Raw genomic sequence first — 45,808 nt, 5'->3', positions numbered from 1 at the left:
GAACCCGGAAGCTAAGCCTCACAGCGCCGATGGTACTGCAGGGGGGACCCTGTGGGAGAGTAGGACGCCGCCGAACAATCATTCAGAAAAGCCCCCGCCGGGTGAACCGGGCGGGGGCTTTTCGCGTTTCCGGAGGGCTGGGGTGCGGCCGGCCCGTCACGGGTACTGCAGTAGGCTGCCGCGGCGGGAAGTTGACTGGACAACAGTTGGCCGAAAGCTCATGCGGCGTTCGTCGGAGGACTGTGTACGGCCCGTCTGCGATGCCTATGTTCGAGCCTTCTCGGAAGACCCATTGCATGCACGAGTGGGAAGGACATCACGTGGCCTCCATCGACAGGCGGCGATTCCTCCAGCTGAGCGGCGCCTCCGCCGCCGCCGCAGGCCTCGGGGCGTTGCCGCCCGCGGTCGGCAAGGCTCTGGCCCTGCCCGCGATCAGCCGGAGCCGTTCGATCCAGGACGTCGAGCACGTCGTCATCCTGATGCAGGAGAACCGTTCCTTCGACCACTACTTCGGCACCCTCCGCGGGGTGCGCGGGTTCGACGACCCGCGCCCCACGGCCCTGCCCGACGGCCGGCCGAACTGGCACCAGCCCGCCGCCGCGGTGAAGACCGGCCGCTACCACGACCGCGGTCTGCCGGCCTCCGAGAAGGAGGTGCTGCCCTGGTACATCGACCCCAGGAACACCACCGAGCACCAGGCCGGGACGGACCACGGGTGGAGCAGCGGTCACCTCGCCTGGAACGAAGGGCGCCACGACCAGTGGGTGAACCAGAAGCAGGACGTCATGACGATGGGCCACCTCAAGCGGCAGGACCTGCAGTACCACTTCGCCCTCGCCGACGCGTTCACCGTCTGCGACTCGTACTTCTGCTCCGTCCACGCCGACACCGCGCCCAACCGCATCTACCTCTGGACCGGCACCAGCGACCCGCGCAACGTGCACGGCCGTAAGCCGAACGGCCCCGGCCTGTGGGAGCGCAACGGCACCAACGGCTACACCTGGACGACGTACCCCGAGCGGCTGGAGAAGGCCGGGGTCAGCTGGAAGCTGTACCAGGGCGGTTCCGGTGAGCCGGGCACCCCGACGGACAACTACACCGACAACTCGCTGATGTTCTTCGAGCGGTTCCAGGTCGCCGAGGGCGCCTCCGGGCCGCTCGTCGACAAGGGGGCGACGGACCACACGCTCAAGGAGTTCCGGGCCGACGTCCAGCAGGGCCGGCTGCCCCAGGTCTCCTGGATCGTCCCGCCGTACCTGTACAGCGAGCACCCCTCCGCCACCCCCACCGACGGCGCGTACTACATCAACCTCGTGCTGGACGCGCTCACTTCCAACCCCGAGGTGTGGGGCCGGACCGTCTTCCTCATCAACTACGACGAGAACGACGGCCTGTTCGACCACGTCGTGCCGCCGATGCCGCCGGTCGTCAGCCGGCCGGGCGGCGAGGGCATGGTCTCCACCGACCTGGAGGCGAGCCTCGGCGACGAGCTGCTCGACCTCGCCAAGTACCCGGGCGAGATGAGCCCGCTGGTGCCCGGCGCCGACCGCGGCGGGCTGCAGCCGATCGGCCTCGGCCCGCGGGTGCCGCTGCTGGTCATCTCCCCGTGGTCGCGCGGCGGTTGGGTCTGCTCGGAGACCTTCGACCACACCTCCGTGCTGCGGTTCCTGGAGGCCCGGTTCGGCATCGAGGAGCCCAACATCAGCGCCTGGCGCCGGTCGGTCTGCGGCGACCTCACCTCGGCGCTGGACTTCTCCGGCGCCGACCCGCAGCGGGTCTCGATACCGGTGCCCGCGCCGATCGCCTCCCAGGGCAAGCCGTACCAGGTGCCGCTGCCCCAGCGGATGCCCACCCAGGAGCCCGGCACCCGCCCGGCCCGCGCCCTCCCGTACGACCTGCGGGTCAACGAGGACGAGACCGACGACGCGACGGTGTTCCAGCTCAACCTGAACAACCAGGGCTCGGCCGGTGGCTGGCTCTACGTCTACGACCGGACGGCGCCGACGGCGGCCCCGCGCCGCTACACCGTCTCGCCCGGCGACAGCTTCGAGGACCACTGGCCGCTGGTCGACGGCGGCTACCACCTCGTCGCCCACGGGCCGAACGGCTCGGTGCAGGAGTTCGAGGGCAAGACGGTGGGCGGCCTGGTCGCCCGGTTCGAGCCCGCGCGGCACAAGGTGCGGGTGACGGTCTCCAACCACGGGGAGACGGCCCGCACGGTCACCGCCGAGAACGCCTACGCGAAGGGCGCCAAGCAGGGCCGCACCCTGCGCCCCGGCGACGACGCCCGGTTCACCTTCGACCTGCCCGAGGGGAACCGCTGGTACGACATCGCCGTCACGGCTGCGGACGGTCCGGCCTTCCGCCGCCGCTGGGCCGGCCACCTGGAGAACGGCCGCCCCGGCACCAGCGACCCCGGCCCGCGCTGACCCCGGCCCGCGCTGACCCCGGCCTCCCTCCCCGGGTCGGCCCTCAGGGCCGGCCCGGGACCCAGAGGGGGGCGGGGCCGAGGCGGGGCATGGCGCGGGCGGCGTCCTGTTCCAGCCATCCGTCCACCCGGGCCGGGTCGCCCTCGCTGAGCTCCACCAGGGCGGCGGCGGCGATCCGGGCGCAGCACAGCATCAGGGCGAGGGTGTCCTGGCGGCGGTGCCGCTCCCGTACGTAGGCCTCGACGCGCTCCTCGACGCGGAGGCGGTGGGTCGGGCCGTCCTCGGCGGTCAGCGCCTGGACCCCGTGCCACACCAGGGTCAGGGCGCAGGGCTCGGCCGGGTGGGTCACGTCCTCCCGGTGGGCCTGCTCACGGGCCTCGGCCGAGCGCTGCCCGAGCCACCCCAGGGCCGTCGGCCCGTCGCCCCCGCCGGAGCGCAGCAGCAGCTCGGCCGCCTGCTCCACGAGGGCCGGCACCACGGCTGCGGCCGGCACCCGCAGCCCGGGCGCCGGTGTGTCGCCGAAGGACAGCCAGGCGTCCGCGAAGGAGGCCGCGCGCAGCCCGCCCACCCAGGCGGGCGCCCCGCCCGTCTCCCCGAGCCATTCCTCGGCCCCCAGTCGGACCAGCCCCACTGCGACCAGATTCGCCGCGTCCCCGTCCAGCCCCAGCAGCCGTCCGCTCCGCACCACGCACCCCCACCTGCGCTCGTCACCCTTCGGGCACATCCCACCACACCGAGGCGCGAACGAACTAGGCAGGGCCACGTCACAAATCGGTGCCGGTGTGCTGCGGCGCGCCGGGGTGTGGATGCTCCGAGTGCGAGCGAAACCCCTTTGACCAGCGGTTATTCATCGGCCACGATGCTCCGGTGACAGTTGAGACCACCCTCCTGAAGGTCGACGCGGACCTCCGTGCCGGCCGGATACCCGTGGCCCGCCAACGCCTGCGCGGCCTGGTGGCCTCCTACCCGGCCGACCTCACGGTCCGGCGGCGCCTGGCCGAGGTCTACCGGCTGTACGGGGAGCCGGCCGAGGCGGGCCGCTGGGCCTACCTGGAGGAGGACCGGGATCCGGCCGAGACCGCGGCCTTCGAGGGGCGCCACGCGGATCCGCTCCGCCGGATGGCGGCCCTCGCCTGGCACACCTCCGAGCGGTCCGCACCGACCGAGACCGCCCGCACCCGGCTGGGCGACCTCCGCGTGGCCGCCTCCGCGCACGCGGGCCGCCCGGTCTCCTGGGGCCGGGAGGGCCAGGCCGCCCAGCAGGCGGCCGAGGAGGACTCGGCCTGGGACTTGGCCTGTGCCGGCCTCGCCCTCGTCGGGCTGCTGCTCCTGGGCTTCGCGGTGCTCGGCGTCGTCACGTTCGTGCGCTGGTGGCTCTGAGCCTGTCCGTCGAGACGGGGGCGGGCGGGGCGATTTCTGCTCTTCTCCACGACCGTATCCGGGGAGCCCGGGACGGCGGTCGTCGTGGACGACCGGTCGGCGTCGGACACCTTGAGGAAGGTTTTCCGGGGAGCGGGCGACGGGCTTTCTGCTGGCTTCGTCGGCGGCCGGGCAGGAGACAGTGGGGGGTCTTCCAAGGGTTGGGCAGTGCGGCCGACGCCGGGCTCAGCGCCACCGCCGCAGGGCCGACGCGGCGCGCTCGGCCGCGCGGCCCTCGCGGTGGTGCTGGTGGCGCTTGAGGTACCAGGCCAGCCAGTGCAGCGAGTCCGCGAGCCCGTCGAGGCGGACCCCGGGCGGGAAGCGCACCGGACGGTCGAGCAGGGCCAGGACCTCCTGGAGCAGCGCCGGGACGGGAGCGGTGTGCTCCAGGCGGGCCTCGCGCAGCGCCAGGTTGGCGAGGGCGTGGACCAGCCCGCTGAGCTCGTCCTCCGGGAGTGAGGTGCCGCGGTAGCGGGCCACCGCCTCCCGGGACGCGGTGCGGGCGTCCTCGTGGCGCTCCAGGTCGGCGTGCCGGATGCTCAGGTTGTTCAGCATCCTGGCCAGTTCCCGGGTCGCCTCGGCGGCGTCGGGCTCCCCGCCCGGCCGCGCGTCGGCGGGCCCGTGGGCGCCGGGAGGCGCGTCGACGACCAGGCGCATCAGCTCGACGGCCTCCGCCGTCGCGGCGAGCGCGTCGCGGTGGCGGCCGCAGGAGGCCAGGCGGGAGCCGAGCGTGTCCAGGGAACCGGCGAGCAGCGGGCGGATCGGCCCGGGGGCGGCCGGCAGCAGCCGGCGGTGCAGACCGACCGCCTCCGTCAGGGGCGGGACCGCCTCCGCCGGGCGGCCGATCGTCCCGAGGAGGAGCCCCAGGTCGTGGAGGGTGCCGGCCAGGCCCAGGACGGCGCGCGGGTCGGCCTGGGGCAGGCCCCGGCAGTAGGACACCGCCTCGCGATGGGTGGCGAGCGCCCCGGCGAAGTCCCGCTGTGCGGTCTGCTCGCGGGCGCGGACGGCCAGCTCCTCGATCCGCGCCCACGGGGCCTGCGATGCGTCTCGCGATGTGTCCTGCGGCGGGGCCTGCGGCGCGTCCTGCGGAGGGGCTTGCAACGGGGCCTGCGACGCGTCCTCGGCGCGCCGGTCCGGGCGGAGGTCGCGAAGGCCGCCGTCCTCGTCCGTCGTGTAGCCCTGGTCGGCCAGCAGGGCGTTGACGACGGCCAGCCCTTCGGGACTCTGCTCCGCGAGGCGGCGGTGGACCGCCGCCATCAGCTCCCGGCACACGTGGGCCTCGACCCCCTCGCCCGCGCCGGCGTGCCGCAGCGCCTGCGCGTACGTCGACAGTGCGGCCCAGTAGGCCTCGCCGTCCGCCTGCCGGGTCGCGTCGAGCGTGCGGTAGCGGAGCACCGCCTCGCGCAGGACGGGAACGGCCTCGGTGAACGCGCCCGCCTCGTCGAGCAGCATGCCGAGATCCGTCAACGCGGAAGCGAGCCCGTTCCCGCTCACCGGCCCCGGCCGCACCCGGTCCTCGACCCGGCGCAGTTCCAGGGCCTCCCGCACGGTCGCGAGGGCCTCGGCGCGGGTGGCGGGCGGGGAGAGTTGGTTCGCCAGGTTCTCCAGGGCGGCGGCGAGCAGGCGCCGGTACTCGTCCGGCTCCTCGGCGGCCAGTGCCCGGAAGAGCGCCACGCCCTCGCGGGCGGGCCCGACCGCCTCCGCGCGGCGACGGCGCACACCGAGGAGCCTGGCCTGTTCGACCAGCGCCTGCGCGAGCCAGGGGCGGCAGTCCTCGTCCCGGACCACCTCCCGCCCGAGCCCGACGCGCTCGGCGAGGACCACCTCCAACTCGTCGAACCGGTCCGGCAGGTTCGCCGGGCCGCTGAGGAGTTCGCTCAGCCGGTCCAGGCCCTCCATGAGCTCCAGTCGCCGGCGCAGCCACGTCCCGTAACCGCCTTCGCCCAGCCGCTCCCTGGCGTGCCGCACCTCCAACCGGGCCCGCGCCAACCGTCGTTCCGCGTCCGTACCCCCGCGCTGCTCCATCGGCCCCCGCCTCGCGCTCCCTCGTCGGCACCACCCAGCGTAGACGGCCGCGCAACCCGGCCTCGGGCGCTGACGGTTGGTCACGGAGCCACGGAGTCGCGGAGTCAGGGAGTCACGGACAGGACGATCTTCCCGGTCGTGCGGCCGCCCTCGCCCAGTGCGTGGGCGGCGGCGACCTCCTCCAACGGGAAGACGGCGTCGGCGATCACCCGCAGGCGGCCGTCCTCGACCAGCGCGGCGATCTCGCGCAGGCCCTGCCGGTCGGGCTCGACGAGCATGAACACCGCCCGCACCCCGGCCGCTTCGGCCTGCTCGTGGGGGAAGGCGTCGTCCAGCGGGAGCAGCGAGACCAGCGTTCCCCCCGGCCGCAGGGTGCGGAGCGAGCGGGCCCAGTGGGCGCCGCCGACGGCGTCCAGGACGACGTCGACGTCGCGGACGGTCTCGGCGAAGTCCTGGGTGCGGTAGTCGACCAGTTCGTCCGCGCCCAGGGAGCGGAGCAGGTCGTGCTTGGCGGCGCTGGCGGTGCCGATCACCGTGGCCCCGCGGGCCTTGGCGATCTGGACGGCCAGGTGGCCGACCCCGCCCGCGGCGGCGTGGACGAGGACGCGTTGGCCGGGCCGGACGTCGGTGGTGTCGACGAGGGCCTGCCAGGCGGTGAGGGCGGCCAGCGGCAGGGCGCCCGATTCGAGGTGGGTCAGGTTCCGGGGCCGGGGGGCGAAGTGGCGGGCCGGGGCGGCGACGTACTCGGCGTAGGCGCCCGCCGGGTGGGGGAAGCACGGCATCCCGAAGACCTCGTCGCCCGGTCGGAAGACGGTCACACCGTCGCCGGTCTCCTCGACCACCCCGGAGACGTCGAACCCCAGGGGGAAGGGGAGCCGCGTGCCGTCCGCGAACACCCCCCGCTGCCTGATCTTCCAGTCGGCCGGGTTCACACCCGCCGCGTGCACCCGGACCAGGATCTCGCCCCGGCCCGGTTCCGGGCGCCGCGTCCTGATGACCTCGAGGACGTCGGGGGATCCGGCGGTCTCCTGGGAGACGGCGCGCATGGTGGGGGTGGTGGTGGTCCGGTCCATGATGGCGTGTTCGCTTTCCACGGTGCTTTTCTCGTTGTTCGTGCTGCTGTTCGTGCCGCTGTGTTCGTGCCGGAACTCCGGCACGGCAGAAGACTGCCGGGAGCCGAAGGCCCCCAGTAGCGGCCCGATGGCCATCGACTGAAAGGATCCGGCCATGCACCGCATCGGCGTTCTGGCCCTGGACGGGGTCGTCCCCTTCGAACTCGGCATCCCCGCGCGCATCTTCGGCGCGGCCCGCGACGAGGCGGGCGACCGGCTCTACACGGTGAGCACCTGCAGCCTCGACGGCGGTCCGGTACGGGCCGAGGCCGACTACGGCCTCACCGTCGCCCACGACGCCTCGCTGCTGGCCCGCGTCGACACCGTCGTCATCCCGCCCTCCCACGACCTCGGACCGGTCCGCGAGGAGGGCCGGCTGCCCGCCGCGCTGCGCGACGCCCTCGCCGCCATCCGTCCGGGGACCCGGATCGTGGGCATCTGCACCGCCGCCTACGTCCTGGCCGCCGCCGGGCTCCTGGACCACCGCCCCGCCACCACCCACTGGCGTGAAGCGGCCCGCCTGCAGCGGATGTTCACCACCATCCGGATCGACCCCGACGTGCTGTTCGTCGACGACGGCGACATCTGCACCTCCGCCGGTGTCGCCGCCGGGATCGACCTGTGCCTGCACCTCGTCCGTCGCGACCACGGCAGCCGGATCGCCAACACCGTCGCCCGCTCCTGCATCGTGCCGCCCTGGCGCGACGGCGGGCAGGCCCAGTACATCCAGCGCCCCGTGCCCGACCCGACGGCCCCCGGCACCGCCCCCACCCAGGCCTGGGCGATGGCCCGCCTCGCCGACCCGCTCACGCTGGCCGAGCTGGCCGCCCACGCGAACATGAGCGTGCGCACCTTCACCCGACGCTTCCGCGAGGAGACCGGCACCACCCCCGGTCAATGGCTGATCCGCCAGCGCGTCGACCTAGCCCGCCACTACCTGGAGACCACCGACTGGCCCGTCGACCTGGTCGCCCGCCGCGCCGGCTTCGGCACCGGCGTCTCCCTGCGCCAGCACCTCCACGCCGCGATCGGCGTCGGCCCCCAGGCGTACCGCCGCACCTTCCGCCCCGCCGCCACGACCGCGGTCTCCCGGGTCTCCCGGCTCTCCTGAACGACGAGCGGCTGTGCCGGGGGTCCGGTGGTGACCCGGCGTCAGGGCGGGGCTGGTGGAATCCGGTCGCGGTTGTCATCATGGCGGGCGAGGGAACCTCCCCGGGGGCCGTCGGCGCGGAACGTCGGATCCGGGCGCGCGTGGGGCCCGGAGAACGGATCCCCCCCCATGGACACGATCCTCCTCACCGTCGATGCCGTACTCGGTGTGCTCGGCTCCGCCCTGTCCCTGTCAGCGGAGATCCTCCGGGCCCGGCGGCGTGCCGCCGCCGCTCAGCCGCCCAACTGCCGGCAGGGAAAAGGGGAGTTGCCGGACCATGGCGAGGTCGCGTGACCGGCGCCGACGGGCCGGTCGAGTACCTCGTCATGTTCGGTCCGCAGGGGGAGCCGCCAGCCCCGTACCCCGGTTTCCTGAGTGCCGCCGCCGGGGGCGGGAGTAGCAGGCGGGGCGGGGTCCGACCGGCGTCCGGATGCCGGTGCCGAGGGTGTTCGGTGCGATCATCCTCGGATGCGAGAGATCGACGAGTTGGCCGGGGTGGACGATCCGGCGTGGCCCGAGTTGGAGCAGGCGTTCGCGGCGGCGGCCGTGCCGGTGGAGGTGCTTCCCGCCGACCGGGCCGAGGGGCGCCGGAGCCTGCTGCAACTGCAGGTCACGGCGCGATCGGTGCTCGGCACCCTGGCCCTGAACTCGGGCGGGTTGCTGCTGGACGACGGGTGGGTGCGGGTGTTCGGCGGCGGCTCGGCCGTGGGCGGGGGTCTGCCGAGCCTGGGTCAGGTCAACGGGTTCCCCGTGGACTTCGACCCCGCCTGGCATCCTGCGGACGGTCTCGTCGTCGGCCACGACGTCGTGGGCGGGGTCTTCGCGCTGAACGGCCATGACCCTTCGGCGGTGGGCCGGCCGGGCGCGCCGGGGCAGATGACCTACTTCGCTCCCGACACGCTCGAGTGGGAGGCGTTGGAGACGGGTCACTCGGGCTGGGTCTCCTGGCTGCTCGCGGGCGGCGTGGAGAGCTTCTACGACGGCGTGCGCTGGCCCGGTTGGCGGGCGGAGGCCGCAGCCCTGACCCCGTCGCAGGGGATCACGGTGTTCCCGTTCCTGTGGTCGGAGCAGGCCCAGGCGGACATCGCGGCCACGAGCCGGCGGGCGGTGCCCATGCGCGAGGTGCTCGGGGTGGCGGCCGATTTCGCCGGGCAGATGGGGCTGGCCGACCCGGGGTTCCTCGGCGAGGTCTGAGGCGACGGATCGACGGGGCGCGTGGGGCGGCGCCGGTGCAGGGGCACCGGCGCCGCCTTCGTGTTCCACGGTGCGCAGGGCTTCGGCGTCGGCGAAGGGGGGTTGACGGCGCTCGCCGCAGCGATAGTATCTCCATCAAATCATTCAGAGCTCAAATCATTTGAGGTGTGCTTGATATGGGTGGGGCTACGAAGGACGAACCGATGACCCGGGGCGAGCGGTGACCGGGGTGCTGCGCACCGTCGACGACGCGCTCGCCCTGCTGCTCGAACTCGCCGTCTACACCGCCGCCGTACGGTTCGGGCTCACCCGGCGGACGGCCCGCTGGGCCCGCTGGGCGCTCGCCCTCGTGCTGCCGGCCGGGTACGTCGCGGTCTGGGCGATGTTCGGCGCGCCGGGTGCGGAGGTGCCGCTGCACGGCGCGGCCCGGGCGCTGCTGGACCTGCTCTGGTTCGGCAGTGCGGCCGTCCTGCTCCGGGCAACGGGCCTGCGCCGTACGGCCGTTGTCTTCGCGGTGGCCTACCTGCTGACCACGGCGGTGCACCTGATGCTGTGACCGGGTGGGGCCTGAAGCGAGTGCACATGGTTGCAGCTGGACTCGACCGCGACCGACGGCCCCTTCCTGGTCGGCCGGCACGAGAAGACGGTCCCGGGGCCGTTTCTCTTCCTCCAGCTGCGGGAGGGAAAGGCCGCCTGGACGGAGGGGGTTCCGGACGGGAGACAGGCAGTGCACCTCTTCGACCTGCGGAGCCGGAAGGACTCCGTCCTGCGGACCGGCAACCTCAGCCCGGTCTTCCTCGCCGGTGACGTCCTGGGCTGGCGAGAGGAGGAGAAGCCCGACGCCCCGCCGGTCCTGAAGGCCGTATCCGTCCGGACAGGTGAGCCCGTGCAGCTCCCGCCGGCCATCACCGGGATCGCCGACGCGGCCCACATCACGGGCGACGGCAGGACCTGGACCTGGGTCTCGCCCGACTACCAGGCCCTCCACGCCTGGCGGCCGGAGTGGCCGGGGCCCGCGGTCGTCGCCAGGGCCGGGGATGGAGAACACATCGACCAGGTCGAGCTCGCCGGCGACATCGTCACCTGGCTCGGCGGCAAGGCCGTGTGGGCTGCCGACCTGCGCACCCACTCCCGGACCACGCTGACCCCGGAGTACGGCGGCGTCGTCGCCAGCGGCGACGCATTGCTGGCCACCTACCTGACAGCGGGCTACTCGAAGGACCCGGCCAAGCAGGCGGGCAACACGAGTTACGTCCTCAGGGCGTCGGAACTCCCGCCCCTGCTGCCCTGCGCATCCTGACCGCCCGTTACACACACTGGCCGACGGCCTCCGCAGCAGCCCTCGTCATCCGGCTCCGCCCATGATCGACCGACCGGACGGAACCTGAGCGGGGGAGCCGACACACGCCGAGTCCGGCCCGGCGTCGAACGACCCGCGGGACGGCTTCCCGGGATGCGCGCCGGGACGCCACGGATGTGCGGGCGGCCGGCGCCCGCGGCCTCCGCGGTCCGCCACCCGTCGGGCCAGCTCAACGGCGGGAGGCACGGCGGTCCCGCACCCAGGTGGGGGCCCGTCCCACCGCGCGGGTCGGCGCCGTGAGACGCGTCCACCCGGTGGATGGGACGGCAAGCCCCTCCCGGACGGGGGCGGGTGAGGCAGAGTTTCTGACAAATCATCATGGATTTGGAGAACCTCTGTGAACACCCTCCTCCCCACCCGGCGCCGGTGGTCGCTGGGCCTGGCCCTGGCGTCCGTGCTGACGGGTGTCGGTGCTTACGCCGCCTCGGCGGCACCCGCCACGACCGCGCCGGCGCCGATACCGATCACCTCCCCGGCCTGTCCGGCCAACCTGCGGATGGGTGAGGCCGACGGCTGCGTCACCCAGCTCCAGCTGGAGCTCAACCTGACCGGTGCCCACCTCACCGTGGACGGGCAGTTCGGGTCGGGCACCGACACGGCCGTGCGCACCTTCCAGTCCTCGCACTCCCTGACCGCGGACGGCATCGTCGGCCCGGCCACCAAGGCGAAGCTCGACGCGGCGGCGGCCGGCTCCTCCGGCACCGGCACCGTCGACCTGCGCACCCAGTGCGGCGACCTGCAGAAGGGCGCCAGCGGCGCGTGCGCCAGCACCCTGCAGGCGATGCTGAACACCTTCAACGCGGGCCGCCTCACCGTGGACGGGCAGTTCGGCCCGGCCACCGACACGGCGGTGCGCAACTTCCAGGCCTCGCACGCCCTGGCCATCGACGGGATCGTCGGCACGGCCGTCAAGAACGCCCTCTACACCAGCACCCCCACCCCGCTGCCCAGCGGCCCGATCAACTCCGCCAAGGTCCTGAACGCGGCGAAGTCCTACCTGGGCGTCCCGTACGTCTGGGGCGGCGGCCACTCGCTGCGCGGCGAGGGCCCCGGCCCGTCGCTCGGCACCTGCGACGGTTACACCGGCTCGATCCAGCCCTGCCCGGCCGACACCACCGTCGGCGTGGACTGCTCGGGCCTGGTCCGCGCGGCCTTCTGGTTCGGCGCCGGCATCGACCTCGCCAACGGCGGCGACACCAGCGAGCAGACCCTGGACAAGCACCTGACCCCGATCACCGAGGCCCAGCGCCGCCCCGGTGACGTCGAGTACTTCGGCACGGACGCTCACAACACCGTGCACGTCGTGCTCTACGCCGGCACCGACCCGGCCACCGGCGCGGACATGATGTACGAGGCCAAGGAGACCGGCACCGACGTCCACTACGTCGGCCTGCGCACCGGCGGCTACTGGTACCACGTGACCGCCTGACCGCACGGCCAGGCGCCGTCCGGCCCCGCGTGGATGTGCCGCAACGCCTGCACGGCGACCGTCGGGACGGTCGCCGTGCAGGCATGCACGCCCGCTGCAGCACCTCATCCTGACGGCTCGCCCGGAGCTCTATCCGCCCGGGACCGCCGCCGTCGACATCGACGACCCGCGCCTGGAACCGTAGGAGCTGCCGGCAGGAGCGCCGGGGGGAGTTCCGCCCGAGTGATGGGGCGCGCATTCTCGCCGCTGCGCCGATCCGTAGGTTCGGCTGACCCCGTGTCCCAGCATCCGAATTCCGGGTCGGCAGCCCAGGACGAGCGTCGGTGCCGTCAGCGTGACGGACATGTCGCACATCCAGAACCGGGCTTGAAGGCCGTCGGGGCAGGCCCGGTCAGGCCGGGCCGAGCCTCGGAGGCCCCGGGGCGGGGCGGGGGTCGCCTCCGACGGTCACCAGGCCGCTCTCGTAGGCGACGACCACGGCCTGGGCCCGGCTGGTGAGGGCGAGTTTCGCCATCAGCCGGTTCACGTGGGTCTTGACCGTGGCGATGCTCACCACCAGGCGTTGCGCGATCTGGTCGTTGGTCAGGCCCCGGCCGACGAGGTGCAGCACGTCCCGCTCGCGCGCGGTCAGTCCGTCCAGGGTGTCGGGCTGTTCGGCGACCGGTTCGCCCTGGCGTGCGTAGGTCTCGACCAGGCGGCGGGTGACGGTCGGGGCGAACAGCATCTCGCCCTCCGCGATCTGCTTGACCGCGGTGAGCAGCCGTTCGGGCGGGGTGTCCTTGAGCAGGAAGCCGCTGGCTCCGGCGCGCAGCGCGGCGTAGACGTACTGGTCGAGGTCGTAGACGGTCAGCATGACGACCTTGGGTTTGGGCGGCGCCGCGGCGGCGAGGATGCGTTCGAGGGCGGCGATGCCGCTCATGCCGGGCAGGCGGATGTCCATCAGGACGACGTCGGGCGGGCGGTGCGCGGCCAGGTCGACGGCCTCCTCGCCGGTGGCGGCCTCGCCGGCCACTTCCAGGCCGTCGGTGGCGCGGACCAGGGCGGCGATGCCCGCTCGGATGAGCACCTGGTCGTCCACGATCAGTACGGATGTCACCGATGTCACCGTTGCCGCCCCTCGTCCCCCACGCCTCGGCAGGCCCTGCCGTCCCCCACGTCCGGGCCCGGCTGGCCGTCCTCACGGGTCGGTTGCGGTGACCGGCAGCGTGAACGCGACCTCGAACCCTCCGTCCGGGCGCGGGCCGGCGTGCACGGACCCGCCGTAGAGTCTGACGCGTTCATGCATCCCGATCAAACCGAGCCCGCTGCCGGACACCGCGTCGCCGTCTCCGGGCCCGTCGTCGACGATCCGGACGTCGAGGCGGTCCGGCTGCCACTGGAGGCGGACGGTCGCGGTGGCGGGGCGTCCGGCGTGCTTGATCACATTGGTGAGGGCCTCCTGGACGACCCGGAACGCGCACAGGTCGACCCCGGGGGCGAGCATCCGCGCGGGGCCCGACATGACGACCCGGACCGGCACACCGGCCGCCCGGGTGCGCTCCACGAGCCCGTCGAGCTCGGCCAGTCCGGGCGCCGGATGATAGAGCTCCTCCTGCTCGCACGGTGCGTCGCCGGAGACGCGCAGGACCTGGAGGAGCCCCCGCATCTCCTCCAGCGCCTCGCGGCTGGTCGCCCCGATCGCGGTCAGCGCTTCCCGGGCCGCCCGCGGGTCGGTGGCGAAGACGTACTCGGCCACCCCCGCCTGCACGGCCAGTGCCGACAGGTGGTGGGCGATCATGTCGTGCAGCTCGCGGGCGATCCGCACCCGTTCCTCCACCACCGCGTGCCGCGCCCGCAGCTCCTGCTCGCGCCGCAGCCGCTCCGTCGCCTCGGCCAGCTGCATGTTGCGCTCGGCCAGGCGCCGGGTGCCCGTCGCGAAGATGCCCACGATGCTGATCGCGATGACGGACTGCGCCACCGACAGCTCCACTGACAGGCGCGCCTGGAGTCCGCTGGCCAGCCAGGCCCCGCAGGTCACCGCTGCGGCCGCGAGCGCCTGGCGCGGCGGTCGGCGCGCGATCACGGTGTAGGCGGCGAGCAGCGGCGGCCACAGGTTCACCGACGGCTGGAACCCGGCGGCGGTGTAGGCCAGCAGGCCGGTCAGGGACAGCGTCAGTACCGGCCACGGGTGGCGCCGGCGCAGCGCCAGCGGCAGCGCCACCAGCAGGCTCAGGCCGACCGCCGTCAGGTCGAACGGCCGCCAGCCCTCCGCCCGGTAGCGGGCCTGGTACGACTGCAGCCCGTAGACGACGGTCACCACCGCGAGCACCAGGGCGAGCGCCGTGTCCGCCCGCACCGGGTCCACCCGGAGCCTTCGCGTGATCGACCGCATCCGGGCAGCGTACGGACGGCCGCGGCCGCTGTCGTCAACCCTGCGGTTGACCGCTCCTCTCCGCCCGCGATGTCCGGCGTCCTCGGGTACCGCAGAGGTTTACCCCCGCGATCAACCCTGGAGTTGACGATCGGTCGGGGGTCGCCCTGCCACGCTCTTGCCATCCACCGCGACCGACGGTGGCAAGGGGAGGGAACACCATGAAGGGGAAGCTCGCGGCGATGGTCGTCGGAGGTACGGCGGCGCTGGGGCTCGCGTTGAGCACCAGCCCGGCCTCGGCCGCCTCGTGGCAGTACCAGTGGTTCGACAAGCACACCCCGACCACCGGCTGGTCCACCAAGAACGTCGCCCTCGGCCCGGGCGGGACGACCGTCCGGTTCGACGTGTGGTGCTCCGGGGGCGGCACGTACAAGGTCGAGATCCGCAAGGCCGGCGTCGGCATCCACGCCGGCGGGGTCGACAACGTGCCGTGCGACGGCCACTGGTACACCGTCACCAGCCGCCAGGACAGCAGGTGGGCGTACTACGCCCACCTCGGCACCCACAACGGCAAGCGGCCGCTCCAGGTCGCGGCCTACTGGCGCTGACCCAGCTGACCCAGCTGTGCCGTGGGGCCGACGCCCGCCTGTCGGCTCCACGGCCCCACAGCACCACGGCATCCGGCTCGGCCCCGTCAGAAGGGCGGCTCGTCGCAGTACGAGCCGACCCAGGTCGTCCGGGCCGGCACGGGCACGGGCTCCTGGAGGAGCGTCACGGCCTCCGCGACGCGGCCGAGGTCGATGAGGTAGCGGGCCAGGTCGTGGCGGTTGGCGGGGGCGCACGGTCGGAGGACGGCGACGGCCTCCTCGGTGCGGCCCGCGTCGGCCAGCATCCTGGCGACGTGCGACGCCGCGTACCAGGTGTCGCCCTCGGGGTGGGCCCGTGCCTGCTCGACGGCCTCGTCGACCCGGTCGCAGGCCGCCATCAGCGGCAGCCGCACCCAGAAGACCTCCCACTCCTCCCCGCCGCGGCGGGCCTTGAGGGCGTCGAGGTAGGCCAGGCCGTCACGGGGGCGGCCCTGGTCGGTGTACAGGGTGCGGAGCGTGTCGAGGATCCAGTCCTCCGCGCCGCCGGGGGCGTCGGACAGGGTGCGCATCACGGCGATCGCCTCCTCGTACCGGCCGTGCCGGGCCAGGAGTTGGGCGAAGTCCACCGCCACGGTGTGCCGGCCTACGGAGGAGTCGTCGATCCGCCGGTAGACGCCGACCGCGCCCGCCACGTCGCCGCGTTCCTCCAGCAGTTCCGCGAGCCGTCGCGCGGCGTGCCCGTGGTGGTCGGTCGCCGCGTACGCCCGCAGTTCCTCGATCCGGTCGTGCCGGGCCAGCAGGTCGGCGAGCTGGTTGCGGTCGTTGACCGAGGTGCTGTCGCGGGTGTGCAGCAGGGCGATCGCCTCGTCGACGCGGCCCTGGCGCTCCCGGATCGAGGCGAGGAGGCCGACGGCATTGAACGGTCCGACCGGGTGGCCGGCGCACGAGTCGGTGGGGCAGGGGGAGACGGCTCCGATGCGGGCGGTGAGGAGTTCGGCGGCCTCCTCGTCGCGGCCCGTACCCGCGGCGACGTCGACCAGGGCCTGGGCGAGGAACCAGTCCGCGACGTACGGGCGCAGCAGGGTGAACGCCTCGTCGGCCCGGCCGTGACGGGCGAGCATCCGCGCGAAGGAGTTCATCGCCAGCGGGCTGCCGCCCTCGGCGTGCGGGCGGGCCAGCGCGATCGCCTCGTCGACCCGGCCCCGCGCCTCCAGCAGCTCGGCCGTGGCCTCGGCCGCCGTCCACCACCCGGTGGCGGTGTACGGCGCGAGCACCGCCAGTGCCTCCTCCGGCCGGCCCTGCCCGTCGAGCAGCCGCGCCCACTCCCGGGCGCAGAACCACTCGCCGCGGCCGGCCTGGAACTCCACCTCGGTGGCGTGGCCGAGTTCGAGGAGCCGGGAGGCCAGGTCCGGGGGGATGCAGCCGGACTGGGTCCGGGTCCAGTAGTCGAGAGCGTCTTTGTCCACGGGGCGGACCCTAGCCGCCGCCTCGGACACGGCCGCGGTGCCTGCCGCACCGTCAGTCGGCACGATCGGGTGACCCGGCGGCTCGACCGCACACCGCGCAGGCCTGATGCGCCAGGATTGCCGCGGGCTCCCCGCCGGGGCGGGCCCGACGATCGAGCGTGACGACCGGGCCCGCCGATCGAGCGTGACGATCGAGCGCGACCGATCCCCGCAACGAGGAGGCGGCAGTGAAAGCGTTCCACCCCACCTTCGGCCGGCAACCGTGGCCCGAGGGCCTGCGCGTCCTCCAGGTGTACGCGCTGCCGGACCTCTCCGCGGGATCGGCCCTGCACACCCTGTTCGCCGACCTGCGCAAGTCCCTGGCCGGCTTCCCCGTCGTCCCGGTACCCGACGGCCACGCGCACATCACCCTCGACATGCTCACCCACGTGCCGGCCGAGGCCATCGGCGACGCCGAACGCCGCGACCTCGCCGAGCAGTTGCGCGCCGCCGTCGCCGGAGCCGGGCCACTCGTCCTGCAGGCGGGATCACCGCTCGCCTATCGCACCGGCGTACGGCTCGACCTCCACCCCGACCACCAACTCGCCGACCTCCAGCACCGGGCCCGCTCCGCGATCCACCGGGTCTCCGGCCCGGACTCCACCGCCTACCCGCTCGGCGTCCTCCACATGTCCGCCGGGTACGCCGCCGCGGACCTCGACACCGAGGAGGTGGCGCAGGTCGTCCACCGGGTCCGACCCGGCCACGCGCCCTTCACGGTGCGCCGGATCGAGCTGCTCGAGGTGTACTGGCGGCGCGTGCCGGTGGACGGATCGGACGTCTCGGGCTGGCGGATCTGCTGGGACACCGTCGCCGCGATCCCCCTCGACGACGCGTCCACCGCAGGATCGGACGGCCCCTCCGTTTCATGCTGAGACCGAGGCCGTCGGTGGCAGGAGTACGCCCGTGTTCCGGGGGGTGGGACAGTCCTGTCGCGGCCGTCCCACCCGTGCACCGACCAGCCTGCCGGACGCCGTGAGGCGGCGTGAACGGCGCCGGAGCTCTGCACGCTTACCTGCGCCGGCGCAATGTCAACGCCCGCCACCGCGACGTCCTGGCTGCCGGATGCACGCAACGCGCGCGCATCCGCAGCGAGAAGGGCGTCCGCTGAGGCGGACGCCCCCTCGCGGTCGCGGCCTGAACTCGGGTGGGGCCTGAACTCGGGTGGCTCCTCGCGTCACCTTCGCCAGAACAGGTGGTGCGTCACGCCGCTCGGGCTGGGCACGACCTCCAGGTGGAACCGGTCGAGCAGTTCATCGGGAGACTCCCAGAGCCGCAGTCCGGACCCGAGCTTCAGCGGCGAGACGGCCACGTGCATGGTGTCGACGAGGCCGGCGTCGAGGAACTGCCGGATGGTGGCGACCCCGCCGCCGAGCCGGACGTCCTTGCCCTGCGCCGCTTCCCGCGCCCGTTCGAGGACCGTGGCCGGGTCGGCGTCGACGAAGTGGAACGTGGTGTCGGAGAGCGTGAACGAGGGACGCGTGTGGTGGGTCATGACGAACACCGGTGTGCGGAACGGGGGTTCCTCGCCCCACCAGCCGCGCCACTCGTGGTCCTGCCAGGGCCCGCCCTGGGGCCCGAACTTGTTGCGGCCCATGATCTCGGCACCGATGTTGCGTGCGAAGTCCCGCGTGAAGTAGTCGTCCAGGCCCCGGCTCCCTCCGGGATCCGTGCGCATGGGCCAGCTCGCCGTGGCTCCGGCCCAGGCGAACAGCTTCTCGGGATGGTCGTGGCCGAACGGCCGCTCCAGACTCTGGTGCTCACCGGCACCGATTCCGTCACTGGAGATGTTGAAGTTCATGACTCTCAGCAGTTGATCCACGTGTTCCTCGTCAGGTCCTGTCGCGTCATCGTGCGGCGAGCGCCCCACATCACGACGTCGAACGGGACCAGGCCGGATCGACAGCGGCCCACAACTTTCTTCCCGTGCGTGTCGGAAAGCGGGCCATGCGTCGCACCGGACGTCTCCGCCCTTCCCATGTGTTCCCACACCAACCCGGCGAACGTGAGCGGTCAGAGCACTGGCATCCCCGGCATGGGCTACACCACCGACTTCACCGGGCAGGTCGCCATCGTTCCGCCGCTCAACCCGGCCGAGGCCGCGTACCTGCGGAAGGTCGCCGGCACCCGGCGCATGGACCGGGGCAACGGCCCCTACTTCGTCGACGGAACCGGCCACGCGGGGCAGGGCCACGATGCCGACATCCGTGACTACAACAGTCCTCCGGCAGGCCAGCCGGGCCTCTGGTGCCAGTGGGTGCCCACGGCGGACGGGGCCGCGATCGAGTGGAGCGAGGTCGAGAAGTTCTACGACGCGCCCGAGTGGATGACCTACCTGATCGACCACTTCCTCAAGCCCGGCGCCCACGCCCAGGGCAAGCCCGGCTTCGAGGACTTCACCTTCGACCACGTGGCCGACGGCACGATCGACGCCCAGGGGGAGGAGTCCTGGGACACCTGGCAGCTCCTGGTGCGCGACAACGAGGTCTCCGTCTCCGCGGCCGAACTCCCGGACCCGGACTGGCTGTGCGAGGGCTGCTTGAAGGCCGTCGCCGACGAGGACGCCGTGTGCTGCCCCGGCGCGGAGCCGATGGCCGTGTTCCCGGAACCGTGATGCCGAACCGGGCATCGTCCGGTTCGCCGTGCGCGCCGTCCGCGACGAGCACCGCCGAGGCGGGGCGACGGCAGCCTTGCTCGGGCTGAGCTGCTCACTTCCTCTGGACGCTGGAGTGTTCCACTCGCCGATGAGCGGCGCCGGTTGAGGCGTGACGGCACGGCCCAGCGCGACGCGAACCTGAACCTGGAGGGCCTCGGCGGAACCGTGTTGCGGAGCACCACGTGTTCGGTCGTCGGCCGCCGAGATCCGGTCAACTCGGTCCCGTAGCCAGCGGAATTCACCGAGATCGCAGGCGGCGGATCGACTCCCGCTCCTACGCTCGCACGAACACTGTGGCTCGAAGGGGGAGTGCCGTGGCCCGTGGACCTGTCCGGCGACGCCGGTCGACCGCTGCGCGCCGGGCCCGGCGTGCACGGCAGGCGCGGGACAACGCGCTGCTGCTCGGCGTAGCGGCCGTGATCGTCCTCGTGCTGGCCTCGGTGGTGGTGCACTGGCTGGCCCAGCACTTGCTGCTGCTGGCCGCGCTGCTCCTCGTCGGCGCCGGGGCGGCCGTCGCCGTGCTGCGCACGCGCGTCCGGGCGCGGCAGCGGGAGCTGGACGCGCGGGCGGCGCAGCTGCGGCACATCGGTCCGTTCCTGACGATGAGCCCGAAGGCGTTCGAGCACGCGTTGGCGGACCTGTGCCGGCGGGACGGCTGTACGAAGGTGTCGGTGGTCGGCGGGGCCGGGGACCTCGCGGCGGACGTGCTGGCCACCACCCCGGCCGGGCAGCGGATCCTGATCCAGGCCAAGCGGTACGGGCCGCGGACGTTCGTCGGCTCGCAGGACGTCCAGAAGGTCAACGGCACCTACCGTGACGTGCACCGCTGCGAGCTGGCCGCCGTGGTGACGACCAGCTCGTTCACCAAGGCCGCCGCCGCGTTCTGCGCGCAGGTCGGCATCCGCGCCGTCGACCGGCGGGCACTCGCCCTGTGGGCGGAGGGCACGGGCGGGCCGCCCTGGGCGTGATCCCTCGGCTCAGCGGCGCCCAGCAGCGGGCAAGTGCTGCAGCTTGCTGGCCCGCAGGGCGACGACCGGGGCGGCCGCGGTCACGGACAGGAGCGGGACGAGGATGCCGAGGGCCCGGGCATCCAGCAGTCCGTGGAAGACCTGGTCGGCGCCGATGAGGGCCACGGAGGCTGTGCCCAGCGCGGTGACGACGACGAGGGGCGATGCCTTCCGTGACCCCTGGCGGAGGTGGACGGCGGTGCCGACCCAGAGGAGGACGGCGGCCGCCGCGATGCCGAGGACCAGGAAGGCGATGAACCCGGCGGCGAGCGTGTTGAGTTCGGAGGTCTCCTCCTCGGCTGCGCCCCACTGTTCGTGCGGCGGCAGGTGGTTGGCGTGACGGGGCCGCATGACCAGGAGGTAGAAGGGCGCGGTGGCCCAGAGCCAGGCCCCGGCCTGCGCCAGCCGAACCGGCAGGGGCCGGAGGACGGAGGACACGTGCGCTGCGGTCATGGCGGATTGCTCCGGGGGAGTCGGCTGGTGAGGACGGGTAGAGCCTCGCCGAACCGTCCCGGCCGCCGCATGAGTACGGCTACTCATTCGTGAGTGCCGTGGTACGTCCGTAAGATCCGACCCGAACCGCGCGCCTGCGCCCGCCTGTTCACCCCTGCTGCCGCCGCCAGGCCTCCGGCGCCGAGGCGGGGACCCAGCGGATCGGCCGCGATGTCAGCGGTCGCCCGCTGCGGGGGCGAAGGGCCCGTCGAGTGCCGCCCATTGCAGGAGCATGATGGTCTTGCCGTCGGTGATGCGTCCGTCGCGGGTCATGGCGAGGGCCTCGGCGAAGGGCAGTTCGAGGACCTCGATGTCTTCGCCGTCTTCCTGGAGTCCGCCGCCGGTCCCGGTGCGGTCGGCCGGGGTGTAGGGCGCGGCGAAGAAGTGGAGGCGTTCGGTGACGGAACCGGGGCTCATGTAGGCGTCGAGGACATGGGTGAGCGGGCCGAGGGTGACGCCGAGCTCCTCGGCGCTCTCGCGTCGGATGGCTGCGGGCGGGTCGTCCGCGTCGAGCAGTCCTGCGGCGGCTTCGATGAGCATGCCGTCGGGGTGGCCGTTGACGTAGGCGGGGTAGCGGAACTGACGGGTCAGCAGGACGCGGCGGCGCTGGGTGTCGTAGGGCAGGACGACGGCGCCGTCGCCGCGGTCGTACGTCTCGCGCTGTTGGGTTTCCCAGCGTCCGTCGCGGCGGCGGTAGTCGAAGGTGGTGCGGCGCAGCACGTGCCAGCCCTGGGAGGTGAGCTCGACGTCGCGGACCCGGATGTCGGGGTTGCGGTTCAGATCGCGTCCGGCCTGGTCGAGGCCGGTGCGGCCGCGGTGGTCGGGGGTGTCGATACCGGGGCGGTTCGTCATGGGGCCTCCTGTGGGGTGCGGCGGGGGATCTCGGCCGCGTCGATGAGCAGGGGCTCGTCGGTCACAGGCGCTAGGATACATGCAGAAACGTGCAAGAACAGGAGAGAATGCGGATGCTGGCTGCTGAACGGCGCGACCACCTGATCGGCCTGCTCGCCCGCCAGGGCAAGATCGTCGCCAAGGAGGTCGCCGTCGAACTGGGAATCTCCGAGGACAGCGTGCGGCGAGACCTCCGCGATCTCGCCGCCGAGGGATTGTGCCAGCGGGTCTACGGTGGCGCGCTTCCCGTCTCGCCGGCGGTCGTGGACTACGCCGCCCGGCAGGGCGTAGCCCCGGACGGCAAGCGGAAGGTCGCCTCCGTGGCCGCGGCTCTGGTGCGGCCGGGCAGTGCGCTGATCCTCGACGGCGGCACCACCGCCCTCGCCGTCGCACACGCGCTCCCGCGGGACCTGGCCTGCACCGTGATCACCCACAGCCCGACGATCGCCGTCGCCCTGCTCGACCACCCGCAGGCGGAGCTCTTCCTGCTCGGGGGCCGCGTCTTCAAACACTCGGCGGTCGCCTGCGGCGCGGCCGCGGTCGAGGCAGCGCAGAACATCTCCGCCGACCTCTGCCTCCTCGGCGTCACCGGCGTGCACCCCGAGGCGGGACTGACCACCGCGGACGCCGAGGAGGCCGCCATGAAGCGCGCCCTGGCCGCGCGGGCCGCGGACACCTACATCCTCGCCTCCTCCGAGAAGATCGGCACAGCTTCGCGGTACCGCGTCCTGCCCTGGGAGGAGGTCAGCGGACTGATCACCGATGCCGACCCCCACGACGCGGTCGTCGAGCAACTCGAAGCGCACGGTGTGGAGATCCTGGCAGCCGGCTGACAGCTACGACCGAACGCGGCATCACCGACCCGCTGCCACAGCATCCAGACCGCCGACCCGCCGCCGTGGTTCAGCTATCCACAGGAATTGGCAATTACTCGACGACATCACCGGGCAGTGCAGCACCACGGACCGCAGGGGAAGACTGCGCTGACCTTGAAGACGCTTGTTGGCCCCAGGGGTACGGCTCTGATGGCCCCAGGTGGGGATCTATGACAGGAACGTGACCGAGTCTGTTGACCCTGCCTACGGAGACGCGGGCCGTGGCAGAATCCCGACATGATTCTGATCCGAAAGGGCGATGCCGCGTAGGCGCCCGAAGGCTGTCCGCGCCGAGCGTTGGCAGCCGTGCAAGCATGTGCCGGTCCGTCGGATTCCGGGCGTATCCGCTCGAAACCCGAGCAGCTGTGCGCCGTGTTGAGGACGAATACCTGTGGTCGAACGCGGTTGCTGATGCTCTGAGTCGGTTTGAGTGGGCGTTCAGGCAACCCGGACGGAGCGGATCGATGTCGAATTCGAGCGGCGGACTCTTCCGAACCCGGGTCCGGTGAGCGAATGGACGGCGGGGCGCTGGTGGTGGCGCATCCGGGAACGGTGACACCGGTGGTCAGGAACTGCGGTGGCCTGTCGCTTTGGTCCTGACGAGTCGGTAGGAGTCACAGCGCTGGGCATGGCTGACCCCGCGGGTGCGGGGAGGACCCGTGCTGGCCGGGCGCAACGGGTCCGGCAAGTCCACCCTGCTGCGCGCCGTCGCCCTGGCGGTCAGCGGCCCGAGCGCGGCGCGCGGGCTGGTGACCGGCTTCGACTCGTGGATCAGTGACGGGCAGTCGCAGGCGATCGCGGAGGTCTGCCTCCACCACGACCCGGCCGAGGACAGGTTCACCACCGGACGGCCGCCGGCCGGCGCGTTCTGGGCGGGCCTGAAGTGGACCGCGCCCGACGTCGCCACCCCCGCCGGTCGGCACGCCCAGCCGGCCCTGAGCCCGGTGGCGTACAAGAAGGCGCCGACCGCCGCTCAGCGCGGGCCGTGGGCGGACAACCCGGTGGGCTGGTTCTGCGCGGGCTACGGGCCGCTCCGCCGCCTCGCCGGAGGCTCGGGGGAGGTCCAGCGGCGCATGGCGGGCTCGGGTCCCGTCGCCCGGCTGACCAGCCTCTTCCACGAGGACGCCTCCCTCGCCGAAGGCGTCAGCTGGCTCATCGAGCAGCACCTGCGCTCCCTCGAGAACCGCCCGGGCGCGGCCGAGTTGAAGCGCACCGCGCTGGAGATCCTCGGCGACGACCTCCTGCCCGACGACTACACCATCGGGGACGTCGACTCCGACGGCCTGTGGGTCGCCCACGACGGCCGGTCGTTCGCCCTGCGGGAGATGAGCGACGGCTACCGGACCGTGGCCGCGCTCGTGGTCGACATCCTCAAGCAGCTCCACGACACCTACGGCGCCCTCCGCGTCGAACGCGACAGCGGACACCCGGTCGTGACCGTCCCCGGCGTCGTGATCATCGACGAGATAGATGCGCACCTGCACGTGTCCTGGCAGAAGCGCATCGGGGGGTGGCTCAAGCAGCATTTCCCGCTGGTGCAGTTCCTGGTCACCACCCACAGCCCGTACATCTGCCAGGCAGCCGACCCCGCGGGACTGATCCGCCTCCCCGGCCCCGACGTCGACGAGGCCCCCGAGGTCGTCGGAACCGACCTCTACGACCGGGTGGTGTACGGCAGCGGCGACGACGCGGTGCTGTCCGAGCTCTTCGGCCTCGACACCCCGTACTCCCAGCGGGCGGACGAGGTCCGGGCGCTGCTGGTCATGCTGGAGATGAGGATTGTGGCCGGTGAGGCCGACGAGCAGGAGCGGGAGCGCTACCGCGGGCTGAAGCGGACCCTCACCAGTTCGCCGTCCGCCCGGGTCGACGAGGTCGCCGCACGCCTGCACTCCCTGACCGGGCACGTCTTGTGATCCGGATCCGCCGGATCCCCCTGTCCGAACCGCCGCGCTCCCGCATGGCCGAGTGCACCTGCGAGATCGTGCTGGCCCCGGACCCGGAGGCCAGGGCACGCATGCTCTGGAACCACGCGACGATACGACGCCACGTGTACGTCCCGTCATGGAATTCCGGCTGCCGCCGGAACCGGGCCCAGGGGCCCTTTCCACGCCTATCCAGCCCGATGGCGCTCCGCCGTGCGCTGCTGGCCTGGGGCGGCTCGAGGGCCAGAGGCCATCACGGGCCTCAGGTCGTGCCAAGCCCTGGACATGCCGACGCCATCGGGTACCGGGCAGCTGTCGACGGTGCAGGTTGGAGCGTGGGGACGCCCGCTTGAGGTGGGATAGCGGGGGTCACCGGACTCGTCCCGTGTTGCGGTCGCACCGTCAGGACAGGAGTTCCCGCAGGTCACCGACGGCCTGGTAGAAGACGTGGCGGGAGCGGCGTGTGCGGCGGACGAGTCCGCCGCGATGGAGGGCCTGGAGGTGGTAGGAGACGGTGCTCGGGCTGAGGCCGGTACGGTCGGCGAGTTCGGTCGTGGTTCGCGCTTGGGTGAGGTGGGTGAGCAGCGTGGTGCGGGAGTTGCCGAGGAGGCTGCGCCGGCGCCTGTCGTCGGGCGGGTTGTCGGCGGCCGCCGGGTAGACCAGGGCGGGGTTTCGGCAGGTGCGTTCGTCGGCGGTGCCAGAGTCAGCGGCACGGGAGTCGGTGGTGTCGGAATCGGCGGCGTCGGAATCGGTGGTGTCAAGGGAGAGCATGAGGCCGGGCGGGAAGGTCCCGGGGACGAGGACGAGACCCGGCGGACTGATGCACAGGCCGACGGGCTCGGCGCGGCCGGCAACCAGTGCGTCGCCGTCCCAGGACAGCTGGCGGTGCAGGCTGTTGACCATGCCGGCGAAGCCCTGCCGGACGGTGAGCGCGGCGCGGCGGTCGATGTCGCGCTCCAGCCGGGCGGACACCTCGGGCCACCGCGGTTGGAACACCTCCGTCCAGAACTCGTGCAGCTCGACCGCGACCCGGTCGGCGAACCGGTCCTCGCCCCGGTCCAGGGCGTGCAGCACCAGGTGGTGCGGCGAGCGGGCCGGGATCTCGCTGGCGGCGAGTCCGGTGAGCAGCACGGACATCTCACCGCGCACCCGGGCGGCGGCGGTGGTCGCGACGAGGTGCAACTCGCCGTCCACGGCGCAGCGGTAGGCGGAGGGCTCGGGCGTGAGGAAGTCGGGAGTGTAGCCGTAGGGGCTGATCGCGAGGGCGGACAGCAGCCACAGCTTCCGCTCCGCGATCACCTTCCGGGCCTGCCGCCGCCAGGCGAGCGGGACGGCCTGCGGATGGCGGCCCAGGGCGAAGAGCAGGTTCATGGCCTGGTACAGCGGGGAGATGGCGAAGCGCGTGCGCGCCACGGCATCGGCAGAGAGTTCGATCCTGATCACATGACCCCCCGGTGCGTTCGTGATCGAATTCGGATTTCATCGAAACGTTCGATTATCAGCCTGCCATCGGCTTTGCTGATGGCATGACCGGGCCGCAGGGGCGGCCTGGCGGTGCACGAAACAGTGTTCCGGAGGGGGACCGATGATGAGTGGCAAGGCGATCAAGCGGGCTGTGGTCGTGGTGGCGGCGGCGGGTGTGGCCTTCCTGGCGGCCGGTACGGCGCACGCCGGCGGGCCGATGCCGGGGGTGGTTTCTCCGGCGGGTGGGCCGTTCCCGACGAGCATGAGCCCGGAAGACGGTCCCATCGGGCTGGGGGTTTCGCCCGACGGCGGTCCGATCCCGACCAGTGTGGCACCTGACGGCGGCCCGTTCCCGACCAACGTGATCCCCGAGGGCGGTCCGTTCCCGAGCAACGTGGCCCCCTACGGCGGTCCGATCCCGAGCAACGTCGCCCCCGAGAACGGCCCGCTCCCCGGCGTCGTCCCGCCCGCGCACCAGCCCCTGTCCGGCATCACCAACCGCCTCGGCGGCTGACGGCCTGACCGTCCGACAGCCCGCACCCGGGCGGCGCCGTTGAGTCAGTGCCCGCACCAATGTCATGATCACGCTGCGGCCGACGGCCTCTGCCCACCGGGTGGCCCCACCGGGCCGCGGCGTGGTCGTGAGCTTTGGGGGGACTGAAGCGAATGAGGATGACGTTCGGCCTGCTGGGGCCCTTGACCGTGGCCGCGGACTCGACGCCGCAGCCGCTGCCGAGGGCCACCGTCCTACGAGGCCTGCTGGGGGCGCTGCTGCTCGCGGAGGGGGAACAGCTCCCCGTCGGACGCCTGCTGGAGCTGGTCTGGGCCGGGCAGGCGGACCGGATCGGCCGCGGCGCGGTGCACACCGGGATGTCCCGGCTGCGCACCTGGCTCGGGCGGTTCGGGGACGAGACCGTGGTGCTGGAGTCCGACGCCCAGGGCTACCGGCTGGCGACCCGGCCGGACGCGGTGGACCTCGGGCGCTTCCGCGCCCTCGCCGCCGCCGACGCCCTGGCCGAGGCGCTCGCGCTGCGCCGAGGACCCGTCCTGGCCGGATTGGAGCGGGTGAACCGCGAGGACCCCCTGGTGACGGCCGTCGAAGGCGTGGTCCGTACCGCGGCGCTGTCCCTGGCCCAGGGCTCACTCGCCGCCGGCGAGCCCCGCAGCGCCCTCCCCGCCCTGACGTCGCTCGCCGAGGAGCACCCCTTCGACGAACCCGTGCACGCCGCCGTGCTGCAACTGCTGGCGGCGGACGGCCGGGCCGCCGAGGCATTACGCCGCTTCCAGGCCCTGCGCCGGAGGCTCTCCGACGAGCTCGGGATCGAGCCGGGCACGCAGGTGCAGAACGTCTTCCTCGCCCTGCTCGCCCACGACCACCAGGGCCTGCCGACCGGCCCCGGACGATCCCCCGTTCCCTCCCAACTTCCGCCAGATTTACCGGACTTCGCTGGGCGAGACCACCACATCCGGCTCGTCCTCGACACCCTGGCCGACGGCCGGGTACCCGTGATCACCGGCATGGGCGGCATCGGCAAGACAGCGCTGGCCGTCCACACCGCCCACCGCGCCGCCGCCGACTACCCCGACGGCCGGCTGTACGCGGACCTGCGCGGGGCCGACGCGTCGCCCGCCGACCCCGCCCGCGTCCTCGCCGCCTTCCTGCGCGCCCTCGGCGCCGACGCCCGGGAGATCCCGGACTCCCTGGACGAGCGCTCCGCCCTGTACCGCACCCTCCTCACCGGGCGCCGGATCCTCGTCCTCCTCGACAACGCCGCCGACGAACAGCAGCTCAGGCCGCTGCTCCCAGGCACTCCGGCACACTTCTCCCCAGGCCACCCCACATCCCGTCCCACCTCGACCACCATCGCCCCGACCACCCCCACCACCCCCACCGCCGTCATCGTGACCAGCCGCGCCGCACTGACCGCCCTGCCCGGCACCCGACTCGTCGACCTCGGCGAACTCGACGCCGCTCACGCACAGACGCTCCTGCACCGCATCCTCGACGACCACCGCGTCGCCGCCGAGCCGGTGGCCGCCGCCCGGATCGCCGAACTGTGCGGCGGCATACCGCTGGCGGTGCGCATCGCCGGGGCCCGCCTGGCCGCCCGGCCGCGCTGGACCCTGGCCCGGCTCGCAGGCCTGCTGCACGACGAACGGCGGCGCCTCGACGAACTGACCGCGGGAGACCTGGCCGTACGGGCCGGCTTCGCCGTCGGCCACGCCCGCCTCCCCGAACCGGTCCGCCGCACCTTCCGCCTGCTAGGCCTGCTGGACGCGCCCGACTTCGCGTCCTGGGCCGCCGCGGCCGTGGCCGACATCCCCGTGGCGGAGGCCGAGCGGCACCTGGAGGAGCTGATCGACGCCCAACTCCTCCAGGAAACCGGAACCGAACCCCACCTGCGCTACCGCTTCCACGACCTCGTCCGCCTGTACGCCCGTGAACACGCCGAGGCCTCCGACGACCCCACCGAACGCTCCGCCGCCCTCGAACGGGCCTTCGGCGCCTGGCTCTGGCTGGCCGAGCGGGCCGCCGACCAGATACCCGGTCCGTGCTTCGCCCCCATCCACGGCCCCGCCCCCCGCCACCCACTGCCGCCCACCCTCACGGCGACGCTCCTGGACGACCCGATGGCCTGGTTCGACACCGAGCAGCCCGCCCTGAACACCAGCGCCCGGCAAGCCACCACGTTGCGCATGGTGCCCGCCGCCTGGGACCTCGCCGCCTGCCAGGAGAAGTACTGCGACGTCCGAGGCCTCTACGACGACTGGCGCACCACCAACCTCACCGTCCTCCAAGCCTGCCGGGCCGCCAGCGACCACCGCGGCGCGGCCGTACTCACCCGCGGCCTCATCGAGGTCACCACCTGGACGACCCCGGCCGACGGCACCCAGACGATGGTCGCCCTGCACGACCGCGCCCACCACCTGCTGCGCCTCTTCGAACAGGTACGGGAACCACGCGGGAGCGCCGACGCCCTCGTCCTGGCCGCCTGGAGCCTGGCGGCCCAGGGCCGCGAGCAGGAGGCCCTGGCCACCGCCCACCGCGCCCTGGACCTCGCCACCGCCCACGACCACCCGGGCGGCCGGGCCCGCGCCCACCAGGCCATCGCCGTCGCCCACAGCGAGAGCGACCTCGACCGCACCATCGAGCACCTCACCGAGACCCTGCGGCTGGCACGGCTGATCGGCAACACCCGCTTCGAAGCGACCGCGATCCAGTTCCTGGGCGCCGCCCACGGACGAGCCGGCCGACCCGAACGCGGACTGGAACTGCTCACCCACGCACTCGCCATGGCCCGCTCCCTCCAGGACTCCTACGCCGAGGCCTTCTCCCTCCTCTACCTGGCCGCGATCCACGCCGCCACCGGCGACACCCGCGCCCGCCCGACCGCCGAAGCCGCCCTGTCCATCGCCCGCCGCTTCGACATGGGCCACCACCTCGCCCAGGCCCTCGGCATCCTCGGCGAACTCGACCTCACGGCCGGCGACCACACCTCCGCCATCGCCCACCTCGAGGAGTCGGTCCTGGTCTGGCGCGCCCGCGGCTGGCGCTCCTTCCTCGCCACCGCCCTGCGCACCCTCGGCCGCGCCTACCAGGCCGCCGGGCTGCCCGAGTCGGCCGCCCGCGCCCTCGCCGAGGCCCGCGAGCTGACCGCCGGCTCCGGCGACTCCCTGGCGCACGAAGGCTGACGGCGGTTCACCCGGGCTCACCGATGGCTCACCGGCCGTACGGAAACCGGTAAGCCATCGGTAAGCCAGCCCTCCCTAGGGTCGGTTCAGACGACGCGGAGCAGCACCCGCGCAGTCCCGTCCCGAACCTCCCCACGAGAGGAGATCCCCGTCATGCGGATCCAGAAGAAGCAGACCACCCGCACCCCGCGCCTGCGCCGCGCCGCCACCGCGGCAGCCCTGGCACTCGCCGCCACCGCGCTCGGCCTCGGCAGCGCCTCGCCCGCCTCGGCGCTGAGCGGCCCGGAGCGCTGTGACCCGAACGACCCCAACTACCGCTGGTACTGCGCCTACGTCACCGGCCTCAACCCCGGTTCCTACCTTGACATCCACAAGGAGCCCAACTACACGGGCGGCGTCTGGGGACCGCGCTACCTCCAGGGCAACCGCGTGGTGCTCTACTGCTGGACCGAAGGAGCCGGCGACGCCGACGGCCACGGCGACCACTACTGGTTCTACGTCCACCCGGACGCCTCCGGCGACACCACGGACGGCTACGTCAACGACTGGTACCTGACCACCGGCAGCGTCTCCCAGTGGAGCGGACTGGTCAACCACTGCTGACCCTGATTCCTCGATTCCCAGGAGTGCAGCCCTGATGAAGAGAACCCGATGCCACGTGAGCCGTTGGGCGGCGCTGTTGATCGGTCTGGTCGTCGCCCTCGCGGCGGCACCGGCGACGGCCTTCGCCGCGGTTGACGACAAGGGCCATCCGACCGATGCGGAGCAGTGGGATCCGGGTCTTCCCGCGTGCTCCAAGTACCTCGTGATCGGCGCACGTGGCTCCACGGAGAACAGCGAGAGACTGCGGGATGCGCCGCCGGGTTCGTTCCACATGGGCGGAACCATCGACCGCTTCGTCGAGGCCGCTCGGACCACTTCTCTCGGCGGTACGGATACCGCCTACTACTCGCTGCCGTACCCGGCCGCCGATCCCGGCTTCTGGAGCCAGATCACCCTCACTTACTCGAAATCGATGAACACCGGGAGGGTGCAGCTGAAGGAGGTGGTCCGTAACCGCATCGCCAAGTGTCCCGGTATCCGAATCGGGATCGTGGCCTACTCACAGGGCGCAGACGCGGTCCACACCGCCATCGACGAACTGACGCGCCAAGAACGCGACGCCATCGCCCAGGTACTCCTCATCGCGGACCCGAACACCCCCGGCAACGCCAGTTACGGGGTGTATGTGGATCCTGACACCGGAGAACGGTGGACCAGGGTGTCGGACAGCAGCGTTAGGGGCTCGCTGGGGGACTCGTACTTCCTTCCGCCGGACATCACCCCCCGGACCATCGACTTCTGCGCCGACCGCGACGCGGTCTGCGCTGGAGGCGGTCCCCTTTCGACGAAGTCCGACGAGGCGAAGTGGATCCACAGTCACTACGGGGATGCTGGCGACGACCGCAGGTGCTGCGGGCCCGTCAACTGGACAACCATCCTCGGTACCAGGTTCGGCAGCGGTCTGCTCGGCGCCACAGGCCCCGAACTCCCCGTTCCACCCAAACCCCGCCCCAACCCCGCCGCCGGCTGCGTCCCGTACGGGGACGTGACCGAGGAGGCGCGCCGTGCGGTTCAGGCCGCCTGCTCCCAGGTCGCCGCCGGCACCTGGTACACCTGGGGCGGCGGCCACGGCGACACCCCGGGCGCCACGTACGGCATGGTGGACGTCACCGACCCCGTCCGCAGTCAGCACGACCCCCAACGCAAGGGGTTCGACTGCTCCGGCTTCGTCCGCTGGGCCTGGGCGCAGAGCGCGGGCTACGACCTCATCGGGCGCAAGGACGTCGACGGCATCTTCACCACCGTCCCCGCCGCGGCCCGCTTCACCGCCGACCAGGGCCTGGCCCCGCTCCAGCCGGGTGACCTCTTGGAATGGGGCACGGAGCACGTCGCCATGTACCTGGGCGACGGGAAGATCGTCGAAGCCCGCGAGTCCGACACCCACCTCATGGTGTCCGACTTCTCCAGCCACGACATCCACAAGTACCGCGGCGCCATCCGGATCTCCGCCCTCGGCACCTCCGGCAACGCCACCACCTGGGGCACCCAGGTGTGGAGCCACACCGACGCCTCCACCACCAGCCCGCGCGCCGTCCAGTTCGGCGGGCCGACGAAGGTGAACATCGCCTGCCAGAAGCACGCGGAGTCGGTCACGGCGGAGGGCATCACCAACGACGCGTGGTCCTACCTGCCGGACTACAAGGCCTGGGTGACCAACATCTACGTCCAGGGCGCGGCCTGGCTGGACGGCATACCCGACTGCGGCGGACCGCCCACCGGCGCCTACTCCACGTGGGGCACCGGCGTGTGGACCCACACGGACGCCTCCACCACCAGCGCACGGGCCGCGCAGCTCGGCGGCCCGACGCGGATCACCATCGGGTGCCAGAAGCACGCGGAGTCGGTCACGGCGGAGGGCATCACCAACGACGTCTGGTCCTACCTGCCGGACTACAAGGCCTGGGTGACCAACATCTACGTCCAGGGCCCGGCCTGGCTCGACGGCGTCCCCGACTGCGGCGGCGCACCGCGGCCCTCGGCCGGCGGCTTCTCCACCTGGGGTACCGACGTCTGGACCCACACCGACCCCTCCACCACCAGCGCGCGGGCCCACAGCTTCCCCGGCCCGACCCACGTCCGCATCCTCTGCCAGGACCGCGGCGAGACCGTCACCGCCGAAGGCGTCACCAACAACGCCTGGTCGTTCCTGCCCGACTACAACAGCTGGATCAGCAACATCTACGTCCAGGGCCCGGCCTGGCTCGACGGCGTCCCGTCCTGCTCCTCCCACCTCCCGGGCGAACCACCGCACACCGCCTGACCACCCCACCTCAGCCGCCCCGCCAGGGGTACCCGGCCGGGTCCGCACAGGGGACGGACCCGGCCACAGGCGTGCCCGTCGCAGTGCCGTGCGACCTCGCAGTACCGTCAGCTCGCCTTCCAGTCGGGCGGCTTGCCGTCCCTGCCCTGTGCCAGACGGGTGCCACGCGGCCCGACACGCGCAGGGCGAGGCTCCGGGATCATCGGAGCCTCGCCCTGCGCGAGTCATGTCAGTGCACCGTTGGAGGTGGCTGACTGGTTACGGGGTGCGTTCGGGCTGGAGGGTCCAGCGGCTGTTGTCGAAGAGGCCCGGGCAGTCCCAGATGTCGAGCCGGGTGCCCTGTTCGGTGTGCCAGTTGTTCAGCTCGATGCAGCGGCCGGTGTTGGGGTCGCCACCGGTGACGGTGGTCTGGTTGATGATGCGGCCGTCCGGTCGCATGGACCACTGCTGGGTGGGCCTGCCGTCGCAGTTGGCGAGGGTGATCTGGGTGCCGTTGGTGTTGGCGTTGCCGACGGTGGAGACGCAGTAGGAGCCGGCCCGGATGGTGCCGTCCGTGCTGAGGTTGAACCGCTGGTTGCGGGTGTTCCAGCAGGAGTAGACGGCCAGCGGCCCGCCGTCTCGTGGCCCGCCCTCGGCGTAGGACGCCGAGTTCGGAGCACGGCATCGACGCGATGGCGACCGGCGACCGGGTGTGCGGAGCCCCGGTCGTCGTCGAGTTGACTTCCTCCGTGAGGAGCTGGAACCCCCGGGGAAGACGATCCATGGTGAGCAGGCCGTTCCGTAGCCGGCCCGTCGAGGCATGGTCGGAGCCCGCACCGGCACCGGCCTTCGGACGGGCTTGCGGCTCGGCTGAGCACGCGGCCGCACCGACAATCGCCAGAGCAACGCCGGCCACCGCCCAATGACGGGTACGCACTGACCCACCCCCCCTAGGATTCATGATCGCCCCGTACCTTCCCACATGGACACCTCAGGGCTCTCATCAGGGGCGTTGCAAAGTCCTGTGATCTTGTGGTCGCGCCGGTCAGGCGATGCCCGACAGGTCGAGCGGGCGGGTGAAGGGCTCGAAGGAGGCGTGCAGGATGCCGGCCGCGATGTTGCGGTGTCCGGCGCCGCGGGGAGGGTACCGTCAGCCGCCCGACCGTCTACGCGATCACGGACCTGACCTCGCATCAGGCATCGCCCCGGGCAGCCTGGTGATCAACGCCCGGCCGAGGCCGCCGCCGGCCGACAGCGCCGGTCTGCGGCGGGATCCGCCGTCACGGCGAGGTGGGGCGAGGGGCGTACCGTGGCGTCAGGACGTGATGCCCACCAGGACCTTGCCGACTGTGCCGCTCTCCACCGCGCGGTGCGCGTCGGCGGTGCGGTGGAGCGGAAAGCGGGTCAGTGGCAGACCGTGTTCCTCGCCGACCGGCAGGGCGCCGTCGCGGACCGCGGCGGCGATGTCCTCGGCGGCCGCGGTGCGCGCCTACGGACCGGCCGTGTAGAGCACCAGGAACTGAAGGCGCGTGTTGAGCACCATGTTGTGCCGCACGTCCAGTTCGACCGGCTTGCCGCCGTCATTGGCGGAGGTGGCGATCGTGCCGCGCGTTCGCAGCACGGCCAGGTTCAGTGCGAGGTTCGCGCCGATCGCCACTTCGGCGACGATGTCGACGCCGTCCGGGGCGAAACTGCGGATCTCGGCGGCCGGATCCCCCTGTCGGTAGCTGACCACGTGGTGGGCGCCGGCGGCGGTGGCCTGTCGGGCCTTCTCCGCTCCGCTGACCGTGCTGATCACGGTCGCGCCGGCCCAGCGGGCGAGCTGGATCACGGCGTGCCCGACCGCCCCCGCCCCGCCTGCGGCGAGCACGACCGCGCCGTCCAGGGCCCCCGGCCGCAGCCGGCGCGGGCCGTCCTCGGCGACGGTGAGCGCGCGGTGCGCGGCCAGCGCGGGGACGCCGAGTGCGGCGCCGACGTCGAAGCCGGCCTCGTCGGGCAGTGGCACGGCCCGCTCGGCCGGTACGACGGTGAACTCGGCTGCGGTGCCGGTGGGCCGCCCGGCGGCAGCCATGAACAACCAGACCCGCTGGCCGACCCGGCTCCGGTCGACTCCCTCACCGACGGCGTCGATCACGCCGGCGCCGTCCAGGTGCGGGGTGACCTCGGCGAACTGCTTGGCATGGGCGGAGCCGGAGCGGGCCTGCCAGTCGGTCGGGTTGACCCCGGACACGGCTACCCGGACGCGGACCTCGCCGGGGCCGGGCACGGGCAGGTCGCGGTCGACGAGGCGAAGAACGTCGGGGCCGCCGTTGTCGCGGTAGACGATGGCCTTCATGATTCCGTCGTGGTCGGGGGGCTGGTCAGCCGATGGGGACTTCGGCGGAGCGGGACTCGACGGCGTCGAGGGCGGCCAGGGCGGCGGCGTCGAGGGTGATCCCGCCGGCGGCCGTGTTGGCCTCCAGGTGAGCGGGGTCGGCGGTGCCGGGGATGAGCAGCACGTTGGGGGCGCGGTGCAGTAGCCAGGCGAGGCCGACCTGGGAGGGTGTGACGCCCAGGGATTCGGCCATGGCGTGCACCGCCGGTTCGTCGGTCGCCTTGGGCAGGCCCGGGAAGGACCCGCCGAGCGAGAAGAACGGCACCCAGGCGATGCCCTCGGCCATGCACAGCCGCAGCATGTCCTCGTCGTCGCGCGAGACGAGGCTGTACGCGTTCTGCACACAGGCGATGCCCGCGGGCAGGGCGCGGCGAAGGCCGTCGAGGGTGACGCTGCTCAGACCGATCGCGCCGATCTTGCCCTCGTCGCGCAGGGCGGTCATCACCGCGAGCTGGTCGTCGAGGTCGACCACCTGGTCGCCGTCGGGGCGCAGGCCGGGGCCGGAGTCGAGCCGGCGGAGGTTCACCACCGGGAGCCGGTCGACGCCGAGGCTGCGCAGGTTGTCCTCGACGCCGGTACGGAGCTGTTCGGGGCCTTTTCAGAGAGGACCTGCGGTCCGGCCGGGCGTCCAGGGGCGCTCACGTCCTCGGGCAATGACGGGTGCAAGGGCTGAATCGGGACGCATCCCTCGGGCCTGAAACGCGGGAGAAGCCGCTGTCCGGGCCGGGCCGGGCCGGGTGGTGATCACAGCGCGAGGTTCCCGCTGGGAGCGCTCGGTCGCCCACGCGGGTCCGAGTGACCGCACTCGTGCAGGTGTCAGGCCTGGGGCCGCTGCAGCCAGTCTGCTTCGGTGGTCCAGAACATCTGGCGCGCACCGAGGTAGTCGCGGGCGAAGTCCGTGAACCGGTCGCGGGTGTACGGCTTTCCGGTCTTGGGGTCCTTGGCGTTGATGTCGGGTTCCTGGACGGCCATCGCGACGAGGGGGAGGGCGTCCTTGTACGCGTGGAGGAACTTGTAGGAGTTCTCCATCTGGTACGTCCGGTCCGGCAGGGTGTCCGGGCCGCCGATGCCGATCCGCTTGTCCCGGGCGAGGTCGAACATCTCCTTCATGCGTGCGTGGTCGTCGTCGTCCGGCAGGAAGTTGATGTACTGGATGAACTGCGTCCTGGCGAAGACCTTCCTGCCGAAGCGCATGTTGTCGATCTCGGCGTCGATGTAGGACTTCGAGGTGTAGCCGGTCGGATCCTCCTTGGTGTCCACCTCGACCGCGGTCTCCGGAAGGTTCACTCCGGCGAGCTTGCCGTCGTACCTCTGCGCCATCGCCTTCAGCATGGCCTGGAAGTCCGCTCGCACCTCCGCGTTCCACTGCGCGGCCATGGCGCCGTGGGTGGTGGGGTTGTCGGGGTTCTCGTCGACCGTCGGCGCGACCCCGCCCTCGTCCTTCACGTACTGGGGAAGGCCGGCGTCCTTCACGGCCACGTCGAAGAACCGGTCCTGGACTTGGACGAACAGCTTCTTGTGGCGTGCCTGGAGATACGTCAGGGCATCGTCCAGCCGCGACCACTTGTACTCCCCCTTCTTCCCCTCAAGGGCCTTCCAGGGCACCACCACCTGGACACCGCCGATGTCCTTGCGGTCGATCATGGCCTTGACCTTGAGGTCCTCGCCGGAGGTGGCATCCTCGAAAGCGCCGAGGGACATGTACAGATTGTCCGTCACCTTGGCATGGGACACCGAGGCGGCGGTCTTGCCGGGGGCGGGAACCGCGGCGGCCACCCCGACGGTGGCCGTCAAGGTCATGGCTGTGAGGAGAACGGATCCGACTGCACCACGCTGCGTCATCATGAACGGGACGCTAGGGAACGTTCTTAAGTGAAAGATAAGAGCGCGTCCGTTGTCATTCCCGGAGCGTCTGAGGGCGCGCCCGTCACGGCGGCCCGCAGCGCGCCAGGCGTGCCTTCACCTGCTCCACCTGGTGGGTCAACCGCCCCTGCTCGGCGGCGAGTTCGAGGGCCCGCTCCCAGTGGGCGCGGGCCTCGGCGGTGTGCCCCCGGTCGTACAGCACCTGCCCCATGACGTCGGCGAAGTCGAACTCGGCGTGGGCCTGGTTGCCCTCTCGCGCCCGCCAGCAGGGCGAGCGACTCGGTGATCGGCGCGAGGCCGTCCGCCGCCCGCCCGGCCTGCGGCAGGGCGTCGGCCAGATTGTTGAGCGCCTGGGAGAGCATCCGTCCGTCGCCGACGGCCCGGGCCTCGGCGACCGTTTCGGCGGCCCCGGCGAGGGCGGTCTCCGGGTCGGCGTAGTCGTCCACGAAGCTGTTGCGCATGCTCAGGTAGCGGTGCCGCAGGACGGGTCGGTCCTCCCGGTGCAGGCAGAGCGCGCTGAGGCGGACGACCGATTCGCGCAGCGGGTGCTCGGCGAGTGCGGCGGTGAGCCGCTCGGTCACCGACCGGGCCCGGCCGGTGCGCAGCGCGTGCTCGGCGAACCGTTCCAGCGCCTCCACCCGCAGGGTCTCCAGGCGTCCGGCGGCGGCCTCGCGCAGCGCGGCCGAGCCGCAGTCCGCCAGGGCCGGGCCGGGCCAGAGCGCGAGCGCCTCGCGCAGCAGCGGTTCGGCGGCCTCGTCCCCGTCGGCCGTCCGGGCGCGGTCGAGCAGCAGCTCCAGCCGGTGGGCGTCGATCAGTTCCGGGTCGGCGTGCAGGACATAGCCGGGCGCGCGGGTGTCGAGCCGGAGCCCGACGTCCAGCAGCGTGCGCAGCCGGGCGACGTGGCCCTGCAGGGCGGCCCGCGCGGTGGACGGCGGGGCGTGGTCCCAGGCGAGGTCGAGCAGCCGCTCGACCGGCACGACCCGGTTGGCCTCCAGTGCGAGCGCGGCCAGTACGGCCCGCCGCCGGGCGCCGGGCGGGGCGACGGAGGGTCATCGCGCCGGGTTGGCGCCGCCCTGCCAGTCCCTGGGGGGCATGCCGTAGGCGGCGCGGAAGGCCCGGCTGAAGTGGCTGGAGTTGGCGAAGCCCCAGCGGCGGGCGATGCCCGCTATCCCGAGTTCCGCGGCCACCGGGCGGAGGAGGTCGCGGCTGCAGCGTTCCAGGCGTTGGGCGCGGATCCAGCCGCTGACCGTGGTGTTCTCCAGCTCGAAGAGCTTGTGGAGCAAGCGGACCGACATGAAGGTGGCCTCCGCGATGCTGGACGGCGACAGGTCCGGATCGCGGAGGTTGCGCAGGATGTGGTCCTTGACCCGTTCCAGGGAGGCCGCGTTCCGCAGGTCCTGCCGGCGGGAGCAGCCGGAGCGGTCGTCGACCAGGAGGGCCAGCAGGTCGAGCGCGGTGGCCGCGGCTCGCCGGCCGACGGCTTCGTCCAGGGCCGGCGCCTCGCGCGCCATCCGGGAGAGGTAGGTGGCGACCAGGGCGGCGCTGCCCTCGGTGCCGCTGAAGGGGGTGGCGGTCAGTGCTCGGAGGTCCCGTTCCGAGACGTCCAGCTCCGTGCGGGGGAACTGGAAGGAGGTGAAGGCGAAGTCCTCCTCGATCCGCTTGCGGAAGACCCGGGAGGTGTCGGTGATGGAGAACTCGCCCGGCTGGATGACCGATTCCCTGCCGTCCTGCTCCTTGAGCGAGGTGCCGCGCTCCTGCAGGCTGACGATCAGCGACGGGGGTTCGTCGTCGGCGATCATGCGCCGACTGCGCGTCACCACCTGCGGCCCCGCCTGGACCTCCAGGATCCGGACCGGGCCGAGCTGGTGGCCGACGATCGCTCCGGGCGACGGCACCTCCTCCAGGAGGTCCACGGCCATCGGTACGAAGGCGTGGGACACCGCCTCGTGCCAGCTCGCCGCCCGGTCGGAGGCGGACAGTCGCGCGGTGGAGAGAGTTGCGGGCACCGGGGTCCTCTCGGGTCGGTCGGCCACCGGTGGCCCCCACCGCTGCGCCTTCCGTACCACCGTGCCAGCAGGCTCTGGGCGGGACATCGCGTGAACCTACTAGATCGGGGGTGATCTCACTTGTCGGCCGCACCGGTGGCGGTGCCGGTGACGTGGCGCTGGGCGACGACGAGCAGGACGGCTGCGGGTACGGAGGCCAGGACGGCGGTGGCCATGACGGCGTTCCAGTGGCTGGTGTGGGCGCCGAGGTACTGGTAGACGCCCAGGGTGATCGGCCGGACGGTGTCCGTGGTGGTCAGGGTGAGGGCGAAGAGGAGGTCGCTCCAGGCGAAGAGGGAGGCGAAGACGCCCGCCGTGATCAGTGCGTTCCGGCTCAACGGGAGCACCACGGAACGGAAGACGCGCAGTCGGCCGGCGCCGTCCACGCGCGCGGCCTCGATGACCTCCTCGGGGATGCTCCGCATGGACGAGTGCAGGACGACGATCGCGAAGGGGACGCCCGCCGTGGAGTCGGCGAGGACCAGCCCGAGCCGGGAGTTCAGGAGCCCCAGGTCGTTGTAGGCGCCGTAGAGCGCGTCGGCCACCACGATGCCCGGCACCGCCTGGGTGGTCAGGATGCCCAGGAGCACGGCCTTGGTGCCGCGCAGGCGGAACCGGGCCAGCGCGTGGGCCGCGGGCGCGGCGAGGGCCAGGCTGAACAGGGCGCTGCCGAGGGCCACCACGAGGCTGGTGACGAGGTTGCGCCCCTGGTCGCGCAGCGCGGTGGCGTATCCGCTGAGGTCCGGGTGGAACGGGAACCACTCCCCGCGCAGGGTGTTGCCGGTCGGCTGGAGGGAGGCGTTCACCATCCAGTAGACGGGGAACAGCATCAGCGCGAGCAGGACGATCCCGACGAGGGTGGACAGTGGGCCGCCGCGGCCGGGTGGGCGTTTCACGGGATCGCCTCTCAGGAGGTCGGACGGTCAGAGGGTCGGACGGTCAGACGGCCCGGGCGCGTCGGTCGGCGCGCAGGTGGAGGAGGGCGAACAGCAGCGAGAGGGCGATGAGCAGGTCGCCCATCGCGGCGCCGCGCCCGAAGTCGAACTGCCGGAAGGACAGTTCGTAGGCCTGGGTGGCGACGGTCTCGGTGGCGCCGGCCGGTCCTCCGCCCGTGACCACCAGGATGACGTCCAGCACCTTGACGGTGTAGACCACGCCCAGCACGAGCACCACGCGCACCGCCGGTCGCAGCAGCGGCCAGGTGAGGTGGCGGAAGGAGGCCAGCCGGCCGGCGCCGTCCAGTGCCGCCGCCTCGTACAGGTGCGGGGGGATGTCCTGCAGACCGCCGTGCAGGATCGCGGTGTTGAAGGGGACGCCCACCCAGATGTTGACCAGGACCACCGACAGCAGAGCCTGGGAGGTGCCGGTGAGCCAGGGAACGCCGGACGACGTGAGGTGGAGGCCGCGCAGCACCGCGTTGACGACCCCGGTGTCGGGGTCGAGCATCCACTTCCAGGCGGTTCCGGTGGCGACCAGCGGCAGCAGCCACGGTACGAGCATGAGCGACCGCAGCACGCCGCCGAGCGGGAACCGGCGCCGGAAGAACAGGGCGAGGGCCAGGCCGAGGACGAACTGCCCCAGGACCGAGCCGGCTGTGAAGACGGCCGTGGTCAGCAGGGTCCGGGGGAAGTCGGCGGAGGAGAGGACCGCCGCGTAGTTCCGCAGGCCCACGAACGGGGCGTCACCGGTGTAGAAGGTCGTGACGGTGTACTGCCGGAAGCTCATCACGACGTTGTCGACGACCGGGTAGCCGAAGAACAGCAGCAGGTACGCCGCGGCGGGAGCGACGAACAGCCACCGGGCCCATCGCTCCCCGCGCCGGACCGGCGACGGGTCAGTGGCCGGTGGCGATCCGCTGCGCATGGCCGAGGGCTTCCTCCGGTGTCTGTTCGCCCGTCAACGCGGACTGGATCGCGGTGTAGATCCCCGTCGCCGCCTTGGGCCACTCGACGCCGAGCTCGCCGGTGCGGGCGCGCGCCAGCGTCACGGTCCGGGCGAAGGCGGCCGTCGACGGGTTCCCGTCGGCCTGTTGGGCGGCCACCGCGGTGCGGGAGGGCACGGTGTGGTGCTGCTGGGCCAGGGCGAGCATGTTCGCCGGGGAGTTCAGGCAGGCGAGGACCTGGGCGGCCTTCTGCTGCCGGGCTCGGGACGGGCTCTGCGGGACGGTCCACACCTCGCCGCCGAGCGGGGTGACCGGGGTCTGCCCCAGCCGCGGGACGGGGACGGGGGACACGTCCCAGTGCAGGTTCGGGTCCTGCTCCAGGGCCGGGATGCGCCAGGGGCCGTTGATCATCATGGCCGTCCGCCCGGCGACGAACTGGTCGTGGACGTCGGCCTGGGTCCAGTTCAGCACGGACTTCGACATGGAGCCGCTGCTCACCAGGTCGGCCCAGAGCCGGAGCGCCTGCGCGGCCTGGGGGGTGTCCAACTGCCGTTCGTCGCCGCCGTTGGACCAGAGGAAGGGCAGGAACTGCCAGGTGCCCTCGAAGGTGGCGTTCGCGTCGACCGCCATGCCGTAGCGTCCGGGACGGGTCAACGCGGCTGCGGCCGCTTTCAGTTCGTCCCAGGTCCGCGGCACGGCGACACCGGCCTCGGCGAGCATGTCCTTGTTGTAGAACAGGGCGACGGTGCTGACGTTGGGGGCCAGCCCGTACAGCTTGCCCTGGTAGGTGCCCGCCGACACGATCCCCGGGGCGAACCCGTCGGCGTCGATGCCGTAGCCGTCCAGCGGGGTCAGCGCGCCGGTCCGGGCGATCTGCTGCAGGTCGGGGTTGTCGAGCATCAGCAGGTCGGGGAGGGTCCGTGAGGACGCCTGTTGCAGGACCTTGGGGATCAGGGACGCCCCCGGGACGCTCGTCTGCTCGACCCGCACCCCGACCGTCCGGCCGCACGCGGTGAGCAGCTCGCCCCACTGGGCGTGTTCGGCTCGGTCGGTGTAGTAGTCGAGTGCGGTGATGGCGGTGACCTCGCCCCCGGACGGCCCGGAACCGGTGCGGTCATCGCACCCGGTGGCGACCGACACCAGGAGGAGGAGCCCGGTCAGGAGGGCGGCGATCCGCCGGGCCGACGATCTGGCCGGTGAGATCACGCTGCTGCCTTTGCCGGGTGTTCGGGGGAGGGGGTCCGTCGGACTCCCGTTCGAACGCACATTAAACACCCCCCGGATGAACCACGGCGTGCCCGGTGGCCTCGGGGAGGGAGGCGACCAGGTTGGCGAGCTGGACCCGGGAGCCTATCGACAGCTTGCGGAACACCGACGTCAGATGGGTGTTGACGGTGTGCGGGGAGACCACGAGCACGTCGGCGGCCGACCGGTTGGTGTGGCCCTGGGCGATGAGGCGGGCGACCTTCTCCTCCGAGGTGGTGAGGGCGCCCCAGCCCTGGACCGGTCGCCGTACGGTGGCCGCCCTGCGGCTCCCGCCGCCGGCACCGGCCAGGGCGCGCTGGACCTGTGCCGCCGCGGCGTGGGCGCCGGCCTCGGCGAACGCGTCCCGCGCGTGCTCCAACGCGGCCACCGCCCGGCTCCGCCGCCCCGCGGCCAGCAGGGCCCGGCCGAGATCGGCGTGGGCGGCGGCCCGGGCCAGCGGGCGGGGGCTGGCCCCGAGCAGATCCACGGCGTGTTCGAGCACGGCGGGGTCCTCGCGTACGAGCCCGCGGGCCTGCGCCGCGATGCCGGCGGCGGTCGGCACGGACGGGTTGCGTCCGGCGTGGGCCTCGGCCTGTGCGGCCAGGTCCTCGGCGAGCCGCTGCTCCCCGCCGCGCAGGGACATCCGGACCGCGGTGTCGACCCAGTCGCGCAGCAGCCGCCAGCGCATGAACGGCCCTTGCTCCTGGACCCGGCGGATCCGGTCGACAGCGAGTGCGACGTCCCCGTCGGCCTCGGCGTGGACGGCCTCCAGGAAGCGCACCGCGGCCGTGTTGCCGGGGTTCGGTTTCACGGCCAGCCGCTCCCGGGCGGCGAGCAGGTGCTCCCGGGCCGCCTCCCGGTCGCCGCGCAGCAGGGCGATCCGGGAGCGGATCACCCGGCCGTTCACCTGCTGCACGGGCACCCGCACCTCCTCCTCCAGGCGCTCCATGGTCACGAAGTCGGCCTCGGCGTCGTCGAGTCGGCCGAGCCCGAGGTCGTGCTGGCCCTGGGCCCACAGCAGCATGGCCTGACGCACCGCACCGGCCCGGTCCGCCGCCTGGTGGAGCAGGCGCCCACCGGAGGCGAAGTCGTCCACGTGCAGGAGTGCGACGACCTCCTCGGGGAGGAAGGCGGCGTCGATGGCGCTCAGCGCGGCGAAACGCTCCAGCGCCGCCGCATTCTCCCCGGCGTTCAGCGCGGTCTCGCCCAGACCGGACAGGGCCAGCACATGGGCCTCCCGGTCGCCGATCACGGTGGCGGTCCGCAGCGCGGTCTCACCGGCCTCCCGCGCCGCTGCCAGGTCACCGCCCCGGGAGAGGGCCAGGGCGCGCAGGGCGGCCAGCCGGGCGCAGATCTCCGGGGCGGACCCGCCGGCGGCGAGCGCGGCGTCGGCCCGGCGGCGCAGTTCGTCGGCGAGGTCCATGGTCCACAGGGCCGCGCCCAGGGCGGACTGCAGCCGGCCGAAGGTATCCAGCGGCGGCCGGGTGGCCAGCAGCCGGTCGCCGATCTCCAGTGCCTCGCGGTTCCGGCCGGCCCGGGTCAGGCAGAGGATCGTCTGCTCGCCCACGTCGAAGCTCAACTGTGCGGCCGGCTGAGTCAGTTCGAGGGCACGCAGCATCAGGTCGGCCGCCGGGCCCGGGGTGACCGCCAGCACGTCGTCGGCCGCTCGCCGCAGCAGCGCCACGGCTTCCTCGTCCCCGGGCACGGCGCCCCGCAGGATGTGCGGCACCGCGTCGGCCGGCTGCCGGCCCGCGGCGACCAGGCGGCGGGCGGCCTCGCGGTGCAGGGCCTTCCGGGCCGACGGCGGGATGTCGGCGTAGACCGCTTGGCGCAGCAGATCGTGCCGGAAGACCAGGTGGTCGCCGTCGTCGTCCAGGAGTCCGGCGCACACGGCCTCCTCGAGCGCCGGTAGCAGAGCGGCGGCCGGGAGGTCGCAGAGCGCGGCCGCGTCCTCGAAGCCGAACCGGCGGCCCAGCACCGCGCCCATCCGGAGGAAGCGCAGCGTGCCGGGCTGCAGGGACCGCAGTCTGCCGCGCACGCCGACCACGAGCCGGGAGGGTATGACGCCTTGTGCGGAGTCGGCGGTCCGCAGTCCGGCCAGCATCTCGACCGCCAGGAACGGGTTCCCGCCGGCGCCGTCGAGCAGCTCCCGCACCCAGGTGTCGACCGCCGGTCCGAGCGTGTCCTCGGCCAGTTGACCGATGGCGGCGCCGGACAGCGGGCCCAGGGGCAGCGTGAGCGTCGGAAGGTTTCCGGCGGCGGCCGCCACGATCTCCTCGGCCGGGCCGGCGGGCTCCGGGCGCCCGGTCAGCAGCCACAGGACGGGCGAGGTCCGCAGCCGGGTCGGCAGCTGCTGCAGGGCGAACCGGCTCAGCGCGTCGGCCCACTGCACGTCGTCCAGGCCGATCAGCACCGGCGCGTCGGTGGCCCGGGCCTCGATGGCCTCCGCCAGGCGTTCCACCAGCCAGATCCGCTGGTCGTGGTTGCGGGCGAGATCGGCGAGGTCACCGGCGGGCAGCAGCGGCCGGTCACCGTGCAGGATGCTGGCCAAGGACGAGAGCGGGACGATGTGGTGGAGCTCATCGGCCTTGCCGAGGCCCACCGAGAACCCCGCCTCGGCGGCCCGGTCGGCGGCCTCGGCGAGCAGGGTGCTCTTGCCGATGCCCGGTTCCCCCTGGATCAGGGCCAGTCCGCCGCTCCCGGTGCCGGCCACGGAGGTGATCAGCGTCCGGAGCTGTCCGAGCTCGGCCTCCCGGCCGCGCAGACCGCGATGGGACAGCGCGCCGCCTGACCCTGCCATTCGAGCTACTTCCCGTCCCGCCCACGCCGACCGGAGTCGATTCCGGCCGTACACCACTGTTCCCGACTGTTCCCGGCTTCAGAGGGTACGCGGTCGGTGGTCGATCAGGGCGACCTCGTCCTGATCGCGGAGCGGGGTTGCCCGGTCGTCCCGGGGTCGGCGGGGATGTTCCTGTGGTGCACGACGACGTGACGGTCCGTGCACCTTCCCGGCCGCATGGTCGGCCGGCAAGCGGGCCCGCCTCGGCCGGGCCCGTTGTCGGGGAGCAGTGCGGCCGGACGGCTGTGCCGATCGCCGTTGCACCGGACTGTTGGACGAACTTCCTTTCCTGGCAGGCTCTTTGGCCTCCCATGGAGGTGTCGGCGGGGCCCTCCCCGAGGAGCGGACACCCCTCGGGATGAGCGCCGCCCGGGGCGGGCGGAGCCGCCGGAAGCCCGGTTCGTCGCATGGTGGTCCAGCCGTTCCGCTCCTTGTATGAATGGCGCCGGAAGGACGTCCCCTCCTGAACGCCCCGTCGCCGGTGGCGCCGCCGCCCGCCGTGCGGCGGGCCGCTCGCACCGGCACCCGCACAAGCACCACTTCCCACCGGTCGGAGCCCCCGTGAACCAGTCGGGTCCCTCACCCATGCCCGAAACCCCCGCACCCGAAGCCGGAGTCCACCTGCTCGACCGGGCCGCCCGCGGCGGCGACGGCTGGATCGACCTCCTCTCCCCGCCGCCCGGAGCCGACCCTGAGGACTGCCTCTACGTCACCCTGCACGTCGACGGTGCGGCCTCGGTCCGTCGCGGCGGTGCCACCACCGTGCTGGCCCCGGGGGACCTGATGATCAGCACCACCCCGCACCCGGCGGGCCTGTTGCAGGACTCCGGGTGCCGGACGGTCCGCTTCCGCCTCCCCTGCTCCTACCTGGGCGTCCGGCAGAGCGATGTCCGGCGCGCGGGCGGGCTGATGGCGCGGGGGAGCGAGGGGGTCGGCGCGCTCGCCTCCCGGTTCCTCCACACCCTGGCCACCCAGGCGCGGGCCGACCGGGCCCGGCCGGGCCACCACCTCGCGTGCAGCGCCTCCGACATCGTCTCCATCCTGGTGACCGAGCTGCTCGACCAGGAGGGCCCGGAACACCCCACCGCCGCGGCCGAGTTGATGTCCCGGATCCGGGCCCACATCGAGCGGAACCTCGCCGACCCGGACCTCTCGCCC

38 protein-coding genes, 1 rRNA gene and 3 pseudogenes (1 of these 42 cut by a window edge) are annotated in these 45,808 nt (G+C 72.8%); 21 read left to right on the top strand and 21 right to left on the bottom strand.

Translation table 11 applies throughout. The features are described from left to right. Nucleotides 1–76, top strand: a 5S ribosomal RNA gene (gene rrf / locus ACFVXG_RS30440); the annotation flags it as partial. Nucleotides 77–320: 244 nt separating this feature from the next. Further along, a complete protein-coding gene (locus ACFVXG_RS30435; protein WP_387931925.1) occupies nt 321–2,429 on the top strand; it encodes a phosphocholine-specific phospholipase C in 2,109 nt (702 codons plus the stop codon). Nucleotides 2,430–2,472: 43 nt separating this feature from the next. Here ACFVXG_RS30435 and ACFVXG_RS30430 read toward each other — a convergent pair whose 3' ends face one another. Beyond that, the gene (locus ACFVXG_RS30430) at nt 2,473–3,117 is read right to left on the bottom strand and encodes a hypothetical protein (RefSeq protein WP_387931923.1); all 645 of its coding nucleotides are present in this window, start codon (nt 3,115–3,117) and stop codon (nt 2,473–2,475) included. A 179-nt stretch (nt 3,118–3,296) separates the two neighbouring features. Here ACFVXG_RS30430 and ACFVXG_RS30425 point away from each other — a divergent pair, with 179 nt between their 5' ends. Further along, nucleotides 3,297–3,809, top strand: coding sequence for a DUF6584 family protein (locus tag ACFVXG_RS30425; protein ID WP_387931922.1), 513 nt, complete (start codon nt 3,297–3,299; stop codon nt 3,807–3,809). Between the two features lie 225 nt (nt 3,810–4,034). Here the strand turns inward: ACFVXG_RS30425 and ACFVXG_RS30420 are convergent, their stop codons facing one another. Both ACFVXG_RS30420 and ACFVXG_RS30415 read right to left on the bottom strand, forming a co-directional pair. After that, the gene (locus ACFVXG_RS30420; protein ID WP_387931920.1) at nt 4,035–5,873 is read right to left on the bottom strand and encodes a tetratricopeptide repeat protein; all 1,839 of its coding nucleotides are present in this window, start codon (nt 5,871–5,873) and stop codon (nt 4,035–4,037) included. A 104-nt stretch (nt 5,874–5,977) separates the two neighbouring features. Then, nucleotides 5,978–6,946: an NADP-dependent oxidoreductase gene (locus tag ACFVXG_RS30415; protein WP_387931934.1), complete on the bottom strand. Its 969-nt coding sequence runs from the start codon at nt 6,944–6,946 to the stop codon at nt 5,978–5,980. Nucleotides 6,947–7,100: 154 nt separating this feature from the next. Between ACFVXG_RS30415 and ACFVXG_RS30410 the strand changes: the two genes are divergently transcribed. From ACFVXG_RS30410 to ACFVXG_RS30385, 6 genes are all read left to right on the top strand, one after another. Continuing rightward, nucleotides 7,101–8,096: a GlxA family transcriptional regulator gene (locus ACFVXG_RS30410; protein ID WP_387931919.1), complete on the top strand. Its 996-nt coding sequence runs from the start codon at nt 7,101–7,103 to the stop codon at nt 8,094–8,096. A gap of 168 nt (nt 8,097–8,264) precedes the next feature. Further along, the gene (locus tag ACFVXG_RS30405; protein WP_387931917.1) at nt 8,265–8,429 is read left to right on the top strand and encodes a hypothetical protein; all 165 of its coding nucleotides are present in this window, start codon (nt 8,265–8,267) and stop codon (nt 8,427–8,429) included. Between the two features lie 174 nt (nt 8,430–8,603). Continuing rightward, entirely contained in the window at nt 8,604–9,329 is a 726-nt protein-coding gene (locus ACFVXG_RS30400; RefSeq protein WP_387931915.1) for a DUF2625 family protein, read from the top strand. A 220-nt stretch (nt 9,330–9,549) separates the two neighbouring features. Further along, nucleotides 9,550–9,885, top strand: a complete 336-nt coding sequence (locus ACFVXG_RS30395; RefSeq protein WP_387931913.1) for a YrdB family protein — start codon at nt 9,550–9,552, stop codon at nt 9,883–9,885. 30 nt (nt 9,886–9,915) lie between these two features. Beyond that, entirely contained in the window at nt 9,916–10,629 is a 714-nt protein-coding gene (locus ACFVXG_RS30390; protein ID WP_387931911.1) for a hypothetical protein, read from the top strand. Between the two features lie 397 nt (nt 10,630–11,026). Continuing rightward, nucleotides 11,027–12,118, top strand: a complete 1,092-nt coding sequence (locus ACFVXG_RS30385; RefSeq protein ID WP_387931910.1) for a peptidoglycan-binding protein — start codon at nt 11,027–11,029, stop codon at nt 12,116–12,118. 391 nt (nt 12,119–12,509) lie between these two features. Here ACFVXG_RS30385 and ACFVXG_RS30380 read toward each other — a convergent pair whose 3' ends face one another. Continuing rightward, nucleotides 12,510–13,214, bottom strand: coding sequence for a response regulator (locus ACFVXG_RS30380; RefSeq protein WP_387931908.1), 705 nt, complete (start codon nt 13,212–13,214; stop codon nt 12,510–12,512). Nucleotides 13,215–13,295: 81 nt separating this feature from the next. Then, complete coding sequence (locus ACFVXG_RS30375; RefSeq protein WP_387931906.1) at nt 13,296–14,489, bottom strand: sensor histidine kinase; 1,194 nt, start codon at nt 14,487–14,489, stop codon at nt 13,296–13,298. 200 nt (nt 14,490–14,689) lie between these two features. Between ACFVXG_RS30375 and ACFVXG_RS30370 the strand changes: the two genes are divergently transcribed. Further along, complete coding sequence (locus ACFVXG_RS30370) at nt 14,690–15,076, top strand: hypothetical protein (RefSeq protein WP_387931904.1); 387 nt, start codon at nt 14,690–14,692, stop codon at nt 15,074–15,076. 86 nt (nt 15,077–15,162) lie between these two features. Here the strand turns inward: ACFVXG_RS30370 and ACFVXG_RS30365 are convergent, their stop codons facing one another. Beyond that, entirely contained in the window at nt 15,163–16,521 is a 1,359-nt protein-coding gene (locus ACFVXG_RS30365; protein ID WP_387931902.1) for a tetratricopeptide repeat protein, read from the bottom strand. 227 nt (nt 16,522–16,748) lie between these two features. On the opposite strand from ACFVXG_RS30365, the gene ACFVXG_RS30360 reads away from it, so the two are divergent. Then, complete coding sequence (locus tag ACFVXG_RS30360) at nt 16,749–17,435, top strand: 2'-5' RNA ligase family protein (protein WP_387931900.1); 687 nt, start codon at nt 16,749–16,751, stop codon at nt 17,433–17,435. 125 nt (nt 17,436–17,560) lie between these two features. Beyond that, nucleotides 17,561–17,671: pseudogene (locus ACFVXG_RS30355) on the top strand (integrase); the annotation flags it as partial. A gap of 66 nt (nt 17,672–17,737) precedes the next feature. On the opposite strand, the gene ACFVXG_RS30350 reads toward ACFVXG_RS30355, so the two are convergent. Next, nucleotides 17,738–18,382: a dihydrofolate reductase family protein gene (locus ACFVXG_RS30350; RefSeq protein ID WP_387931898.1), complete on the bottom strand. Its 645-nt coding sequence runs from the start codon at nt 18,380–18,382 to the stop codon at nt 17,738–17,740. A gap of 213 nt (nt 18,383–18,595) precedes the next feature. On the opposite strand from ACFVXG_RS30350, the gene ACFVXG_RS30345 reads away from it, so the two are divergent. Then, complete coding sequence (locus ACFVXG_RS30345; RefSeq protein ID WP_387931896.1) at nt 18,596–19,174, top strand: hypothetical protein; 579 nt, start codon at nt 18,596–18,598, stop codon at nt 19,172–19,174. A 356-nt stretch (nt 19,175–19,530) separates the two neighbouring features. Further along, entirely contained in the window at nt 19,531–20,184 is a 654-nt protein-coding gene (locus tag ACFVXG_RS30340; protein ID WP_387931894.1) for a restriction endonuclease, read from the top strand. Between the two features lie 9 nt (nt 20,185–20,193). Here ACFVXG_RS30340 and ACFVXG_RS30335 read toward each other — a convergent pair whose 3' ends face one another. Together ACFVXG_RS30335 and ACFVXG_RS30330 are read right to left on the bottom strand one after the other, a co-directional pair. Next, complete coding sequence (locus tag ACFVXG_RS30335) at nt 20,194–20,676, bottom strand: hypothetical protein (protein WP_387931892.1); 483 nt, start codon at nt 20,674–20,676, stop codon at nt 20,194–20,196. A gap of 213 nt (nt 20,677–20,889) precedes the next feature. Continuing rightward, a complete protein-coding gene (locus ACFVXG_RS30330) occupies nt 20,890–21,567 on the bottom strand; it encodes an NUDIX domain-containing protein (RefSeq protein WP_387931890.1) in 678 nt (225 codons plus the stop codon). 113 nt (nt 21,568–21,680) lie between these two features. On the opposite strand from ACFVXG_RS30330, the gene ACFVXG_RS30325 reads away from it, so the two are divergent. Together ACFVXG_RS30325 and ACFVXG_RS30320 are read left to right on the top strand one after the other, a co-directional pair. Continuing rightward, the gene (locus ACFVXG_RS30325; protein WP_387931888.1) at nt 21,681–22,439 is read left to right on the top strand and encodes a DeoR/GlpR family DNA-binding transcription regulator; all 759 of its coding nucleotides are present in this window, start codon (nt 21,681–21,683) and stop codon (nt 22,437–22,439) included. Between the two features lie 701 nt (nt 22,440–23,140). Next, nucleotides 23,141–24,394, top strand: a complete 1,254-nt coding sequence (locus ACFVXG_RS30320; protein WP_387931886.1) for an AAA family ATPase — start codon at nt 23,141–23,143, stop codon at nt 24,392–24,394. A 411-nt stretch (nt 24,395–24,805) separates the two neighbouring features. Here ACFVXG_RS30320 and ACFVXG_RS30315 read toward each other — a convergent pair whose 3' ends face one another. Continuing rightward, nucleotides 24,806–25,816 (bottom strand): ArsR/SmtB family transcription factor, encoded by a 1,011-nt coding sequence (locus ACFVXG_RS30315; protein ID WP_387931884.1) that lies wholly within the window; start codon nt 25,814–25,816, stop codon nt 24,806–24,808. A gap of 172 nt (nt 25,817–25,988) precedes the next feature. Here ACFVXG_RS30315 and ACFVXG_RS30310 point away from each other — a divergent pair, with 172 nt between their 5' ends. The 4 genes from ACFVXG_RS30310 (at nt 25,989) to ACFVXG_RS30295 (ending at nt 32,423) form a co-directional block, all read left to right on the top strand. Further along, a complete protein-coding gene (locus tag ACFVXG_RS30310) occupies nt 25,989–26,381 on the top strand; it encodes a hypothetical protein (RefSeq protein WP_387931882.1) in 393 nt (130 codons plus the stop codon). Between the two features lie 152 nt (nt 26,382–26,533). After that, complete coding sequence (locus ACFVXG_RS30305) at nt 26,534–29,560, top strand: BTAD domain-containing putative transcriptional regulator (RefSeq protein ID WP_387931880.1); 3,027 nt, start codon at nt 26,534–26,536, stop codon at nt 29,558–29,560. 153 nt (nt 29,561–29,713) lie between these two features. Beyond that, nucleotides 29,714–30,163 (top strand): hypothetical protein, encoded by a 450-nt coding sequence (locus ACFVXG_RS30300; RefSeq protein WP_387931879.1) that lies wholly within the window; start codon nt 29,714–29,716, stop codon nt 30,161–30,163. A 34-nt stretch (nt 30,164–30,197) separates the two neighbouring features. Next, complete coding sequence (locus tag ACFVXG_RS30295; RefSeq protein ID WP_387931877.1) at nt 30,198–32,423, top strand: cutinase family protein; 2,226 nt, start codon at nt 30,198–30,200, stop codon at nt 32,421–32,423. Nucleotides 32,424–32,681: 258 nt separating this feature from the next. On the opposite strand, the gene ACFVXG_RS30290 is transcribed toward ACFVXG_RS30295, so the two are convergent. From ACFVXG_RS30290 to ACFVXG_RS30240, 11 genes and pseudogenes are all read right to left on the bottom strand, one after another. Beyond that, nucleotides 32,682–33,224 (bottom strand): ricin-type beta-trefoil lectin domain protein, encoded by a 543-nt coding sequence (locus tag ACFVXG_RS30290; protein WP_387931875.1) that lies wholly within the window; start codon nt 33,222–33,224, stop codon nt 32,682–32,684. Nucleotides 33,225–33,891: 667 nt separating this feature from the next. After that, nucleotides 33,892–34,737: an NADPH:quinone reductase gene (locus ACFVXG_RS30285; RefSeq protein ID WP_387931873.1), complete on the bottom strand. Its 846-nt coding sequence runs from the start codon at nt 34,735–34,737 to the stop codon at nt 33,892–33,894. Nucleotides 34,738–34,762: 25 nt separating this feature from the next. Beyond that, nucleotides 34,763–35,368: pseudogene (locus ACFVXG_RS30280) on the bottom strand (aldo/keto reductase); the annotation flags it as partial. 224 nt (nt 35,369–35,592) lie between these two features. Further along, nucleotides 35,593–36,576 carry a hypothetical protein gene (locus ACFVXG_RS30275; RefSeq protein WP_387931871.1) on the bottom strand — a complete coding sequence of 328 codons (984 nt, stop codon included), beginning with the start codon at nt 36,574–36,576 and terminating at the stop codon, nt 35,593–35,595. Nucleotides 36,577–36,644: 68 nt separating this feature from the next. Beyond that, the gene (locus ACFVXG_RS30270) at nt 36,645–37,517 is read right to left on the bottom strand and encodes a BTAD domain-containing putative transcriptional regulator (protein WP_387931932.1); all 873 of its coding nucleotides are present in this window, start codon (nt 37,515–37,517) and stop codon (nt 36,645–36,647) included. 3 nt (nt 37,518–37,520) lie between these two features. Then, nucleotides 37,521–37,652, bottom strand: a pseudogene (locus tag ACFVXG_RS30265) (winged helix-turn-helix domain-containing protein); the annotation flags it as partial. 36 nt (nt 37,653–37,688) lie between these two features. Then, entirely contained in the window at nt 37,689–38,645 is a 957-nt protein-coding gene (locus ACFVXG_RS30260; protein ID WP_387931869.1) for a helix-turn-helix domain-containing protein, read from the bottom strand. Between the two features lie 116 nt (nt 38,646–38,761). After that, nucleotides 38,762–39,580, bottom strand: a complete 819-nt coding sequence (locus tag ACFVXG_RS30255; protein WP_387931867.1) for a carbohydrate ABC transporter permease — start codon at nt 39,578–39,580, stop codon at nt 38,762–38,764. Nucleotides 39,581–39,623: 43 nt separating this feature from the next. Then, a complete protein-coding gene (locus ACFVXG_RS30250; RefSeq protein WP_387931865.1) occupies nt 39,624–40,547 on the bottom strand; it encodes a carbohydrate ABC transporter permease in 924 nt (307 codons plus the stop codon). Further along, nucleotides 40,519–41,772, bottom strand: coding sequence for an extracellular solute-binding protein (locus ACFVXG_RS30245; protein ID WP_387931863.1), 1,254 nt, complete (start codon nt 41,770–41,772; stop codon nt 40,519–40,521). The genes ACFVXG_RS30250 and ACFVXG_RS30245 overlap by 29 nt, the downstream gene beginning before the upstream one ends. Nucleotides 41,773–41,833: 61 nt before the next feature. Next, on the bottom strand, nt 41,834–44,611 hold the full coding sequence (locus ACFVXG_RS30240; protein WP_387931861.1) for an AAA family ATPase: 2,778 nt from the start codon (nt 44,609–44,611) through the stop codon (nt 41,834–41,836). A gap of 624 nt (nt 44,612–45,235) precedes the next feature. Between ACFVXG_RS30240 and ACFVXG_RS30235 the strand changes: the two genes are divergently transcribed. After that, nucleotides 45,236–45,808, top strand: the 5' portion of a protein-coding gene (locus ACFVXG_RS30235; RefSeq protein ID WP_387931859.1) for a helix-turn-helix domain-containing protein. Its footprint extends 288 nt past the window's final position; the window shows 573 of its 861 coding nt (coding positions 1–573); the start codon lies at nt 45,236–45,238; its stop codon lies off the right edge, out of view.

It is taken from the genome of Kitasatospora sp. NPDC058162 (genome assembly GCF_042884005.1).
Lineage (GTDB): Bacteria > Actinomycetota > Actinomycetes > Streptomycetales > Streptomycetaceae > Kitasatospora.
The sequence above is the reverse complement of the archived record's forward strand: the minus strand, read 5'-3'. Positions and strand labels throughout refer to the sequence as shown.

Bases quoted from the DNA above. Each gene is read 5' to 3' on its own strand.
- ACFVXG_RS30295 (WP_387931877.1), top strand. From the start codon at position 30,198: ATGAAGAGAACCCGATGCCACGTGAGCCGTTGGGCGGCGCTGTTGATC.
- ACFVXG_RS30285 (WP_387931873.1), bottom strand. From the start codon at position 34,737: ATGAAGGCCATCGTCTACCGCGACAACGGCGGCCCCGACGTTCTTCGC.
- ACFVXG_RS30240 (WP_387931861.1), bottom strand. From the start codon at position 44,611: ATGGCAGGGTCAGGCGGCGCGCTGTCCCATCGCGGTCTGCGCGGCCGG.
- ACFVXG_RS30370 (WP_387931904.1), top strand. From the start codon at position 14,690: ATGAAGGGGAAGCTCGCGGCGATGGTCGTCGGAGGTACGGCGGCGCTG.
- ACFVXG_RS30415 (WP_387931934.1), bottom strand. From the start codon at position 6,946: ATGGACCGGACCACCACCACCCCCACCATGCGCGCCGTCTCCCAGGAG.
- ACFVXG_RS30290 (WP_387931875.1), bottom strand. From the start codon at position 33,224: ATGCCTCGACGGGCCGGCTACGGAACGGCCTGCTCACCATGGATCGTC.
- ACFVXG_RS30400 (WP_387931915.1), top strand. From the start codon at position 8,604: ATGCGAGAGATCGACGAGTTGGCCGGGGTGGACGATCCGGCGTGGCCC.
- ACFVXG_RS30420 (WP_387931920.1), bottom strand. From the start codon at position 5,873: ATGGAGCAGCGCGGGGGTACGGACGCGGAACGACGGTTGGCGCGGGCC.
- ACFVXG_RS30250 (WP_387931865.1), bottom strand. From the start codon at position 40,547: ATGCGCAGCGGATCGCCACCGGCCACTGACCCGTCGCCGGTCCGGCGC.
- ACFVXG_RS30345 (WP_387931896.1), top strand. From the start codon at position 18,596: ATGGGCTACACCACCGACTTCACCGGGCAGGTCGCCATCGTTCCGCCG.
- ACFVXG_RS30310 (WP_387931882.1), top strand. From the start codon at position 25,989: ATGATGAGTGGCAAGGCGATCAAGCGGGCTGTGGTCGTGGTGGCGGCG.
- ACFVXG_RS30305 (WP_387931880.1), top strand. From the start codon at position 26,534: ATGAGGATGACGTTCGGCCTGCTGGGGCCCTTGACCGTGGCCGCGGAC.
- ACFVXG_RS30275 (WP_387931871.1), bottom strand. From the start codon at position 36,576: ATGACCTTGACGGCCACCGTCGGGGTGGCCGCCGCGGTTCCCGCCCCC.
- ACFVXG_RS30325 (WP_387931888.1), top strand. From the start codon at position 21,681: ATGCTGGCTGCTGAACGGCGCGACCACCTGATCGGCCTGCTCGCCCGC.
- ACFVXG_RS30375 (WP_387931906.1), bottom strand. From the start codon at position 14,489: ATGCGGTCGATCACGCGAAGGCTCCGGGTGGACCCGGTGCGGGCGGAC.
- ACFVXG_RS30335 (WP_387931892.1), bottom strand. From the start codon at position 20,676: ATGACCGCAGCGCACGTGTCCTCCGTCCTCCGGCCCCTGCCGGTTCGG.
- ACFVXG_RS30330 (WP_387931890.1), bottom strand. From the start codon at position 21,567: ATGACGAACCGCCCCGGTATCGACACCCCCGACCACCGCGGCCGCACC.
- ACFVXG_RS30410 (WP_387931919.1), top strand. From the start codon at position 7,101: ATGCACCGCATCGGCGTTCTGGCCCTGGACGGGGTCGTCCCCTTCGAA.
- ACFVXG_RS30300 (WP_387931879.1), top strand. From the start codon at position 29,714: ATGCGGATCCAGAAGAAGCAGACCACCCGCACCCCGCGCCTGCGCCGC.
- ACFVXG_RS30405 (WP_387931917.1), top strand. From the start codon at position 8,265: ATGGACACGATCCTCCTCACCGTCGATGCCGTACTCGGTGTGCTCGGC.